The following is a 55,525-nucleotide window of genomic DNA, read 5'->3' on the forward strand; positions in this document are numbered from 1 at the left end:
CGGTGGCGCTGACTGTGGCGGTCGGCTGCGCCGACTGCGCTGTGATGCTCGTCTCGGGGTCGCGCCGCAGAACTCGCTGCGCGCCCTGCGGGCGCTCCGCTCGGACAACTGCGGCGAGCATGTCCACGAAGCGCGCTGCGCGCGCCGCCCCCGAGCCTGCGCTTCTCGCCGCCACACACAGCGCCCCCGCCGGCCGCCGCCTGCCGCGCAGAACCATGGGTGGCGCACCAAGAGGAACCCCACTTCGACCGCCACCGCCGGTGATGCAAAGCCGCGTGCGGGCAGGCCGGGGAGCGCCTCTGTGGCGCCGAAGCGCGCAGGCCCTGCGGTGGCGCGCGCAGCGCGCGTCGTCATCAAGCTCGACGCGGTTGTCTGAGTGCAGCGCCCGACGGGCGCGAAGCGAGTTCTGCGGCGCACCGCAGGGCCGAGCACTGCAGGGCAGTCGGCGCAGCCGACCGCCACAGCGAAGCTCCCCGGCCTGCCCGCACGCGGCTATGCCGCCTCAGCGACTCGGGTCCACCCGAACGCTCGCAACGAGCCAAATACCGACCTCCGCACTCTTGGCATCGAGCGGCGCGGCCGCGGGCTGTCGGACGCGCTCGCGTTGCGGCGGCAACTACCCGAACAGGTCCTCGTACGACACGTACACGGTCAGCAGCATCACCGGCACCAGCACGAGCCAGCCCAGGCCGAAGGGGATGGACGCGATGGCCATCGCGATGAGGCAGACCACCATGTAGAGCAACTGGGCCATCAGGTTCTTCAGGCAGGCCGCGAAGCTGGTCTTCATGGCGTCGACCGGTGCCATGCCGCGCAGCGCCACCAGCGCCGGGGCGTACCACAGCATCATCGACGCCAGCACGCCGAGCACCAGTGCGGACAGCACCGCCAGCAGGCTGGCGCCGATGGCGGCGAGGATGCCGCCGGCGCTGCCCCGGGTGCCGGCCACGCCCACCGCCGCGCCGAGGCCCAGCACGCCCACCACGATGGCGATCGCGATGCCCGCCACCAGAAACGCCGCACCCAGCACCAGCAGCGGATTGAGCTTGTCCTTGAAGCCAAGGAACAGGTCAGCCACCTCCAGCGTGCCGCCCTGCGCCACCTTGCGCGCCGCGAGCATCCAGCCGCCGATGAACACGGGCATGAGCACCGAGCCGGCGATGCTGCCGAGCAGCGGCACCACGCTGATGCCGATCAGGATGACCAGCAGCACCAGGCCGAGCACGATCCACAGCCCGGCGTTCTTCATGAACAGCGCCCAGGCCTCGGTCCACCAGGCGATGCCTCGCCCGGCATCGACGGAGCGGGCCTCCTGGGTGCCCATCGATCCAGCCTGCATGGGGTCGCTCCTTCGGGGTGTCGGGGCCAGGTTCAGGTGCGCGCCGAGCACCGTTGCGCCAGCGCCCAGCCGGCTTCGGCGATGGACAGGAAGCGGTCGCGGAAGGTCAGCGCCCGCGCGTCGGCGGCATTGCCGGACAGCGCCCGATGGTAGACCCCTGCGCAGATGGCGGCCAGTCGGAACATCGAGAAGGCCACGACGCGGTCGATGTCGGCCGGCACCTCGCGGCCCGCATGGGCGCAGTAGCGGGCCACGCACTCATCCTGCGTGGGCACGCCCTCGGCGGCCAGGTCCAGCCCGACGAAGCCGCCTTCCGACGGCGGCAGGTGGTGGCCGATGCACAGGTAGGCCAGGTCGGCCAGCGGGTGGCCGATGGTGGCCAGTTCCCAGTCGAGCACGGCCACGATCCGCGGCTCGGTGGGGTGCACCAGCACGTTGCCGAGGCGGTAGTCGCCGTGCACGATGGCGGCCTCCTCGTCGGTGGGCAGGTGCTGCTGCAGCCAACCGCGCAGGGATTCCATGGCCGGCGCCTCTTCGGTTCGCGAGCCTTCCCACTGCGCCGACCAGCGCGCCATCTGGCGCTCGAAGTAGCGCTCGGGCCGGCCGAAGCCCTCCAGCCCCACGGCGCGCCAGTCCACCCGATGCAGGGCGGCCAGCGCGCGCACCAGGTCGTCGTTGATGGCGCGGCGCTCGTCCAGCGTGCCATGCTGTGCGAAGCGCGTGCCCATCAGGCGGCCGGGCACGTGGTGCATCACGAAGAAGGGCGTGCCGATCACCGACGCGTCCTCGCACAGCGCCAGCATGCGCGGCACCGGCACGCCGGAGTCGCCCAGCGCCTGCATCACCCGGAACTCGCGCTCCACCGCATGGGCGCTGGGCAGCAACTGGCCGGGCGGCTTTTTGCGCAGCACCAGCGCGCCCACATTGGTGGCCACGTGGTAGGTGGGGTTCGACTGCCCGCCCTGGAACTGGCGCAACTGCACCTGGCCATCGAACGCGGCGCCCAGGTGCGGCCGCAGCCAGGCGGCCACGGCGGACGCGTCGATCCGGTGTTGGGACAGCACCTCGACCAGCTCGGGCTCGACCGGTGGAACGGAGGCGAGCGTCACGAGGCGGCCCCCATCACCTTGGCGCGCAGCCGGCGCATGCCCTTGAGCCAGCGGTCGATGTCGCTGGTCTTGCGCTGCCAGAAGGTCAGCACCTCCTGGTGCGGCAGGATCAGGAAGCGCTCGTCGCGCAGGCCCTGCACCACCGCCTCGGCCAGTGCCTCGGGCGTGACGGCCCCGTCGGCGAGGAAGCTCTTGCGCCCGGTCTGCCCGTCGGCGCCCAGCAGCATCGGCGTGAGCACGCCCTGCGGGCACAGGCAGCTCACGCGGATGCCGGCGTCGCCGTGGGCGATCGACAGCCATTCGGCGAAGCCCACCGCGGCGTGCTTGGTGACCGAATAGGGTGCGGCGTTCACCTGGCTCAGCAGTCCGGCGGCCGACGCCGTCTGCAGCAGGTAGCCCTCGCCGCGCGCCAGCATCTGCGGCAGCACCGCGTTGGCGGCGTGCACATGGGCCATCACGTTGACGTCCCAGTGCCGTTGCCAGGTGGCGGCCGGGGCGTCCTGGTCCGCGCGCGAGATGATGCCGGCGTTGGAGCAGAACAGGTCGATCCGGCCGAACTGCCGGGTGGCGCGGTCGACCAGCGCCAGCACCTCGGCGGCGCTGGACACGTCGGTGCGCACGGCCAGGGCGGCCGCACCGTCGGCCAGCGCCGGCCCCAGTTCGGCCACCACCGCGGCGGCCTTGGCCTCGTCGAGGTCGGCCACCACCACGCCGCGCGCGCCCTCCTGGGCGAAGCGCAGGCACAGCGCCCGGCCGATGCCCGAGGCACCGCCCGTCACCACCACCACCTTGTCGCGGATGTCCATCGTGTCTCCTGTTTGCGTGTCGTCGTCGGGGCTCAGGGGGCCGTCATCTGGCGGCCAGCTGTGTCCTTGGCGCCGCTGCCCACGCGGCCACCTGCCTAGAATCATTCGATCCTCACAGGTCCGCCCCCAGGGCCGGCGACAGTCGCCGGCCGCCACCCCAGCGGGTGCGCCAACGCGGGAGCGGCCCGTCGTCTTGCCGAGAGCGTAGCCCAACATGAGCACCCCACCTGTCACGAACGCCACACCGGCCGAGCCACCTGCCTTCCGCGACCTGGCCTCGATGATCGCCGAGCATGCGCAGCGCGCGCCCGAGGCCACGGCGCTGCGCTGCGGCGACCAGGTGCTGAGCTATGCCCAGCTCGATGCGCGCATGGACCGCGTGGCGGCGGCGCTGCAGCGCGACGGCCTGCAGCCCACCAGCGCCATCGCCATCTGCGGCGGCAGCAGCAACGACTACATGGCCGTGTTCTGCGGCGCGCTGCGCGCCGGCGTGGCGGTGGCGCCGCTGGCGCCCAGTTCCACCGCCGGGCAGATCGCCGACATGGTGGCCGACGCCGATGCGCGGCTGTTCTTCACCGACGCCGCCACGCTGCACAACCTGCGCGACGGTGGCGTCGACCTCGCCACCCTGCCCCCGGTGCTGCGGCTGGACGAAGGCATCGAGCCCTGGCTGGCGCCCGAGGGCGCGCGGCCACGGCCGGTGACCATCGACCCGGCCTGGGCCTTCAACCTGATTTACTCCTCGGGCACCACCGGCACGCCCAAGGGCATCGTGCAACCGCACTCGATGCGCTGGGCGCACATCCAGCGGGCGGCCGTCACCGGCTACGCGCCCGACTGCGTCACGCTGATCGCCACCCCGCTGTATTCCAACACCACGCTGGTGGCGGTGATCCCCACGCTGGCCTCGGGCGGCCAGGTGATCCTGATGCCCAAGTTCGAGGCCCTCGGCTACCTCGAACTGGCCCAGCGCCACCGCGCCACGCACACGATGCTGGTGCCGGTGCAGTACCAGCGGCTGATGGCGCGGCCCGAGTTCGACCGCTACGACCTGTCGTCCTTCCGCGCCAAGCTGTGCACCAGCGCGCCCTTCCACGCGGCCCTGAAGGCCGACATCGTGGCCCGCTGGCCCGGCGCCCTGGTCGAGTACTACGGCATGACCGAAGGCGGCGGCACCTGCATCCTGCACGCCCACCTGCACCCCACCAAGCTGCACACCGTGGGCCAGCCGGCCGAGGGCCACGACATCCGGCTGATCGACGAGGACGGCCAAGAGGTGCCGCGCAGCGCCACCGGCGAGGCCACCGGCGAGGTGGTCGGCCGGTCCGGCGGCATGATGAGCGGCTACCACAAGCAGCCCGAGAAGACGGCCGAGGCCGAGTGGTTCGACGCCGAGGGCCGCCGCTTCATCCGCACCGGCGACATCGGCCGCTTCGACGCCGACGGCTTCCTCACGCTGTTCGACCGCCGCAAGGACATGGTCATCAGCGGCGGCTTCAACATCTACCCCAGCGACCTCGAGGCCGTGCTGCACCGCCACCCCGAGGTGGCCGATGCGGCCGTGGTGGGCGTGCCGTCGGACGAATGGGGCGAGACGCCGGTGGCCTTCGTGGTGCGCCGGCCCGACAGCACCATCGAGCCCGAGGCGCTGCGCGCCTGGGTCAACGACCAGGTCGGCAAGACCCAGCGGCTGAGCGCGCTGCGGCTGATCGACGAACTGCCGCGCAGCGCCATCGGCAAGATCCTCAAGCGCGAGCTGCGGCAGGCCTGGGCCAAGGCCTCGGGCGAAGGCTGACGCTGCCCTCTCGCAAGAGGCTGCCCGCCGGCCGCTAAACTTCCACCGACGCGGCCACGATCGCCTCGTCGCGGTCGATGTGGCCGTCCACCAGTTCGACCAGCCGGTCGCAGCGCGCGGCCAGCCGCGGGTCGTGGGTGACGACCACGAAGGTGGTGCCCAGGTCGGCGTGCATGCGCCGCAGCAGCACGAAGACCTCGTCGGACGAGGCGCGGTCGAGGTTGCCGGTGGGCTCGTCGGCCAGCACCAGCGGCGGCGACAGCACCAGCGCCCGGGCGATGGCCACGCGCTGCTGCATGCCGCCCGACAGCTCGCCGGGGCGCTTGTCCATGGCCTTGTCCAGGCCCACCGCGGCCAGCAGCGAGCGCGCTCGCTCGCGCTGCGCGGTGCTCACCCGGCCCTCGCGCATCAGCGCCGGCAGCGTCACGTTCTCCAGCGCGGTGAAGGCCGGCAGAAGGTGGTGGAACTGGAACACGAAGCCCAGCGACGCGCGCCGGCACTGTGTGAGCCCGGCGTCGTCCAGGCCGCCCATCTCCTGCCCGAGCAGGCGCAGGCTGCCCTCGGTGGCGCGCTCGAGCAGCCCGACGATGTTGAGCAGCGTGCTCTTGCCCGAGCCCGAGGGCCCGATCAGCGCGACGAACTCGCCGCGGCCCACGCGCAGGTCGATGCCGTGCAGCACCTCGGCCTCGTTGGGCAGGCCGATGTTGTAGCGCTTGCGGATGCCGGCCAGTTCCAGCAGAGGCAGCTGCGACGAGGGGGTGTCGCTCATCGCGGCCTCACATGCGGATGGCCTGGGCCGGGTCGAGCGCCGCGGCACGCCGCGCCGGCGCCACCGCGGCGATCACGCCGCACACCGTGGCCAGCGCGGCGATGCGCAGCGCCAGCATCGGCGCCAGCGTGATGGCGAACAGCGGCAGGCCGTCCGAGCCGCGCACGAAGGTGACGAACAGCCACACCAGCGCCGCGGCCAGCAGCACGCCCAGCGCCGAGCCGAGCGCGCCGACGATGGCCCCCTGCAACAGGAAGATGCGCAGCACCTGGCCTTGCGTGGCGCCCATCGCGCGCAGGATGCCGATCTCGCGCCGCTTCTGCACCACCGACACCACCAGCACGCTGGCGATGCCCAGCACCACCACCACCATCACCACGCCGCGGATCAGGCTGGTGCTGACCGACTGGGCGTTCAACGCCGAGACGAGTTGCGCATTGGCCTCCTGCCAGCTCTCCACCTTGTAGGGCAGGCGCCGCGACAGCGCGTCGGCCAGCACCTGGGCCTGCCACACGTCCACCAGCGCCACATCGAGCGTGGTGGCGCCGCCGGGCAGTCCGAGCAGGCTCTGCGCGGCGCGCAGCGGCACGATGACGGTGCGGCGGTTCAGGTCGCGCACGCCCAGGTCGACCAGCGCGGTGATGTGCAGCGATTCGGTGACGACGAGGGTGCCGGTGCCGGTGACCACGGCCACGCGGTCGCCCACGCGCACGCCCAGGTCGTCGGCCAGCTCGCGGCCCAGGATGCCCTCGCCCGGTGCCAGCCGCGGCGTGCCGGCCACCACCTTGGATCGCACGTGCACGATGCGGTCATAGCGGTCCAGGTCCACGCCCATCAGCGCGATGGCCTTGGACGCCTCGCCGCGTTGCGCCAGCGCCGCGCCCGAGACCATCGGCGACACCGCGGCCACTTCGGGCATCGCCTCCAGCACCGGCACCAGCGCCTGCCAGTTGCCGATGGAACGCGGCCGCTGCGCGCGCGGCTGGGTCTGCACCAGTTCGGCCACGCCGGAGGCCGGGGTGTGCGCCGGCGTCACCACGTCGTCGAGCGGCCGCACGATGACGTGCGCCTGCGCGCCCAGCGTCTTGTCCAGCGTGTTGGCCTGCAGGCCGCTGATCAGCGCCGAGATGTAGGCCACCACCGCCACGCCGGCGGCCACGCCGACGATGATCAGCAGGCTCTGCATGCGGCCTTCGCGCAGGAAGCGCACGGCCACGCGGCGTTCGAACCCGAGCAGGTCGAACATGGCCGCAGACCTCAGCGGCCCATCGCGTTGGTGAGCGCCGAGCCGGCGTCTTCGCCCTTGCCGGGGCGCGCGGCCAGCGACACCGCTGCCGCCGTGTCGGGGCGCACCCGGCTGCCGGGTGCCCGCGCCGGGCCGAGCAGCACCACGTCGCCTTCGGCCAGGCCCTTCAGCACCTCGGCGGCCTCCAGCGTGCGCAGGCCCAGCGTCACCGGCACCGACTCGACCCGGCCGTCGCGCACCCGCAGCACGGTGGCGCCCCCGGCCCCGGCCTCGTCGCGCAGCGCCGCCGCCGGCAGCGCCAGCGCGCGGTCGCGGCGTGCCGTCTGCACCGCCACCGACAGCGTCATGTCCTCGCGCAGGTAGCTCGGCGGCGTGCCGTCCACGCCGAACTTCACCTCGATGGCGCCGCGCTGCGCGTCCACCAGCGGGGCGATCGACTGCACCCGGGCCGCGAAGCGCTGCGACGGAAAGGCATCGGCCACCACCTCGGCGGCCTGGCCGACGGCCAGTTGCTCGAGGTAGCGCTCGTCGACCTGCGCCTCCAGCGTCAGCGGGCTGGACAACGCCAGGCCCAGCAAGGCCCGACCGGCCTGCACGATCTGGCCCGGCTCCACGGTGCGCGACAGCACGGTGGCGTCGGCCGGCGCGGTGATCAGCGCCTGCGCCAGGCGCGCCCGCGCCGCCGCTGTGCCGGCCACGGCCAGCGCCCACTGCGCCTGCGCCTGCGCCACGTCGGTGCCGGCATCGGCATTGGCCAGGCCCTGTGCGCGGGCTGCCGCCAATTGGGCCCTCGCCACGGCCACGGCCCGCTGGGTCTCGTCCAGGCGGGCCTCGCTGACGAAGCCCTTGGCCACCAGGTCCTGCGTGCGGCCCAGTTCGGCCTGCGCCGCGGTGAGCACCGACTCGGCCTGCACCACACCGGCCTGCGCCGACTGGCGGCCGGTGCTGCGCAGCCCGGCCAGGCGCGCGGCGGCCTGCTGTTCACTGGCCAGCGCCTGCGACAGCGTGGCCTGCAACTCGTCGGCCTCCAGCCGCACCAGCGCGTCGCCCTGGCGCACGCGGGCGCCTTCGGCCACCAGCACCTGCGCCACGCGGCCGGTGACCGTGGCACCCACCTCCACGCGCGAGGCCGTGGCCACGCGGGCCGAGAACTGCAGCGTGCGCACCAGCGGCACGATGCGCAACTGCACGGCCGGCGCGGTGGGCGTGCGGAACACCCACGCGGCCACCAGCGCCGCCGCAAGGGCGGCCACCATCAGGGCCCACAGCCAGCGGCGTCGAATCATGCCGGCATTGTTGCACCCGCCTGGCCAGCCCAATGTGTGCCAGCGCAGGCAGTGCGCACGGCCCGGCGCGCGGCCGTGCCGCAGGCCACTGGGCCGTCAGGCTCAGACCCGCTCGACGACGATCGCGATGCCCTGGCCCACGCCGATGCACATGGTGCACAGCGCGTAGCGGCCCTTGATCCTGTGGAGTTGGTTCACCGCGGTGGTCACCAGCCGTGCACCGCTGGCCCCCAGCGGGTGGCCCAGCGCGATGGCGCCGCCGTTGGGGTTGACGCGCGGGTCGTCGTCGGGCAGGCCCAGGTCGCGCAGCACGGCCAGGCCCTGCGCGGCGAAGGCCTCGTTGAGCTCGATGACGTCCATCTGCGCCAGGTTCAGGCCGGTGAGCTCCAGCACCTTGCGGGTGGCCGGCGCCGGGCCGATGCCCATGATGCGCGGCGCCACGCCGGCGGTGGCCAGGCCGACGACGCGTGCCTTGGGGGTGAGGCCATGCCGGGCCGCCGCGGCCTCGCTGGCCAGCAGCAGTGCGCACGAGCCGTCGTTCACGCCCGAGGCGTTGCCCGCGGTCACCGTGCCGTCGGGGCGCACCACGCCCTTCAGCCTGGCCAGCGATTCCAGGCTGGTCTCGCGCGGGTGCTCGTCCTTCGAGACGACGATGGGGTCGCCCTTCTTCTGCTCCAGCGTCACCGGCACGATCTCGGCGTCGAAGAAGCCGGCCTTCTGCGCGGCCACGGCCTTCAACTGGCTGGCCAGGGCCATGCGGTCCTGGGCCTCGCGCTCGATCTTGAAATCGGTGGCCACGTTCTCGGCCGTCTCGGGCATCGAATCGACGCCATGCAGTTGCTTCATCAGCTTGTTGACGAAGCGCCAGCCGATGGTGGTGTCGTACACCGCGTTGCTGCGGCTGAAGGCGGTTTCGGCCTTGGGCATGACGAACGGGGCGCGGCTCATGCTCTCCACGCCGCCGGCGATCATCAGCTGCGCTTCGCCGGCGCGGATGGCGCGCGCGGCGGTGCCCACCGCGTCCATGCCCGAGCCGCACAGCCGGTTGATGGTGGCGCCGGGCACGGCGATGGGCAGGCCGGCCAGCAGCGCGGCCATGCGCGCGACGTTGCGGTTGTCCTCGCCGGCCTGGTTGGCGCAGCCGTACAGCACGTCGGTGACGGCCGCCCAGTCGACCTTCGGGTGGCGCGCCATCAGCGCCTTGATCGGCAGCGCGCCCAGGTCGTCGGTGCGCACCGNTGCGCACCGACGACAACGCCCCACCGTAGCGGCCGATGGGGGTGCGGATGGCGTCGCAGATGTAGGCGTGGGTCATGGGGTGGCTCGGCGTGGTGGGTGGGGCCGCCGATTCTGCCGCGCCCCTGCGCGCCGGGCAGGCGGTATCAACCCCGCCACGCCGGCCATCGTCTCCACGACACGGACCACACCGCCCGACCCCGACAGGGCCGGGTCGGCCTCCTCAGGGTGGCGGGGCCGGCAGCGTCAGCGCGCCAGGGTGCGCAGAGAGCGCCTGCGGCGCAGTGCCAGCAGCGCGCCACCCGCCAGCAGCGTGGCCCAGGTGGCGGGCTCCGGCACCGGGGTCGTCACGAAGCTGGCCTTGTACAGGCCCAGGTTGCCGATGTTGACCGCCTGGCTGCCCAGCAGGTTGGCCCCCTGCAGGAACCGCACGGTGTAGTTGCCGTTGGCCAGCGCCGCCACGTCCAGCGTGTAGCCGCCGTTGGCGTCGGTCGTGGTCGAGCCCAGCACGCTGTTGCCGGCATTGACGATCTGCACGGTCAGGCCGGTGAGCCCTTCGCCGTAGGTGTAGCTGCCGAGCGCGGGGTCTTGCCAGGCGTAGCCCCACACGTACTCTGCGGCGCTGTCGAAGCGGTCGCCGAAGTGCTGCACCTGCGTGACGTTGCCCGCCGTCCAGCCCGCCGCCATACCGATGCCCAGTTCGGTGAACGACGCGCTGAGCATGCTGTTGCGGTGCCCCGGCGGCGACTGGATGCCGTTGGCGGTGTTGCCCCAGTCGACCGCGAAGCCGGCGTGCTGGTAGGCCGTGTTGTTGGGGAAGTTGGCGGCGATGTTCTCACCCACCGTGGCCGCGTTCACGTAGCCGGCGTCGGTGAAGCGCTGGAAGCTGAAGTTGGCATAGGGCGGCACGGCGTGCGGGCTGGCGCTGGTGCCCGCGTCGGCCACCACGAGGTTGGCATAGCCCAGCGACGACTGGCCCAGGTTACCGTTCCAGGCGAAGGGGTGCAGCGTGTTGGTACCGGCCAACTGCGACCACTGGAACAACAGGTTGCCGGGCTTGACGTGGAAAAAGTCCATCGCACTGGCGGCAGGGTTGCCCGGCGCCAGGTTCTGCCAGAAGTTGGCCGACCATGCCGTGCCGTCGGCCCCGGCGGCGGACGTGGACGGGGTGATGCTCGACGACAAGGTCGCCTGGCTGACCCCCAGCATGCGCGACAGCTCGCCCTGCGGGTCGGCTCGGAAACGGTTGATCAGCTCGAAGCTCTGCTGCTCGGACACGGTGGGCGCGCGCGTCCCCGGGGTGATCTGCGCGTGGGCCGAGACGCCGCACACGGCGATCAGGGCGGCCAGCGGCGCATGCATCCGACAACCGGTGCGACGGACGACGCTCTCGAGGGGGTTGCGCATGAATTCGATCCTGCCAAAGCTAACGGCGAAGATGATGACATCAACCCAGCGCCGCCACCCCCCTTGATCAGGGGGGGCGCGCCGACCGCTGCGGTGCCATCGCCACCAGGGCCGCATGTGAAGGACGTCACGGCCACGCGGCGCCCGCCACCGGTGGGTCGGGGCCGGCAGCGCTGGCGAGGGGGCCGCACTCAATTGCGCGGGTGCCCTGCCGATATCCCACGGGTCGGGTTTCGAAACCCGATCGGCTGCCCCCCTGTGCAGCGCCACGGCCTCATCAAAAGAAAACCTCGACCCCCATGAAGCTGCGCTCCGTCTCGCGGGGTTTCTTCGCTGCCTTGCTGCTGGTGCTTGCGGCCAACCTGGTGTGCCTGTCCGCGATCTGGCAGGCCGAGCAAGGCGTGCGCAAGGCCTTTGCCACGCGCGACCGCACGCTCGCCCTGGTCGACGAACTGGTGGACGAGAACGACCTGCTGGCGCAGCTCGTCCAGAGCTACACCACCACCGCACGCCCGCGTTACCTGACGCTGTACTACGACATCCTGGCGGTTCGCGAGGGCGAAAAGCCGATGCCCCAGGTGGCCGACGTGGGGCTGTACTGGCGCGAGGCCATCGCCAACCGACAGCCCGCAGCGGCCGCTGGTCCGTCGGCATCGCTGATCGATCGCATGCAAGGCCTGGATTTCAGTCCCGTCGAGCTGGACGGCGCGCGCCAGATGCTGAAGGCCGCGGCGTCGATGCAGGCCATCGAGAAGGTGGCGTTCGCCGCCACGCAGGGGCTGTACGACCGCCGCAGCGGCAGCTTCGTCTCCGACGGGGTGCCAGATCCGCAGCATGCCGTGACGCTGGTGCACTCGGCCGACTACGAGAACCTGCGAGCCGACCTGTTGTCCGAGGTGAGCCGCCTGCGCGACCAATCGCGACAGCGCACCGAAGGCCAGGTCGCCCACATGCACGGCCGGCTGGACCAGGCGATGCAGGCGGCGCTGGTCGTCAACGTGGCGTTGGCACCGCTGCTGCTGGCCGCGTTGATGGTGCTGCGTCAACGGGTGCTGCGGCCGATCGGCGACCTCGGCACGCTGGCCCAGCGCTACACGGCGGGCGACTTCGGCGCACGCACGTCGCTGTCGAAGGACCGCGTCGAGGAAGTCGGCCTGCTCGCACTCGCACTGGACGACATGGCCGACGCCATCGAAAGCGATCTTCGACGTCGCGACGCCGATCAGCGTGAACTGCAGGCCGCGCGCGACGCCGCCGAGGCCGCGACGCTGGCCAAGTCGCGGTTCCTGGCCAACATGAGCCACGAGATCCGCACGCCGATGAACGCGATCATGGGCATGACGCACCTGGCGCTGCAGACCGAGCTGACGACCGAGCAACGCGATTACCTGAACAAGGCCAGCGGCGCATCGCGCATGCTGCTCGGGCTGATCAACGACGTGCTGGACTTTTCGAAGATCGAGGCCGGCCACATGGCCATCGAGGCCGCGCCGTTCGTGCTGGAGAGCGTGGTCTCCCAGGCCATCGAACTCGTGCGACAGGCCGCGCAACACAAGGAACTCGAACTGCTGTGCGATTTCGCCGACCCCTCGTTGCTCGCCGATCACGGCACCCTGCGCGGCGATGCCTTGCGCCTGCAGCAGGTGCTGACCAACCTGCTGTCCAACGCGGTGAAGTTCACGCCCGCGGGCCAGGTGCGGCTCACCGTGCACCGCGACAGTCACCCGGACCACCGCCGCGTGGCCTTGCGGCTGGCCGTGCAGGACACCGGCATCGGCATGACCGAGGCCCAGCGCGCCATGCTGTTCCGGGAGTTCTCGCAGGCCGATGTCTCCACCACGCGCCGCTATGGCGGCACCGGCCTGGGCCTGGCCATCACCCGGCGGCTGGTCGAACTGATGGGCGGCCGGGTCGAAGTCACCAGCCAGCCGGGCGTCGGCAGCCTGTTCACCGTGTTGCTGAACCTGCCGGTCGAACCCAGTGTCCAGGCCAACGATTGCCCCGCCGAGGCCATCGCCACGCGCGTGCTGGTGGTCGACGACCAGGCCGACACGCGGGCGGTGATGCTCGGCCAGATGCACCTGCTGGGCATCGGCGCGTTGGGGCGGATGGCCGGTGCGGGGGATGCCGGGCAGGCTCTGGCGATGCTGGACCAGGCGGCCTGCGACGGCCATGCCTACGACCACGTGCTGCTCGACTGGGTGCTGCCCGACGCCGACGGTGCCGCCGTGCTGCAGCGCATCCGGGAACGCCACCCGCACATCCGCGTCGCGGTGGTGTCCGCCTATGGCACCGACGAGGTCCGCGCACAGGCCCAGCGCCTGGGCGCGAGCGACTTCGTGACCAAACCCCTGTTGCCCGAAGACCTGCGCCGCCTGTTCTTCGGCCGCCAGGTGGCGACCCTGCCCGCCGACACCGGCGCGGCGACGCGACTGGAAGGACTGAGGGTGCTGCTGGTCGAGGACAACGCGCTGAACCAGGACCTGGCGGTCGAACTGCTGCGGCGGCGTGGCGCCCGGATCGAGGTGGCCGACAACGGCCTGCAGGCCGTGGAGTTGCTGGCGGCCCGCGGCGCCGAGGCCTTCGACGTGGTGCTGATGGACCTGCAGATGCCGGTGCTCGACGGCATCCAGGCCACCCGCGCCTTGCGCGAGCAGCGCGCCTTCGACCGCCTGCCGGTGCTGGCCATGACGGCCCATGCCCTGGCCGACGAACGCGAGCGCTGCCTGGCCGCCGGCATGCAGGGCCACATCGCCAAGCCACTGGACGTGGACAACCTGGTGCGCACGCTGGCGCAGTACCGTCGTGTGGCGGTCGATGCGCGGGCGAGGCTCACGCCACCGGCCGTGGCCTTGCCCGTCGCCGCCCCTGCGGCAGGCGCCACCGCGGCCACTGCGCTGCCCAGCGTGCCCGGCGTGGACCTCGAGCGAGGCCTCCGGCATTTCGATGGCCATGCGGGCCTGTACCGTCGCACGCTGAGCCACTTCGCACAGGACTACGCCGACGGCATCGATGACTGGGCCGCGCTGCTGGCCGCCGGCCAGTGGGACGAACTGCGACGTGCGGCGCACACGCTGCAGGGATTGGCGGCCACGCTGTGCGCCGACGGCGTGCGCGAGGCCGCGCTGCAGGTCGAGAACGCCGCGGCCACGCGCGACGAGGTCGGCGTTGCTGCGGCGCTGCCGACCGCGGCGCAGCGCCTGGCCGACGTGGTGGCCCGGATCGACGCCGCCCTCGTGCCGCCGCCGCCGTGGCTGAGCAGTGACACGGCACCCTTGGCCGCCAACGTGGACGTCGACGCCGGCGCCGCCGTGCGCGGCCTGCGCGAGTTGCTGGAGGCCAGCGACAGCGAGGCCGTCTCGTGGTGGCAGGCCCACCAGGACGCGATGCGGGCGACGCTCAGCGCGGTGACGGCACGGCGGCTGGACAAGGCGATGCAAGGCCTGGACTTCGACGCCGCGCTGGCCGCATTGAGCGGGGTCGAGGCATGAGTGCCGTGCTGCAAGCCCCAGGTCCGGCCTGCGGCGCCGGTGGGGCGGTGGTGCCACTCCACGACGACGCCGCCGCGCGTCCCACGGTGCTGGTGGTGGACGACACGCCCGCCAACCTGCACCTGCTGACCCAGGTGCTGAACAAGCAATACCGCGTGCAACTGGCCACGTCGGGTGCCAAGGCGCTGGCGATCGCGCAACGCGAGCCGCCCGACCTGATCGTGCTGGACGTGATGATGCCCGAGATCGACGGCTACGAGGTCTGCCGACGCCTCAAGGCCGACCCGCGCACATGCCACGTGCCGGTGCTCTTCCTCACCGCGCTGGCCCGGCCCGAAGACGAGACAAGGGGCTTCGAGGCCGGCGGTGCCGACTTCGTGCACAAGCCCTTCAACCCGGCCACGGTGCTGGCCCGGGTGCGCACCCAACTGACGCTGAAGGCGGCGCAGGACGCGTTGCGCCATCGCAACCACCAGCTCAGCGGCGAACTCGACGCGCGCCGGTGCGAGGTGGAGCGACTGCGCGACACGACGCTGTTCGTGATGGTCGGCCTGGCCGAGTTCCGCGACAGCGACACCGGCTACCACATCCAGCGCACGCAGGAGTACGTGCGCACGCTGGCCACCTGGCTGGCGGCCCAGCCCGACAGCCCGCCCGAGCTGACGCCGGAGGCCATCGACGAACTGGCCAAGGCCGCACCGCTGCACGACATCGGCAAGGTGGCCATCCCGGACGGTGTGCTGCTCAAGCCGGGCAAGCTGACGGCCGATGAGTGGGAGGTGATGAAGACACACGCCTCGCACGGTGCCGACCTGCTGCAGCGAGCCATCGACCGGCTCGAAGGCGCGGCCGGCCCGATGCTGCACTACGGCAAGCAGATCGCCCGTCACCACCATGAGCGATGGGACGGCAGCGGCTACCCGGACGGACTGGCCGGCCCCCAGATTCCGCTGGCGGCACGGTTGATGGCCGTGGCCGATGTCTACGACGCCTTGATCAGCCGTCGGCCCTACAAGGGGCCGATGAGCCATGCCGACGCGATGGCCTTCATCCGCGCCGGCGCCGGCTCGCACTTCGACCCCCGCATCGTCGCGGCGCTGGACGCCTGCGAACAGACCGTGATCGACATCGGCGCGCGCTGGCGCGACGGCGGCGACGCGGCAACGCACCCGAAAGAATCCCCATGAAGACCACCCTCTGCGCTGCGCTCCTGGCGGCCGCGTGCGCGCCCGCGGCCGCCGTCGACCTCGCCTGGTCGGGTTTCGCCACGCTGGGCTATGCCCGGTCGGACGCGCCCTACACCTACCAGCGAAGCATCGATCGAAACGGCACCTTCGCCCGCGACAGCGTGCTGGCCGGGCAGCTCGACATGCGCCTGACACCCCAGTGGTCCGCGACCGTGCAGGCCAAGGCCGCGCCGGCATTGAACGCCGACCACCGCTGGGACCTCACCGCCAGCTGGGCCTTCGTCGCCTGGCGGCCGAACGACGACTGGCTGTTGCGCGCCGGGCGCCTGCGCGTGCCGCTGTTCCTTTATTCCGAGACGCAGGACGTCGGCGCCGCCAACGACATGGCCCGGACACCGAACGAGATGCACGCGATCACGCCCACGCCGGATTTCACCGGCCTGTACGCCACGCGCAACTGGACCCTGGGCGACCGCGAGATCACCGTCGACGGCTACTCCGGCTTCGCGAACATGACCTATCGGCAATGGTCGCGCGAAGGCATGGGGACCGGCCTGGCCGCCGGGGCCCGGTTCACCGACGTGCGGGTGCGCTCCACCGGCCTCGTGCTCACCGTCCGCGAACCCGATGCCTTGTGGCGTGCCGGCATCCACAAGACGAACACCCGGCGGGCCGGCAACCAACCGATGGCCGTGCGCTTCCCGCGGGTGACCCTGGCACCCGGCATCGGCTATTGGCAGGTCGACGACGCCCTGCCCGGCCCCGGGGTCGACTACGTTCCGAGCATCGAGAACCTGCTGTTCACCGTCGGTGCCGAACTGCAACTCGGCAACGGCTGGCGCGTGGCCGGCGAACTGGGCCGCGCCCGACAGTTCGACACCGAGCTCGGCGCCGACGCGACCGCCGGCTACCTGGCGCTGTTCAAGTCCATCGACCGCTTCACGCCCTACGTCAGCGTCAGCCGCATGCTGAGCAGCCGCAGCCAGCGCGAGTGGTACGACCGGCTGTCGCAGGCCACGATGCCGTCCTTCGTGCCGGGCGCGGCGCAGATCGTCGCCGCACAGCGCGCCGCAGCAGACCTGCAGACCGTCTTCGACCAGCATTCGATCGGCATTGGCATGTCGTACCGATTGGACGCCAGTTCCAAGCTGAAGGCGGAATGGATGCGCACCAGCATCGGCAAGACATCGTCGATGGTGGACGTGCCGCCGGGCGGGGCCTCGCCGAGCGGGACGCATGTGAACGTGATCTCGGTCAACTACAGCGTTGCGTTCTGAGGAGGCCACCATGACGAGCCTTCGCAACCTGATCCTGCTGCTGTGGGTGCTGATGGCGCTGCCGGTTGGCGCCGCGGATGTCGACGGCATCGTCGTCATCGCGCACCCGTCGGTCGGTCGACTCGACCTGGCCACCGTGCAGCGGCTGTACACCGGCCGCGCGATCGAAGTCGCGGGCGTGCCGGTGTCGGTGGTCAATCTGTCCGCCGGCAACCCGATGCGGGACCGCTTTCTCTCGACGGTCCTGAACCAGGACAACGACCGCTACGTCGCCTACTGGACCGTGCGCCGCCACGTCGGCAAGGGCGTGCCGCCGCGCGAGCTGAAGGGCAGCGCCGAGGTGATCGACCACGTGCTGGCCACGCCAGGCGGCATCGGCTACATCGGCGCGGCCGACCTGCGACCCGGGCTGAACGTGGTGCTCCGCCCCTGACGGGGCATCGGATCGCCATCCGCCTGCGCCGACCTCGGACGCCCCGGGCCGCGGCGCTCCGGCGCGTTGACCTTGCCGGCCCGAACGTTCCGGCACGGAACCTGGCACAGAACCCGGATCAGGCCGCCCTGGCCTGCGGCACCGCGCGCAGCAGCGCCTCGAGGTGCGGCAGGTGGGCGGGGCGGGCGGCAGGCGTGGCGCGCGGCAGCCAACCCTCCCCGGCGCCGAACAGGCGCAGCAGGTCGACGTGGGGCCTTGCACCGGCATCGACGGCATGGGCCACGCCGGCCGGCAGCGCCAGCCAGTCGCCAGGCCCGATCAGCAGCGCCGCCCAGCCAGCGCGCGACGGGTCGCGAAAGGTGTAGAGCAACTGCCCCTGCAGCACCACGCGAAGCTCGACCTCGTCGTGCACATGCAGGTCCACCGCCTCGCGCCATCTCGGCGAACTCATCGCTGCGGCCGGGCGCAGATGGGCCAGGTCGGTGCGTGCCGTGCCGAACCGGCGTTCCAGCGAACACAGTTCGCCCGCGTAGGTCAGCAGGGGCGTGGCCGACAGGGGCGACTTGCGCAGGTGCCAGCGCCCCGCCTCGACGCCCATTGCGTGAAGCAGGCGCTGGATGTCCGACGGGTCGCTGAGATCGTCGGTGGGCTGGCCGTCGACGTCGAAGAGTTGCAGGCGATGCATGGCATGTCTCCTGGTGACTCGTCGCCTCGAACCGCGGGCGATTCATGGGCCTGAGTTTTGCGCGGAGCCTGCCGCTCTGCAAAGACAATTTCGTTCGATCGATCTGCCGGCACGGCCGTTTTCTCGACAAGGGGGCCGTGGCCCATGCCCGGGCCGCGGGTGAACCCCGGCAGACCTGCCGCTGGCGACGGATGCGCCGTCGACATGCCGCGCACGGGGCGTGTTGCGCTCGGGATGGCCCCCGCGAGGGCGGCTTGCCGAGTGGCCGAACCACCGTTCGCGCGGCCGCCGAGCTGCCAGCCGATCCGACCCGCCAGAATGAAAAAAGCACCTGGCGCTTGTGGCGCAAGGTGCTTCATTCAAACCGAAATCTGGTGGGCCCTGAAGGATTCGAACCTTCGACCAACGGATTAAGAGTCCGAAACTGGCTCACTCTGAAACGGGCCGTTCTCACTCTGTAGACCTGCGCTTTCTTTGGTATCGAGCGCGCGTCAATTTGTACGTGTAGGCATAGAATCTGCCTACATGGATGCCTACACGACGGACCAACGGACACCCGCCAAAGTTGTCCGGCTCACAGAGAAGCGAGCGCTCGCGGTGCCTACACCGGAGCGCGGTTACATCATCACCTGGTGCCCCATGACCAAGGGGTTCGGCGTGCGGGTCACGGCTGCCGGCGCGCGGGCCTGGGTGGCCGAGCGCCGGGTCGACGGGAAGACCGTTCGGCGCACACTCGGTAAGGTCGACGGCCGGGGCGCCATCTCGGCCGATGCCGCTCGGGGCCTGATGACCACGGTCAGCGGCGAACTGCAAAACGGCGTCGACCGACTGGCGGACAAGCGCGAGGAACGCCGCGAGCGTGCGAAGGAATCGAACGCGGACGCGCTGACGCTGGCCGAGGCCCTGAAGACCTACACCGCCGACAAGCGACGCGGGAAAGATGGCCTGCCACTGAAGGAACGGACGCGCGCCGACTACCTCGCCATGATCGACGCGGGGGGCGCCTCGGCCAAGGGCCGACCGAATGCCGCCGGGGAACTGTTCGCCCTCGCGGCGACTCCGCTGCACCGCATCACGGCAGACGACATCCGGCGCGTGTACGTCGCGGCAAGCAAGCGGGGGGCGCGCCGCGGGACGTATGCGATGCAAGTCCTACGCGCCGTGATGAACTGGCACGGGGTCAAGGTGGAGAACAGCCCGCTCGACAAGTCCACCGCGGGGCGGGACCGGATCGTCCTGGCGCAGGCCGTCGGGAAGCCGAACCCGATCCCGGCCGAACGCCTGCACGCGTGGTGGGCTGCCGCAACGACGGCGCGCAGCCGCGTCGCCGCCGACTACTTCCGCTTGATGCTCCTGACCGGCGCGCGCTCGGGCGAGATCCAAGGCCTCACGGTCCGCGACGTGGACCTGACCGGCGGACGTGTGCTGCTGAGGGACACCAAAAATCGCAAGGATCACACCATCCTGCTGTCGACGCACGCGAGGACGATCCTCGCGCCACACGTTGAGGGCAAACGCGCTACTGCCCCGGTGTTCGATGTCGGCGACCCGCGCAAGACCTTGGAGACGATCAACGAAGCCGCTGGCACGAGCGTATCGCCGCACGACCTACGCGCCACGTTTGCGAGCGTTGCCGAGGAACTGTGTTCTGCCTACAGCGTGAAACGGATGCTCAACCACACCGACGGGGGCGACGTGACAGGGGCGCACTACATCGGCAAGAGCGAGACGCAGCTACGCGCCGCGTGGCAGTCGGTGGCCGACTTCATCGTGAGCGCCGAATGACCCCGCGGGACGAGGCCCGTCGCCATTGGCTGGACCTGGCGGACCCGGACAGTCCGCCGTCGCCCGAGGCGATAGCGTGGCTGCGTGGCGTCGCCCTGCGCATGATCGAAGCCGACCTTCTCCCGCCACACGATCGACGCGAGGCAGTGTTCGACGCGTCGGGTCTGCGGGGAGCGGCTGAGGATGGCACCTTACAGGTGATCCTGATCGCGCTGCGAGAGTACGAACGCACGCGGGTAACTGAACCGAGGGCTCTCAGGGGAACAACGCCCGCAGAGTTCGTTGCCGCAAGGCTCGAATGGGACAAGGGCGAGACCGTGGCGCCAGACGCCCTTAGAAAGCGGATACATCGAGCGATCGACGAACTGGGTGACGCTGAGATGAGCGCATGGTCAAGGGCAGTGCTTAAGCGGAAGTAGACCCACCGCACAGCGCCTAAACTACATCGGCATGGCACGCTGGTTCCTGCTCCTCTCCATTTTCCTGTCGCCTTCCTCAGCCTGGGCGCGCGGTGGGCGCTGCAGTTCAATCGCTTGCACAGCATCGGCAAGCATTGTCTTGGGTGCACTGCTTCTCCTCTTTGTCGTGTCCCTAATCAGTTCGATTCGACGACAAGGGGTTTGGAAGACCCTAGCGTCTCACCGAGTTCTGCAATGGTTCGTCGGCTATGTCGGCTCGATCAGCATCCTGGCAGGGGGCGCGGGTGTCGCGCACAGGTTCTTGGGTAAGGAGGCCTCCGCAATTTGGGTTGCGGCCGTTGTGGTCGCACTGCTAGTCGGCATTCGCATGCGCACGAGGCGATTGAGGCAGACACCCCGCACGGCGCCAAGTGCCGTCAACGCGTCGGACCCCGCCGGATAGCTGGAGCCGCCCATACGGACAGAATCGGTATCGGTTTTGTCCTGACTGGCCTGCGGCCGGCCGGCACGATTCGCCCCGGCATACCAACAAGGGCGAACAGATGCAAGCCGCAACCAACCAAGACCACCGCGCCGTCGACGAATTCACCTGCGCCGCCGCCGTCGGATGGTCAGTGCACACCGTGCGCAAGGATCGCGCTGGCAAGCGCCGACTGCCGTTCTATCGCATCGGCCGATCGGTCCGGTACAACCTCGACCGCGTGTTCGAAGCGTTGAGGGAGTACGAAGTCGGCGGGCCCGCATCGTTCGCCACGAAGCCACGCCGCTGACCTACGGCCGGCGCCTCATGGCCCGCCCTGAACTGCCGCCCGGCCTAGTGCGCATCCATGCGCTGATCGGGACTCGCGCCGTGACGGCCCGCGACGCCCGTCCGCGCGGGGGCCGATGGTGGGCCCTGTGGCCACGGGAAGGCGTCGCGGGCCTGACTCCCTACACCGAAGCCGCCGCCCTGTGGACTGCCGTGGCAGCCGGCGAGTTCCCACAGCCCGTGGCCGGGCCCTGGGGCGTGGCATGGCGCCTCGCTGACGTGGAGCGCTGGCACCGATGGCGCGCGGCCGTCCCCAAATGAACGAAGCCCCGACCGGTGCGAACGGTGCGAGGCTTCAAAGAGAACAAGCGAAATGAATTGTATAGACAACCCGCGACCGGGCGCAACGGCCGTACCGAGGGAGTCCCTTCGGTGAACCTCAACAACATTCTCAACGACCCCGCGCTGGCCGGAATGCGGGCTGTAAATCAGTGGCTCATATACCGCGTTAGCCAGAGCGCCAAGCGGCCGGGCAAGCTGGACAAGATTCCGCTGCACTACGCGACGTGTCAACCCACAAGCGTGACTGCCGCCGAGTCGTGGACGGACGTTACTACCGCGGTCAGCGTCGCCAGCGTACTCGGCGATACCTACGGGGTGGGCTTCTGCTTCACGCCGAACTGCGGGTTCTGGTTCCTCGACCTCGACTCTTGCCTCCTGGGGCCCGGACTGTGGTCGCCGCTGGCCGTGCGGATGGTCACTCAGGCGCTGCCGGGCGCTGCCGTGGAGGTCAGCGTCAGCGGGAAAGGACTGCACCTGTTCGGCAGCGGCCGGGTGCCGCCGCACAGCAACAGGAACGCCGAGCATCACGCCGAGCTCTACACCGCGGACCGGTTCTGCGCGCTGTCGGGAGACTCACTCCAAGGGGACTGCTCGGTCGACCTCACGGAGCGGATTTCCTGGGTCGCATCGACGTACTTTCCCGCTCGGGCCGCGGCCGCCGGGGGCGTGGTGCCCGACACCGGCCCTCGTGCCGACTGGCGCGGCCCGACGGACGATGCGGATCTCCTGCGGCGGGCCCTGCAGTCGCACTCCGCGCGTTCGACGTTCGGGGGCGGGGCATCGTTCGCGGACCTGTGGACGGCGGACGAGCGCGTGCTCGCTGGGGCGTTCCCGCCGGACAACCAGCACGACCCGTTCAATCGGTCAGACGCTGACGCCGCGCTTTTGGCTCACCTTGCGTTCTGGACCGGCTGCGACCGCGAGCGTATGCGGCGCCTGCTCCCTAAATCGGCCCTGGCCCGAGAGAAACACGACCGTGACGATTACCTCGAACGCACGATTGACTTTGTGGCGACCAACCAGCGAGAGGTACTGCAGGACAAACCCATCGAGCCGCTGGCCACGGCTGCACCGTCGACAACCCCACCGGCTATGACGACGGTCGACGGCAATACCTTTCTCAACGCTGTGGACCAAGCGGCCCTGTTCGCGGGGTGCGTCTATGTCGTCGACGCCCATCGCGTGCTAACGCCTACGGGAGTCATGCTCAAGCCTGACCAGTTCAGGGCCAAGTACGGCGGATACACGTTCGCGATGGATGCTCGCAACGAGCGGACATCGAAGGACGCATTCGAGGCGTTCACACAGTCGCAGGTACTGCGAGCCCCGAAAGTCGACGGTACGTGCTTTCGGCCGGGCCTGCCGTATGGGGCGATCGTGACCGCGGGCGGGCGCACGCGGGCGAACACATGGGTTCCTGCCGAGGTCGCGCGCTGCAAGGGCGACGCGACGCCTTTCCTCGACCACCTGCACAAGCTGCTCCCAGTGCCCGGGGATTTCGAGATCGCGCTCGCGTACATGGCTTTCTGCGTGCAGTACCCCGGGGTCAAAGCCCCCTGGGCCCTGGTCCTGCAAGGCGTGGAGGGCAACGGCAAAACATTGTTGTCTCGATGCCTGGCGCGCGCCCTGGGATCTCAATACGTGCACTGGCCCAAGGCCAGCAAGATAGCCGCTCAGTTCAATAGTTGGCTTGTGGGCAAGCTACTGTACTGCGTGGAGGACATTTACACCGATCGCAAGGTGAACGTACTGGAGGAACTCAAGCCGATGATTGCCGGGGGCGACGAACTGGAGATCGAGGCCAAAGGGGTCGACCAAGTCAGCGCCGAGATATGCGGGAACTTCATCATCAACACGAACCACCCCGACGGCATCCTCAAAACCCGGAACGACCGGCGGTTCTGTTGGCTGGCCTGTGACCAGCAGACCGTGGACGACCTGGTGCGGTGCGGCATGCCCGAGGCCTACCACGTAGCGCTGCATCGATGGCTCAACCACGAGGACGGCTACGCCATCGTGGCTGAGTTCCTGGCGACCTACGCTATCCCCGACCGCCTGAACCCGGCGCGAGGATGCACACGCGCGCCGAAGACATCAACGACCGAGGCGGCAATCGCGCAGAGTCTCGGCGACGCCGAACACGAGATCGTCAACGCGATAGACGAGGGGCTGCCCGGTTTCCGCGGGGGCTGGATTTCGAGCGCGATGATCGACCGGACGCTTAAGGCTGAACGCGTGGATACGCGGCTGCCCCGCAAGGCCCGAGGGGCGTTCATCCGGTCCCTGGGCTACGTGACGCACCCGGGCCTGCCGAAAGGGCAGACCGACAACGTTGTGCTGCCCGACGGGAAGAAGCCGGTGTTGTACGTGAAGCCGGGTCACCAAACGGTCGGGCTGACAGTGCGCGTCGAGATTGCACGAGCCTACGAGGCGGCACAGAGGGACCCTGAGTGACGCCACCGCGTACCTATAAACCTACTACCTACCACGTGTGGATTGCGTGGCGGCGGCGGCCGGCGGCCGGCGCTATTTATGGCCACAGTGGCGGGCGTCCTGCTCCTGTCGTCTTCTGTTGATCTTTGAAATTTAGTAGGTAAGTAGGTAAACAGAGGCTCTACAGAGGGAGCGACCGCTACCTACGACCAACCTACGAACTGTGTCGACGTAGGTCTGACGCTCGACCCGCACCGGGCTATCGCTACCAAGCGCGCACACGATAGGCGCTATTTCTCTATGACGAAGCGCGCTATTTCGCCAATTCATAAAACACGGGACAGCGCTCGGAATAGCGATTTTGCGCCGACGCAGATTAGCCCGATCATGTGGCCGCCCGGCGATAAATAGCGCCTCAACCCTGGAGCACTCAACCATGACCCCGCACACGACCAATGCCTGCCCCTGTGACCCCGCGCGCCCCGTGCTGTACCGCCTCGCCGACGGCGTCACCCGACTGGAGCGCCGTGCCGATGCCATCGCCTGGGGGCCGCTGCCCGTTGACGAGGGCCGCGTGCTGGCATTCGCCCAGCTTCAGGCCGGACCATGGCACCAGTGGGCGGCCGACGCCCACACCGCCAGCGACCACCCGGGAGACGCGGATACCGTTGTCGAGATCGACCTCGACGACGGGGGCGACCTGCATATCGACTGGGCCGACGCCTTCAACTGGGGCGCTGGCCCTGACGGCATTGGCAGCGTCGCGCGGTATCGCGTGCTGACGCCCGCCGCGCCCGTCGTCGGCCTCGAATCCGGGGGCGCACGCAGCCACACCCGGCCCATGCCGGCACGTCGCCACCGTCGCCACGCTGGGCCCTGGCGCGCCCGTGGCCCGGCAGCCTGTGCCCCGTGGTGGGCGATGTGACGAGGCGCGCCATGCTGGCAGCCGCCTGAACAGCACGCACGCCCACGACCGGCCCCTGATGCGCACCGCAGCGCACAGGGGCCGAGTCACGTCAGGGCCACGTCGGTATCGACCCGGGCCGCTGCGCGTGCAGTGGGCCCGCATGGGGGCCGCGGCGGGCCGCTGCGCGACGTGTGGCACGGCGGCATCCGGTCGGCGAGCGTGGGGGCCCCTCAAGGGGAACGAGAGCCGCGGGCGGGAACAAGCCCGATGGTCGAGAACTTCCAAGGGCTTGAACTTGAATCTTGCTCGGGCACCACGTCACGCAGCGAGCGCGGACGGCCGGCGGCAGTCCGATCGACTGCGCGCACCGGCCGCCGACGCCCGCGGCCGGCGAACGAGGGGGCCCCCATGGGGCCACGGGCCGGGCGGGCACGAAGAGGCCCGATGGTCGACCGAATTTGGCCCTGCGATCTATGAACTCAGTTCCCGGACCTGGAATCAGGCCCGGACCTGGAATCAGGCCCACGAATCCGCGCGCCCCGAGGGCCAGCCCGGGCGCCTGCCCGTCCGCCGGATAACGAAACGGCTTTAGGTGCGCTTGTTGCGCGATTCGGCGCCAATGCACGAACTGCATAACGAAATGACTGTGATGGACTACCCGCAGCGATGCGAAGACCATCCCGGCAACGCATCAACCGCACCAACTGCACGAGACGCCATGACGCCCGATCCGTTCCCCGACGACCCATCTCCGCGCTGGGTCCGCCTCGCTCCCGAGGCCCGCCGCGAAGGGCAAGACCCTCGCACGATGGAAGCGGACATCCGAGACGGCCGAATCCCCGTCCGAGTTCGTTCGTTCGGCGCCCGCGAGATCCTCTACATCCATGCCGGTGACCTCGCGCGCTGGCGGCAGTCCTTCGCATCCCCCAACCACCAACCGGGAATACACCGTGTGCTCCAAGCCCTTCGATAGCCTACCCGCCGCAGTCCGCGCCCGAGACGCCGGCCTACCCTCTGCGGCCGACTGGCGCGCCGCCGGCCTCACTGCCCTGACTGCCGGCGGTATGCCCGAGGCTGCCGCCCGGGGCCTCCTGGGCATCTCGGCCAGCCTGGCCACGCCCGGCACGCCCGCACCGCCCGCTGCCCTGGCCAAGCCCGACGGCAACCCCTGGCGCGCCCGCATCGAGCACCAGCGCTGGCAGGCGAACGTGCGCCGCGCGCTGGCCGACACCAACATGACCGCGGCGCAGATCGTCGCAGCGTACGGACCGAGGCCCACGCGATGAACTACGACCACCAGAAGTTCACCCGCCTATCGCTGCAGGTCGACGGCCTGCGAGGCGAGCGCGATAGCGCATTGCAGATGATCCGAGACGAACAGCAAGGCATCACGGCCGAGCACCTGCGAATGAGGCGCCACTTCCAGAAGCTGGACACGGCAACCGCCGACGCACCGCCCTCGCAGTGGCTGGACGCGGGGGCCGATGTCCTGGCCGCGATCGGCGTCAAGCGCGGGGAGATCGAGGCCCTCATACGGGCGCAATCGCGGGTCGAAGCTGTGCGCAAGCGCCTCGCGGAACTCGACAGCGAACTGACCGCCCGGGTTGCCGTCCTGTCGGCCTGCCGCGATTACGTCGCCATACAGGACGGACAACTGAAAGTCTACGCACCATGAGCGCTCCCACCCTCGAAACCCTGCGCGCGAAGATCATGGAGACGCAGGCGCGCCGCGCTACCCTGACCGGCGCACCGCCCGCGCACAGTGAGATCCGCGCGGCCCTTCTGGCGCACCTGAGCGAGTCGGCCGATCGAACCTCTCGCGCTGCAGGCGCCCGTGTGGCCAGCCATCCCGCCCACGCGCTGCGCGTCCCCGTCGGCCCTGACGGGTCGGTCGACCTGGCGCCGCTGCTGTCGCTGCTGTTCGGGCCCGACCGCCTGGCGAAGCCGCTGCTGTCCGCAATGGAAGGTCTGAACCTGCCCGATGGCATGCCGGCTGCAGAACGCGCGGCAACTGTGGCCGCCCTCGACGCCGAGCTCGACGACCTGGAGCGCCGCGAGGAACGCGAGGTCTGCCGCATGGAAGCTGCCGGACGGCGCGTCCTGCGTCGCCCGAACGCACGCCCCGATATCGTGTTGGCTCTGACCGACGCCGCCGGGGGCACGGCGTGACCGTCACTGTCAACGTGTCGACGCCCGAAGCGCTGGCCGACTGGATACTCGAAGGCCCGGCCGGCCCCGTGCTGCAAGCCCTGGTGTCTGAAGCCTGCGCGTTCGGCCTGGCAGTGGAGCGCGCGGGCCCGGCCTACCGCGTCCGAGGCGACAGGGGCACGAAGGCTGCGCTCGCTGCCCTGGCTGTCGAGTTCGGTGACGCGTACGGCTGCGCTCCCGAGGCCCCACCCGTCAACGGGGTCAACGTGACCGCCACCACCCGGGCGAAGGCACCGACGGCCCGCACGACGGTCGTGCACGGCACGCAGGCGCACGCCCTCATCGCAGGAGCAATCGACCACGGTCTGACCGTTGAGCGGATCGGCGCCTACCGCTTCGCAGTCAACGGCCCGACCGTCGTGCAAATGCGATGGTGGGCCGCGGTGCAGGGCGTGACCGTCGACGAAGCCGCCGCAGTATTCGGCCTCAAGCCCGCGGACATTGCCCGCGAGGACGCGCCGATCGCTGTCCGTGTGGAACTGCCGGCCCGTCGGTCGGAGTCGGACATTACCCGCAACCTGACCGGCGACATAACCAAGGTGGTGATGGTCGAGCGCACCACCACCACCACCGCGGAGGCATAACGTATGGAAGAACTGTCCGCTCGACTCATTGCGATGAACGGTGCACTCGCCCCTGACTCGCCGCACCGCAACACCCTACGCGCCATCGCCGAACGGTTCAACGCTTTGTCCGCTGACACCGTGCGCGTGCGCGCTGGCGTCCGGCCGGGACACGGCATCGCCCCCCTCGCCGCCCGTCGGAACCAGATCACCACCGACCTGGACGCGCTCGACGCGCTGATGACCGCATGACCGCACCAATCGACCCCGGGCGCCTCGCTGCCCTGCGCGCCGAGCGCGACGCCGAACGCGCTGCCGCTGATGCCGACGCGCTGGCGCGGCAGGAACGCGTGTCGATCGCCGCCCGAGTCGGCCAGCGCGTCGCCTGCGATCACCTGTCCTATGCCGACCTGTGTTATCTGGTCAACGAGACGGACACCCGGCTGTCGTTCACCATGAACGCGTGGCTGCCGCAGTTCGGGCACCCCGCGCAGCAGTTCGTGAGCGTCGACGAGGTCGAAGCGTTCCGCGCTGCGCTGCGCGATGTCCTGACCGCCGTCAACGCGGGCTGACCATGGCCTACGTCGACCCATCCGTGACGGCCGAGACCATCCGCGAGCGGCAGGTTCTGGCAGCCATCCGACGACGTGGCCTGTCGCTGCACCGCCTGCACCGTGATGGCCGGGCCGTACGTGTGACCGGCCCGGGCGTCTATGTCACTGCCTGCAACCTCGGGAGTGTGTCCCTGTCGGACCTCGCCCCCGTAGAACCCAACCGGAACTGACCCCCCATGGCCACGAAGAACAAGCGCGACGTAACGATCGGCGTCGGGATCGAAACCGACGGCGAGCAAGGCATACGCGACCTCGCCGACGGCGTGCGAGGCATTGGCGCGGGGGCCGGCGACGCTGTCGCCGATGTCGACCGCCTGCGCCGCGAGCTCGACGCGCTGGCAGCCGCCACCGCTGCGAAGCGTTCGGCCGAGTCGGGCGCGCGCAGCGAGGCGACCGAGGCACGCACCGCGTACGACGCCCAGCGCGACGCCCTGGCCCGGCTGCGCGCGGGCGTGACCGACGCGACGAAGTCGACCACCGAACACCGCGAGGCTGTCCGCCTGCAGCGTGTCGCGCTTGTCGAGTCGCAGATCGCGCTGCGCACGAAGCGCGAGGCCCTGGCCGCAGCGACCGCTGAGGCAAAAGCCGCCGCCGCCGCCGAGCGCGCGCACGCCGACGCCATCGAACGTGCGACCCGCTCGCAGGTCGCTGGCACGTCCGCCGTGTCGCAGTCGGTCGAGACGTTGAAGGGCCAGCTTGGCACGCTGCGCACCGTGGCTGCCGCTGCCCTGGGTGGGACGCTTGTCGGGGGCCTCGCGCGCGACCTCGCCGCCACCGCGGACCAGTACACGAACCTCGGGGCGCGCATGCGCCTGGTGACCGGCGAGGGGGCCGCGTTCACGGCAGCATTCGAGGGCGTGCAACAGATCGCCCAGCGTACCGGCGCAGCGCTCGACGCGACGGGGACGTTGTTCTCTCGCGTGCTGCAGTCCGGGAAGGACTTCGGCCTCGCCCAGCGCGACGCCCTGGCCCTGACCGAGGCCATTACCCAAGCTGTGACCCTGTCGGGCGCGTCCGCGCAGGCGAGCGACGCCGCGATCACGCAACTGATACAGGGTCTGCAATCGGGCATCCTGCGAGGCGAGGAATTCAACAGTGTGATGGAACAGGCGCCGCGCCTGGCGCAAGCGCTGGCCGCGGGCCTCAACGTGACGGTCGGCGAACTGCGCAAGCTGGCCGAACAAGGGACGTTGACCTCGCAGACCGTCGTGACCGCGCTGCAGGGCCAATCGCAGACCCTGGCCCGCGAATTCGAGTCGCTGCCCCCGACCGTGGAGCGATCACTCGGCCGGCTGTCCGCCGCGTGGGAGGTCTACATCGGCGAGGCCGGCAAGGGAAGCGGTGCAACGAGCGCCGCGGCATCGGCAATCGACGCCCTGGCCCGCAACCTCGACACCCTCGGGGCCCTGCTGTACGCCGCCGGGAAGTCCGGCGCGGCATACACCGCCGTGAAGCTCGGCGCCGCGTTCCTCGAATCAGCCACGGCTGCCAGTGTGGCCGCCGCAGCGACCGCCACCGTGACCACCGCGACGGCAGCGCACACCGCGGCAACCCGTGTGAACACCGCGGCGCAGGTCGAGAACGCCGCCGCGAGCGCCGGCACTGCGGCCAGCGCTGGCCGGCTGGCCGCTGCACTTGGCGCGATCAAGCTGGGTGCGCTGGCAGTCGTGGCCACAAACCTGCAGGACATCGGCACTTGGATAGGCGAAGCCGTCGCGAAGATGCGCGGCGCTGGCAAGGCAATCGAGGACCTGGAGCGGGCCCAACGTGCGGAGGCTGAAGCTGCCAGGGCGATGGCCACGGCGAACGCTGCCGCTGCTCAGGCCATGGCGCAGGCTGCCGATAAGGCCCTCGGACTGGGGACCGAGGCGAAACGCCTTGTCGGCGAGTTCGACGGGGTCGTGACGAAGACCGGCGACGTGTCCGAGGCCCTGGAGAAGGTCACCAAGTCGCTGCGCCTGGGCGACCTGTCAGGCATCACTGCGGCCGGCGCGGCACTCGACGCCCTCGCCCAGCGTGGCAAGGTGTCAGGGGACCAGATACGGCAAGCGCTGGCGGCAGCCCTCAAGGGGGACGACCTGGTGCGATTCGAGACGATGGCCCGGGCCGCGTTCGACGGCAGCGAGCAAGGTGCACGCCGCCTGCAGGCTGCGCTTGACGCCATCGCGGACGAGTCGTTGCGGCGGGCCGGCACCAGCGCTGCCGAGCTCGCGACGGGGTTCTCGACGGCAGCGAATTCGGCAATCAACGATGTGGACGCCCTCGACCGCACGCTACGTGCCCTGGGTGTCACGGGGGACGAGGCGAGCCGCATCCTGTCGAGTGCGCTCGATAAGGCCCTGGCCACGGCGAACACCGAGCGCGCGATTCAGGCCCTGATCGACCGATGGCAGGAACTCGGGCGCGAGGGTCGCATTGCGGGCGACGCGCTGGCCGACGGCCTGGAGAAAGCACGGAAGAAAGTCGAAGACCTCAAGCCCGGGATTCAGTCGCTGGCCGAGGCCATGCGCGCGTTTGGCATCCAGTCCCGCGCGCAACTGCAACAGACCGCCGACAAGCTGGGCGAGGCGTACCGAGTGATCGCGAACAGTGCCGACGTGTCGCTGTCGGACCAGATCAAGGCCTTCGCCCGGTGGCGCGAGGCTGCCGTTGCCGCATCCGGGGGCGTGGAGTCGGGGCAGGTTGCCGTGCAACGCGTGATCCTGCAGAACCGGGCCGACGTGGCAGGCCTGGGCGACGATTTCGAGCGGGCCATGGGCAAAGCTGCCGCGAGTGCCCGGGACGTGACCGCGGCCCTGCAAGAGCAAGGCAAGGCAGCCGCCGGCATCCGTCAGTCGTTGGACACGTCGCCCAGCCTGTCGACCCTGGCGCGAGGCACGGCAACCACCGACGCCGACGGATTCAGCATGACCGCGGGCCAGCGCATCACGGGTAGCGCGCAACTGCAGCCGCCGGACGATTCGGGCGACTGGGAGTTCATCAACAACGCCCTGAACCCCGAGGCGTTCGGGTCGGGCGCACAGGTTGTTCCCGGGGTCGGCTACTGGCAGCGCAAGAGCGGGCCCACGAACCCTTTCGGCGGGACTCGCAGTGGTCGGACGCCCTCGCCCTCGCCTGCACCCGTTCCTGCCCCCGCGCCAGTCCCTGCACCGTCGCCACGGCCCCCCACGTCGCACACTGTGACCATCAACCTTGCGGGCCGATCGACCACGATCAACACGGCGAGCGATACCGACGCCGACGCGCTGGCCCGTGTGCTGCGCGACCTCGAAACCGCTGCAGGGCGGGCCGCACTGTGACCCATCCGACCGGGCCTCGGGTCACGCTGGCACCAGCCGACGAACTGGCGCGCCTGCGTGCCACTGTGGCCGACCTGGCAGCCGCTGCTGAGGCCCTGGCAGCCCTGCCGAACCCGTGGGCGCCCCCTGCCCTACTCGCGACGGTGCGAGCGCTGGCCGGCGACGTGCGGGCGCAGGACGCGGGCCTACGTCACGCAACTGTGCGGATGCGCGTCGCCGACCTCGGGCTCGACGAGGGGTGAACGTCAGGCGGGCCGCCGGGCAACGGCCGGGGCACTACACAGCGTCCGAGAGTTGTGTGACCAGCATGTCCGAGATCATTCGGACCAGCGGGTCAATCGCTGCGTCCACATCGCCGGTTTGCTCATAGATAACGTCGCATTCACGTAGCCGGTCGCAATAGGCCAGCCTCGCGTTCATCATCTGAGTTAGAACAGTGTTCCTACCGGGGAGTGCTCGACCGTGTTTGAGACACAGTACCAAGTACGCTGCAGCACGCGACGAACGGCCGTTGCCGTCCGTAAATGGGTGAATCCACAAGAGTCTCCACAAGGCGAAAGCTGCCAAATGGACCAAGTCCTTGGAGTCCCAGTTCTCGCCAAGGTACTGGAAGAAGGAGGCCATGTGCCCCTCGACCTCTAGGAAGGGAGGGGGCAGGTGCTGCCCGACCATCACGTCGATTCGTCGGTAGTTGCCGTTGTCGTCTATCTGACCGTCGGCGACCAACTTGTGAATTGTCTTCAGATGCGACGCTGAAAAAACAAAACGGGAGCCGTTCTCGACTCCCGCTATCCATTCGTCAATGAGCTTGTGTGCTCGGTAGACGTTCTCTGATCGTTGGTAGAGTTCTCCGCCTGCCATAAAGCGTCCTTGTTAGGCCGCTTTGCATCCCTTGTCAGCGGCTTCCATGATTGTACGGGCAGCTTCCACTGTTGCAACAGTGATACGTTGGTCCGTCAAGTTTCCGTTGGCCGCAGCCATCAGCACAGTCTGTTCTTCACGCTCTTGAGGCGTTAGGACGACCGTGTGCGCCTTCATAAGCATTGCTTGCAGTCTTGCATCCATAGCCTTCTCCTTTATTACCCTTTGGTTTCCTCCGATCGCTTTCGCGACCACACATAGAGGCACACACTCCTTAGGCTCTTCGGAGGGTGGCGGGCCTGATTGTGAGGTGTGTAGAGACAAATCGCCATCAGAAAAGCCCGCGGTTGCCACTTCTTTTGCTACTGAACCACAGCAGTTGGAGCACAGGTTGCAAGAATCGTTCCGTCATACGGAATCAAGCAGTTGCAAGCGACTGTGCGCCCAGATGTCAGAATTTTCGACACTCGTTCTGAAATCAACTTCAAAGCCTACCGAGGTGCCTACACACGAGCGCCAGACGTGAAAGAACCCGGGCTAGCCGGGTTCTGTTCACAGTGCTAAGTCGTTGTCACGACAGCACTTTTAGATTGGTGGGCCCTGAAGGATTCGAACCTTCGACCAACGGATTAAGAGTCCGCTGCTCTACCAACTGAGCTAAGGACCCGCTTTGAAGCGAGTGGTGGGTTGTGCGGGATTCGAACCCACGACCAACGGATTAAAAGTCCGCTGCTCTACCGACTGAGCTAACAACCCCTCCGTGTAGAGCACGACATTCTAGCATTCATTCTATAGCAACTTTCAAGTGCCCCGACACCAACTCGCGCATCACCTGCCCGGCCGCCGCCATGCCGAAGGTGGCGGTCACCGCCACGGTCGACCCGTAGCCATGGCAGTTGAGGCTGCCATCGGTGTCGCAGGCCTCTGCCGGCATCGCCACCGGCTCGCGCGAGAACACGCAGGCCACGCCCATCGGCCCCTGGCGCGCGGCACCGCCCTTGCGCAGGCGCTGGCGCAGTGTCGCGAGCAATGGGTCGTGCGTGGCCTCGGCCAGGTCGGCCAGTTCCACCCGCTGCGCCTGCTGCTTGCCGCCGGCCGCGCCGACACAGACGAAGCCCACCCGTTGCGCCAGCGCCCAGGACGCCAGCGCGAGCTTGGCCTGGCCCTGGTCGCAGGCGTCGATCAGGGCATCCACTGGCACCGGCAGCAGCGCGGGCCAGTTCGCCGGGGTGGCAAACTCGTCGACCACATGCACCTCGCACTGCGGGTGGATGTCGGCGATGCGCTGCCGAAGCGCCTCGCCCTTGGCCAGGCCCACGGTGCTGCCCAGCGCCTGCACCTGGCGGTTGATGTTGGATTCGGCAACCTGGTCGAAGTCGATCAGCACCAGCGAGCGCACCCCGCTGCGGGCCAGCGCCTCGACGGCCCAGGAACCCACTCCTCCCAACCCGACCACCGCCACGCAGGCCTGGCGCAGCCGCCGGTACCCGGCGTCGCCGTACAGCCGCCGAAGGCCGCCGAAGCGGCGCTCGGCATCGGCCTCGACTTCCGGCGGCGGCACATGGGCGGCCACGATCGGGACGTTCATGCCGCACGCTCCAGCCGCCACACCTGCCAACGCAAGGCCAGCACGGCGCCGCCGACGATGCCGGCCACGGCAATGAAGCTGCCCAGCGACAGTGTGGACAGGCCCGAAAGTCCCTGGCCGATGGTGCAGCCGAGCGCCGTGACGCCGCCCACGCCCATCAGCGCGGCGCCCACCAGGTGGCTGGCGGTGTCCTCGACGCCGCGGAAACCCTCCCAGCGGAAACTGCCGCTGGCCAGCGCCACCCCGGCGCTGCCGACGACCACGCCGAGCGCCACCACCACGCCGAAGGACAGCGCGCGCGTCTTGTCGCTGAACAAAATCAGCCAATCGATGAAGTGAGCGTACGGCGCGACGAAGCTGAACGATTCCATGCGCTGCGACTGGGTGGCCACGAAGGCCTCTTCCAGCGTCTGCGGATGCTCGGCCAGGTGGCCCAGCACGCCCGACACCCACCAGCCGCCCACCACCAGGGCGCCGATGCCCAGGCCTCCCACCAACACCTCGCCTGAGCGTCCCTCGCGGCGCCACAGCACCCACCCGAGCAGCGCGCCGCCGAACAGCGTCCCCAGCCACGCGGCGTGGCGTGGCGCCCCGCCTCCCAGCGCCTTGGCGGCGAGCGAGGGCAGGTCCTGGCCCGCCGGCAGCGCCACCGACACGGCGTCGACCGTGGCCACGCGCGCCACGGCGGTGAGGCCCTTGAGGGTCATGTAGGCCGACAGGCCCAGCACGACGAAGACCACCAGCGACTTCAGGTTGCCCCCGCCCAGGCGCACCAGCGTCTTGCTGCCGCACCCCGATGCCAGCACCATGCCGAAGCCGAACATCAGGCCACCCACCGCGTGCGACAGCCACAGCAGCGTGGGTGCCGCGTAGACGCTGGATTCGGCCCGCAGCCAGCCCGCCGCCACCATCGCGTTGAAGCCGAGCATGGCGACGCCGACGGACAGCACCCACATGCGCATGCGCGACCAGTCGCCGATGTTGACGACGTCGGCCACCGCGCCCATGGTGCAGAAGTGCGTGCGCTGGGCGATGGCACCGAACACGGCGCCGAGGCCGAAGCCGGCCCACAGCACCTGCCGCACCAGCGCGGGCAGATCGGCCTCGGTCATCGGCCCGTTGTAAGACTCAGCCCTTGACCGTGGGCAGTCGCTCGCGCGCGGCCTCGGCAGCTTCGGACTTGGGATAGGTCTTGATCACCTCGTCCAGCGTGCGCCGCGCGGCCTTCGGGTCCTTCATCTCGATCTGGCAGTTGGCCACCGACAGCAGCGCCTCGGGGGCGCGCGCATGCTCGGGCGACTCGGCCAGGAAGGCGCGGAAGCTGGCGATGGCCTCCTTGTAGTCGCGCTTGCCGTACTGTGCATTGCCCAACCAGAAGCGCGCCGAGGCCGCGTAACCACTGCCGGGATAACGCTTGAGGAACGCAGCCAGCTGGGCACCTGCCTTGGCGAAATCGCCCGAGCGCAGCGTGGCCATCGCCTCGTCGTGCTGGCGGCGCTCTTCGGGGTCGACCGAGAACTCCACGCCGTCGAGCGTGACCTTCTGCGGCTCGAGCTTGCGGAAGCGCTCGTCCAGGCCCTGCGCCACGTCCTTCTGGCGGCGCTGCACCTCGGCCAGGTCGCGCGCCAGCTGCTCCTGCGTACCGCGCAGGCGGGCCGTCTCGGCGCGCTGGGTCTCGAGCTGGGCGTTCAGGTCGAGCAGGCTGCGGCGCAGCTTCTGCAGTTCGTCCAGCAACTGGGCGTTGATGGAGGTGGCGAGTTCGGCCGTGCGGGCCTTGGACGCGTCGTCGCTGGCCTGGATGCGGGCACGCAGGTCGAGGATGGCCTTGCGGGCCTCCTCGTCGTCGAACAGGCCGGCGTGCGCGCCGCCGGCCCCCAGCACCAGCAGGCCGATGGCCAGCCCCTGGCGGAGCCGGCTCGGCGCCGATCGCATCAGCATGTCACTTGTCCTTCAGTTCGGCGCGGCGGTTCTTCGCCCAGGCGCCTTCGTCGTGGCCTTCGGACACCGGGCGCTCCTTGCCGAAGCTCACCGCCTCGACCTGGGTTTCGCCCACGCCCAGCAGCACCATCGACTTGGCCACCGCCTCGGCGCGCTTCTGGCCCAGCGCCAGGTTGTATTCGCGGCCGCCGCGCTCGTCGGTGTGGCCCTCGATCATCATGCGCTTGCCCTTGTTGGCGGCCAGGGCCCGGGCATGCGTATCGACGAGGTTTCGGAACTCGTCCTTGACGACGAAGCTGTCGAAGTCGAAGTAGACGACTCGGCCGGCCGAGGCCGCCGCCGAGGCGGCGCCCTTGGTCAGGTCGACCGCAGCCACCTGCGACTGCGGGGTGGCGGTGCCGGCCGTGCTGCCGGTCGTGCCGCCAGGCTTGCCCGCGGTGCCGTCGACCGCGCTGGGCGTGCGCGACTCCACTGGGGCCTCGTCCAGCTTGACGCTCGACGCGCAGCCCGCGAGCAGCAATGCCGCAGCGGCAACGGCGGTCCAACCGGTGGTGCGAAGGGTCGATTTCATGGGACGTGCTCCTGTGGAGGTGGAAGGTTCGGCCGGGGTCTCAGCGCCCGTAAGGGCCCCAGGCCGGCTCGCGGACATCGATGCCCGAAGACAGCAGGCGCGTGCGGATCTTGCCATCCAGTGTGGTGGTCATGAGCACGTCGCGGCCTTGTGCCCGCGTGGCATAGATGATCAGTCGCCCGTTGGGGGCGAAGCTCGGGCTCTCGTCGTCGCGGGTGTCGCTGACGGCCACCGGCGCGCCGCCACCCAGTTCCAGCGTCATGACGCGGAAGGCGCCGCCGTCGCGGGTGACGTAGGCCAGCGTGCGGCCGTCGGGGCTGAGCGCCGGGCTGATGTTGTAGCCGCCCGAGAAGGTGACACGCTCGGCCGCGCCGCCCGAGGCCGGCATGCGGTAGACCTGTGGTGCCCCACCGCGGTCGCTGACGAAGTAGATCGACTGCCCGTCGGGCGCGAACACCGCCTCGGTGTCGATGGCGTTGGTGGTGGTCAGGCGGCGCAGGTTGCCGCCGTCGAGGTCGATCAGGTAGAGCTGCGAGACCCCGTCGCGCGACAGCGTGACCGCCAGCCGGCGCCCGTCGGGCGACCAGGCCGGCGCGCTGTTCGAGCCGCGGAAGCTGGCCACCGAGCGGCGTTCGCCGCTGGACACGTCCTGCAGCATGACCACGGCCTTGCCGGCCTCGAAGGACACGTACGACAGTTGCCGGCCGTCGGGCGACCAGGCCGGCGAGATGATGGGCTGCGGGCTGGCCAGCGCCACCTGGCCGCCTTCGCCGTCGGCGTCGGTGATGCGCAGTGCATAGCGGTTGGCCGCCTTGGTGACGTAGGCGATGCGCGTGGCATTGACACCGCGCTCGCCGGTCAGGCGCTGGTGCACCTCGTCGGCGATGCGGTGCGCGGCCAGGCGCAGGTCGGCCGCCGGCACGGCCAGGGCCTGGCCGACGAGGTCGGTGCCCTTGACCACGTCCCAGAGCTTGAAGCGCACGTCGAAGCGGCCGTCGGCCAGCTTCGAGGCCGAGCCCGACACCAGCGCATCGGCGCCCCGCCCGCGCCAGTCGGCAAAGGCCGGGGCGCTGCGCTCGTCGAGCGTGCCGCTGGAATCGACGACGCGGAACACGCCGCTGCGCTCGAGGTCGGCGCGGATGATGGCCGAGATCGGCTGGCCCGCCTTGTCCTCGTCACGGAAGCGCGTGATGGCCACCGGCAACTGCGTGGCACCGATGCCGGAGATCTCGACGCGGAACTGCGCGTGGGCGGCGGGCCAGGCCCCGAGGCCGAGCCCGGCCGCGAGTGCGGCGTTGAAACGTCGTCGTGGAAGTCGCATTGATCAGAGTGGAGTCGCGCTGCCGCCACAGGTTCCGTGCCCGGGCCTGCTCACGACGCGACCGGGATTGTAGGCAGCGCCCGCCGCAGGACCTGGGCGCACAGCGAGACCGCCGTGTTGGCCTCGTCCAGCACCCGGCCCATCAGCAGGAAGCCGTGGATCTGACGCTCGAAGCACACATACTGCGCCGGCGTGCCGGCCTTCGACAGTGCGTCGGCGTACAGACGGCCCTCGTCGCGCAAGGGGTCGAAGCCGGCGGTCAGCACCAGGGCCGGTGGCAGGCCTGACAGGTCGGGGTGCAGCAGCGGCGACGCGCGCCAGTCGGCGTACCGCGCCGGCTCGTCGATGTACTGGGCGCGGAAGTAGGCGATGGTGTCGCGGGTGAGCAGGTAGCCTTCGCCGTTGACGGTGTGCGACGGCGCCTGCGCGCGCATGTCGGTGGCCGGGTAGATCAGCAGTTGCAGCCGCAGCGGCGGCAGCGCCTCGCCGGCATCGCGCTGCGCCAGCGCCACCACGGCGGCCAGGTTGCCGCCGGCGCTGTCACCGCCCACGGCCATGCGCGTGGTGTCCAGGCCCAGCGAGGTGCCTTCGGCCCGCAGCCAGCGGGTGGCCGCGATGGCATCGTCCACCGCGGCCGGGAAGCGGTGCTCCGGGCCCATGCGGTAGTCCACCGACACCACCGCGCAGCCGGCTTCCGCGGCCAGGTGGGTGCACACCGATTCGTGGGTGTCGAGGTCACCGATGGTCCAGCCGCCCCCGTGGTAGTACACCAATGTCGGGGACGGCGAGGCCACGCCCGCCGGGCGGTACAGGCGCAACGGGATGGGGCCTGCCGGCCCGGGCGCCGCCAGATTTCGCACCTCGGCCATCGGCCGCGGCTCGGGCTGGGTCACCGCCCGACGATCGCGGTAGAACTGGCGCGCCACCTCGGGCGTCAGCGTGTGCGTGGGCGGGATGCCCCGTGCCTCCATCAGGTCGAGCAGGGCACGGGCTTGCGGGTCGAGCATGGTCGGGGGGCTTTCGTGGCGCGGGCCAGTTTAGCGGCCCCGTCGACGGGGCCCGTGTTGCCGCAGGAAACGAACTGTTCGACACTGGCGCCATGCTGTCCACCCCCCTCACCGCCCCCGGCAGGCTGCCCGACGCCGTGCGCCTTCGCGCGCACGGACCCGGCGACATCGGCTGGATCATCTCGCGCCACGGCGCCCTGTACGCCCGCGAGTACGGCTGGGACCTGCGCTTCGAGGCGCTGGTGGCGCGCATCGCCGCCGACTTCATCGACCGCTTCGACGCCACGCGCGAGGCCTGCTGGATCGCCGAACGCACCGGCACGGACGGCGTGCCCGAGCGCCTGGGCTGCGTGGTGCTGGTGCAGGCGCGCGACGACGCCACCGGCGCCATCGACCCCGGCGTGGCGCAGTTGCGGCTGCTGCTGGTGGAGCCCGCCGCGCGAGGCCTGGGCGTGGGCCGGCGCCTGGTGGCCGAGTGCACGCGATTCGCACGCGACGCGGGGCAGACGAGCCTGCGGCTGTGGACGCAAAGCAACCTGGTGGCCGCGCGGGCGATCTACCAGCGCGAGGGCTACCGGCTCGTCGGCACCGAGCCGCACCACAGCTTCGGCCACGCGCTGGTCGGCGAGATCTGGGACATGCCGCTGGTGCCCGCTGCGGCCGTCGGGCCGGTCGATCGTTCGACTGGCGCACCGGCCCCACAGGCCACCCGGCGACCCGATGACCGCTGACGCGCGGCCCTGCCCCTGCGGCCGGCCGGCCCGCGTGGACGCCTGCTGCGGCCGCTGGCACGCCGGCCCGCTGCACCTGGAGGCGCCGGACGCCGAGGCGCTGATGCGCTCGCGCTACAGCGCCTTCGTGCTCGAACGGCGCGGCTACCTGCTCGACACCTGGCACCCCGACACGCGGCCTGCCGACCTGGCTTTCGAGCCCGGGCTGCGCTGGCTGGGGCTGGAGGTCAGGCGCCACACGCCGGTGGACGCCGACCACGCCTTCGTGGAGTTCGTGGCCCGCAACAAGCAGGGCGGTCGCGTGCACCGCCTGCACGAGACCAGCCGCTTCGAACGCGTGGGCGGCCACTGGCTGTACGTCGATGGCGTGCTGCATGACCGTTGAGGCCCTGGCGGATCCCGAAGGCCCCGCGCCGCCCGCCCCACCGCTGACGCTGCTGCACGAGGACGCCTGGCTGATCGCCGTCGACAAGCCCGCCGGCCTGCTGGTGCACCGCACCGCACTCGACGCGCACGAGGACGACGATGTGGTGACGCGCCTGCGCGCGCAGCGCGGCGAGGCGGTGTCGCCGGTGCACCGCCTGGACAAGGGCACCTCGGGCGTGCTGCTGCTGGCCCGCGACGCCGACACGGCCCGCGCGATGGGGGCCGCCTTCGCGGGCAGGGCCGTGCACAAGCGCTACCTCGCGCTGGTGCGCGGCTGGCCGGCCGACACCGGCCAGACCGATGCCCCGCTGGCCCGCGACCCCGAGCAGCCGTCCACCGGCCAGGTGCACCTCGAGGCCTGCACTCACTGGCGCGTGCTGCGGCGGCTGGAGTGGCCGGTGGCCACACGGGCGGGCTTCGACACCACCCGCGGCGCGCTGGTCGAAGTGCAGCCGCTCACCGGCCGCCGGCATCAGATCCGCCGGCACTTCAAGCAACTCGGCCACCCGCTCATCGGCGACGCCACCCACGGCAAGGGACCGCTCAACCGGGCGCTGGCGGCGGTGCTGGGCGGCCAGCGGCTGTGGCTGCACGCCTGGCAGGTGGCGATGGTGCACCCGCACACCGGCGCCCCGCTGCGCGTGCGCTCGGACCCGGGGCCCGAATGGGACTGTTGCCTGGGCGTGGCCGAGCGGGCGCGCCTCGACGCCGAAAATTGACCGAACGCGTCGTGCGGGCCGGATCCTGCCGCCTAAACTGCATGACCGACCACTGCACGGGAGCGCCCATGACAACCCCCTCGAACCATCGCCGTCTCGCCCAGGCGGCCGCGCTGACGGCCGCGCTGACGGCCGCGCTGGTGGCCTTGCTGTCCGGCTGTGGCGGCGGCGGTGGCGACAGCGGCGGCACTGGCGGCCCGCCGCCGCTGTCCGACGCGCTGATCCTGACCACGGCCAACTACACCACCGCCGCCCAGGAGGCGTTGGCGTCGGCGTTCTTCCTCGGCGAGGCCGGCAGCCTGGCCACGGCGGCCCAGACCAGCCAGGGCACCGCGATCGCCCAGCGGGCCATCGACACCCTGCGGCGGGTCACGCCACGCCTGACCGTGCGCCCGCCCGTGGCCACCGGCGTGACGGTGAGCGAGACCCTGCCCTGCACCGACGGCGGCAACCTGCGGGCCACCATCGACGACGTCAATGGCAACGGCGACATCGACGCCGGCGACTCGGTCGCCGTCGTCGCCAATGCGTGCGTGGAGGGCGCCGACACGCTGAACGGCCGCATCACCGCCCGCTTCGTCGCCCTCAGCGGCAACCTCGCCAGCGACGTCTTCAACGCCACGATGACCATCACGCTCGACCAATTCAGCGTGGCCGGTGCGGCCGGCAGCACCATCGGCAACGGCCAGATGCAGGTGGCCATCGCGTCGACGGCGGCGAACACCGCCACGTCCACGCTCACCGTGAGCCAGCTGACCACCACGCAGCGCTTCGGCAGCGTCACCTCGACCAGCACGCTGAGCAACGCGCGCCTGCAGGAAGCCACGCGGCCAAACGGCACCGCCGGGTTCACCACCTCGACCAGCGTCGACGGCAGCTTTTCCAGCACCTCGCTCGAATCGAAGAGCCTGACGCTGGCCACCGTCACGCCCTTCGTCCAGGCGAGCACCGCGGCCTACCCGGCCAGCGGCCAGGCCACGCTCAGCGGCGGCGCCGGCAGCAAGGTGCGCATGACCGCGCAGAACAGCAGCACGGTGCTGATCGAACTCGACAGCGACGGCAACGGCACCTACGAGACCTCGACGACACGGACCTGGGAGTCGCTGATCTGACTGCCTCGGCCGGCCCCCCTGGTCGACCTGGGCTCGGCCTGTCGAGGCACCGGCCCGGCGGGCGGGCCAGCATCGGCAGCGCCCTGGCCGGCGCGCTGGCCCGCGTCATGGCAGCCTGCCTGCCCTGCGCGGCGGTGGCCGCGCCGTGGCCCTGCACGGCGCCGTGGGCCGATCTGTCGCTGCGGGCGGAACACAGCCGCTGGCAGGAGCACGACGACCTGGGGCGCCGCCTGGTGCGCGAACGCGGAACCATGCCGGTGGCGGCCGCGGCCATCGCCACCCGCTGCGCCGACCTGGACCTGTCGCTGGAACTCGAGCAGGCCCGCGGTCGCCGCCACTACGACGGGCAGGCCTCCACCGGTGCGGCGCTGCAGACGCACAGCAGCATCACCCACGACCGCATCGCCGTGGTGGCCCGGCTGCCGCTGGCGCCGGGCTGGGCGGCGGGGCTGCGCCTGGGGCACCAGCGCCTGGCACGCGACATCGCCGACGCCGGCACGGTGCTGGGCTACCCCGAGCGCTTCCGCCTGTGGCAGCTGGCGGCGGGCGTGCGCCACACGCGGGCGCTCGGATCAAGCCGGCAGGTGTCGATGGAGGCTTGGTGGGGCGGCGGCCCAAGCGGCTCGGTCGACGTGGCGCTGCCCTTCGCCGACCCCGCCCGGCTGCCGCTGGGCCGCAGCCGGCTGTGGCGGCTCGACCTGCGGCTGGGGCCGCGCGATGGCGACACGCCGGCACCGGGCTGGCAGTGGCACGGGCTGGCCTCGCTGGCCGACCAGCGCCTGGCGGCCGGCGCGCCGCAGGCGCTCACGCGTGACGGGCGGCTGGTGGGTGGCGCAACGCAGCCTCGCAGCGCCTTGACCACGCTGCAACTGGGCGCCGCGCTGACGCACCGGTTCTGAAGGCGCCTTCAACCGAATCGCACGGTGTAGATCTGCGGCAGGGTCTGCGACACGGTGTGCCAGTGCTCGCCGCCGTCGCTGCTGCTCCACAGGTTGCCGGTGGTGCTGCCCATCATCATCGTGCGGCCGTCGTGGCCCACCGCCAGGCCGTGGCGGTAGACCAGGTCGTAGCAATGCTCGGACGGCAGGCCGGCGCGCAGCACCTCGAAGCTGCGGCCACCATCGCGGGTGCGGTGGACCACCAGCGCGCCGTCCACCGGCACGCGCTGCTGGTCGGCCACCGCGGGCACGAACCAGGCCGTGTCGGGGTCGTGCGGGTGCACCGCCACGGTGAAGCCGAAGCTCGACTTCGGCGCGCTGGTCACCTCCTGCCAAGAAGCCCCGGCATCCACCGAGCGCCAGATGCCGTTGTGATGCTGGCACCACAGCACCTCGGGCGCGGCAGCGCAACGCGCGATGCAGTGCGGGTCCTGAATGTTGCCGTCCTCGACGCGCTCGGGCGGCATGAAGGTGGCCCGCATGCCCTGGGCGGTGAGGGCCCAGGTGGCACCGTCGTCGCGGGTGGTCCAGGCGCCGCCGCAGCTGATGCCGATGAGCAGTTCGCCGGCGCGCTGCGGGTGCGGGCAGATCGAGTGGATGCCAGGCACGTCGTAGCCCCCGCCGAACCACTCGAGCCGCTCGGGGCGCTGCCACAGCGAGTCGACCAGCTGCCACGAGCGGCCGAAGTCGGCCGAGCGGAACAGGCCGCCGGGCAGCGTGCCGGCCCACACCGCACCGCTCGCGGCTTCGAGCGCCCACACCAGCACCAGCTTCCAGGGTGGACCGGCCGCGCCCTCGGGCTGTGGCGGGTAGGTGGGCGCGGCCACCTCGGTCCAGCTCAGGCCTTCGTCGTCGCTGGCGTGCAGCTTGACGCCGAAGTGGCCCAGGTTCAGCGCCGCCAGCATGCGGCCGCGGTGCGGCCCGTCGGGCTGCGGCGGCAGCACCATCGACACGGGGTCGCCGAGGAAGGAGGTGCGCACGATCTGCCAGGCCTGCCCGGGGGCACGGTGCAGTTCGATGAGGCCCTTGCGGGTGGCCACCCAGGCGCGTCGGGGCATGCTCAACCTCCTGACAAGGCTTGAAGGACGTGGACGCTGCTGCCGGGCGACAGCACGTCGTCCATCACGATGCGGTCCAGGCAGCGCCGGCCGTCGATGAAGACCACCACGTTGGCGCGCAGGTGGCCCTGGTCGTCGAGCACGTAGCCCTGCAGCCGCGGGTTGGTGTCGAAGGCGGCGGCCAGCGCCGCGCGCAGCGTGGGCGCGTCGGTGTCGACCTCGGGCACCTCGAGGAAACGCCGGAGCTGCGGGGTGAAGGTCACGCGCGCCATGCGCGATGATGCCGCCAAGCCGGCCCTTGCACCATCAGGGGTGTTCGGCCGCCGGGCCCGCCGCGGCAGCGGCCAGCTCTTCCATCTCGCGCTTCACATGGTCGAACGCGGCCGAGGCGGCGGCCACGTTGGCTTCGGCGACCTGGCCCTTGAACTTGTCGCGGATGGCATGCGCCACCGCCTCGAGCGTGATGAGCCCCGACAGCGCCGCGAAGCCACCCAGCAACGCGGCGTTGGGCAAGGGCCGGCCCACGTGCTGCAGGGCCAGTTCGCTGGCCGGCACGGTGGTCAGGCGCTCGTGACGGAAGCGCCGGGCCAGTTCGCCCAGCCCCAGGTCATCGAAGCTGCGGCGGCTGTTGATCAGCACGTAGCCGTCGGGCTGCAAGCCCTGGAACACGTCGACCTGGTGCAGCAGCGTCGGGTCCTGCACGATCAGCACGTCGGGCGCGAGGATGGGCTCGCGCAGCCGGATCTCGCGGTCGTCGATGCGGCAGAAGGCCACCACCGGGGCACCGGTGCGCTCGGAGCCGAAGCTGGGAAAGGCCTGCGCATGGCGGCCCTGCTCGAAGGCGGCCACCGACAGCATCTCGGCCGCCGTGACCACGCCCTGCCCGCCACGCCCGTGGATGCGGATCTGCAACATCGCGATGCTCCTCTCGGCGCTGATTCACTGGGAGCCGACTGTGCCTGCTGCGAGGGCCGTCATCAAGCGGCGCGAACCCGCAGCGACAATCCCGCTCCCCCGCCCTACCCCATCGACATGCCCAAAGGCCCCCTCGCCGCCGCCGGCGCCTACATCCTGTGGGGCGTGTTCCCGCTGTACATCAAGCAGGTGGCCCATGTGCCGGCGCTGGAGATCGTGGTGCACCGGTCGGTGTGGTCGCTGGTCTTCGTGTTCGCGCTGCTGGCGGTGCTGCGGCGCTTCGCCTGGCTGGGCCAGGTGATGCGCCAGCCGCGGGTGCTGGGCGCCTTCCTGCTGAGCGCGCTGCTGCTGTCGTGCAACTGGCTGCTGTACGTGTGGGCCGTCAACCAGAACCGGCTGCTCGACGCGAGCCTGGGCTACTTCATCAACCCGCTGTTCAACGTGATGCTGGGCTACGTGGTGCTGAAGGAGCGCCCGCGCCCCTGGCAATGGGCCGCCGTGGGCCTGGCCGGCGCCGGCGTGCTGTGGCTCACCGTGGCCGCGGGGCAGTTGCCGTGGGTGTCGCTGGCGCTGGCGGCCAGCTTCGGCGTGTACGGCCTGCTGCGCAAGACCGCTGCGCTGGGCGCGATGGAAGGGCTGGCGCTCGAGACGCTGCTGCTGGCCCCGCTGACCGTGGGCGTGCTGGTGGCCACGCTGTGGCGCGGCGAAGGCGCCTTCGCGCAGGGCGACTGGGCCACCGACCTGTGGCTGCTGGCCGCCGGGCCCTTCACGGCCATCCCGCTGCTGCTGTTCGCCGCCGGCGCGCGCCGGGTGACGATGGCGACGCTGGGGCTGCTGCAGTACCTGGGGCCGTCGATCCAGTTCGTGCTGGGCGTGTGGCTGTACCACGAGCCCTTCAGCGCGGTGCGCGGCGTGGGCTTCGGGCTGATCTGGGCCGCGCTGGTGCTGTACAGCGCCGAGGGCCTGTGGCGCCTGCGGCGCGGCGACAGCGCCGCGCCAGCCGCTACCTGAGGTCGCCCGCCAGGCAGGCCAGCGTCTCGGGCGCGATGACCACGTGCGCCGGGTAGTGCGTGTGGTCGCAGCCCAGCTTGACCGACGCGCCGGCGCGCACGGCCTCTCGCGCCGCAGGCGCAAATTCGAAGCGCACGAAGTGCACGGCCGAGGTCTTCTCGGCGTTCTCGCGGTCGAGGTCCTCGTCGGCGATGGCGTAGCTGCGGGCATGGCCCTCGACCTCGACGAAGAGCCGGTCTTCGACGCCGATCAGCCGCGCCAGCTCGCGCTTGCGCTCGTGCGGATCGGGGTACTCGATCATCATCGTGGCCTTCCAGTTGCTGCCGTCGGGCACCAGCGGCGCGTAGGCATCGATCTCGGACTGGATGCCGTCCTCCTCGAAGATCTTCTCGATGCGCAGCATCTCCTGGATCTGATAACGGATGGTCTGCTCGTCCTCGAACTGCAGGCTGATGTGCTCGCCCAGGTGCACGGTGCGCAGGCGGCGGTGGGCGATGACCTCGGCCTTGTGCGCCTTGCGGTGCTTGGTGTAGGCCTCCAGCGTCATCAGGCTGTCGCGGGTGATGGGGGTCATGGGGGTGTCACTCCATTCCGTAGGCATAGCGCAGCAGGCTGAGCGGATGCTGCAGGGCCTTGGCCGGCGTGCCCGCCTGCTGCATGCCCTGGGCGATGTGGTGGCCAGCCAGCGCACAGTCGCTGCTGATGAAATCGGGTTCGTCCTTGGCCATGGCCTTGAACACCGGCTTGCCGATCTTCAGGGCCATCGGGTGGTAGGGCGTCTTCACGCCATAGGTGCCGGCGTGGCCCGAGCAGCGCTCCACCGTGTTGAGCTGCACCTTCACCGTCTGGCCGATGAGCTTGAACATCTCCTCGGTCTTGCGGCCGATGTTCTGCACCCGGCCATGGCAGGGGATGTGGTAGCTGACCTTGCCGAGGTCGCGCTTGAAGTCGACCTTCAGCAGGCCGTCCTTCTGGCGCCCGACGAGGTACTCGAAGGGGTCGAACATCGCGCCCTTGACGAGCTGCACGTCGGCCTCGTCGGGGAACATCAGCGGCAGCTCCTGCTTGAACATCAGCGTGCAGCTGGGGATGGCGCTGACGATGGCATAGCCCTCGCGGGCGTAGCGGGCCAGCACGGGGATGTTGGCGTCCTTGTGCTTCTCGACCGACTTCAGGTCGCCGAGTTCGAGCTTGGGCATGCCGCAGCACGATTCCTTCTCGACGATGACGTAGGGGATCGCGTTGTGTTCCAGCACCTTGACCAGGTCGTGGCCGATGCCGGGCTCGTTGTAGTTGACGTAGCAGGTGGCGAAGATGGCCACCTTGCCCGGCGTGCGCTGGCCGTCGACCACCTCGGTGGCACTGCCCTTCTTGGCGGCCGACCAGCGGAAGCGCTGGGTGGCCAGCTCGGGCATCCACGCGTCGGGGTGCACGCCCAGTGCGCCGTCCATCACCGATCGGGCGGCCTTGGTGCGGTTGATCGCATTGACCGCCTGCACCACCACCGGGATGCCGGCGAAGCTGCCGTGCACGTCGGTGGAGGCGAGGAACTTCTCGCCCTCGCCCACCAGGCCCTGGCTGAACTTGATGGCCTTGGCGCGCAGCATCAGGTGCGGAAAGTCCAGGTTCCACTTGTGCGGCGGCACGTAGGGGCACTTGGTCATGTAGCAGAGGTCGCACAGGTAGCACTGGTCGACGACCGACCAGTAGGCTTCCTTCTTCACGCCGTGCACCTCGCCGTCCTCGGTGGCGTCCACCAGGTCGAACAGCGTCGGGAAGCTTTGACACAGGCTCACGCAGCGGCGGCACCCGTGGCAGATGTCGAACACCCGCTCCAGCTCGGTATAGCAGTCGTCCCGGTCGTAGAACACGGGGTTCTTCCAGTCCAGCGGATGCCGGGTGGGCGCTTCGAGGTTGCCTTCGCGATTGCTCATGGACAGGTCCGGTGTGCGGGAAGAAACAAGGGGCCACGAAAGCCCCTTGTTCGGTCAGGACAAGCCAGTCGTTCAGTCGACCAGCTGGTCCAGCGCCTTCTGGTAACGGTTGGCGTGCGAGCGCTCGGCCTTGGCCAGCGTCTCGAACCAGTCGGCGATCTCGTCGAAGCCTTCGGCGCGGGCCGTCTTGGCCATGCCCGGGTACATGTCGGTGTACTCGTGCGTCTCGCCGGCGACGGCCGCCTTCAGGTTGTCGCGCGTCGGTCCGATCGGCAGGCCGGTGGCCGGATCGCCCACGGCCTCGAGGAACTCGAGGTGCCCGTGCGCATGGCCCGTCTCGCCCTCTGCCGTCGAGCGGAACAGGGCGGCGACGTCGTTCTGACCTTCGATGTCGGCCTTGTTTGCGAAATACAGGTACCGGCGGTTGGCCTGCGATTCGCCCGCGAAGGCGTCCTTCAGGTGTTGCTCGGTCTTAGAACCCTTCAAGCCCATTTGAAGCTCCTCTTCGATGGTAGGTCGGCGGTCACCCGCGATCACGGGCGGCACCACCGAACGCTACCAAACACCCCACGGCGGGGCCAATGCAAACCTTCTATGTGATGCATAGCACTTGACTATGATCAAGCAAGAGGCCATAGGAATGTTACCGCAGACCAAGTGCGGCGGGACGCCGCCACCGACGCGCGCCTCGAGACGCGGGATCAGACCAGGCCGAGGAGCCGCAGAGTCAGGTGGTGCGCACGGCCTGCGGGGTCGACCAGGTCCTCCATCACGGTGAAGTGATTGCGGCGTACCAGTTCTTCGCACACCGGCACCGTGCTGGGCCCCCACTGGTCGCGGATGAGCCGGTTCTGCCGCACGAACTCATCGCTTTCGTCGGCACCCACCAGTGCATGCAGCGGCCCACGCGGCCGCGGGAAGAAGGCCGGGCTCATGCGGCGCACGGTGGCCGGGGTGAGCTGCAGGTCGCCCTGCAGGAAGGGCGTCAGGCGGATCGGCTCGAGATCGAACAGGCCCGACAGCGACAGGCCCCCGGCCAGCAGGCGCTGCGGCAGGTCGTCGCCCAGGTCGCGCCAGCGGCAGGCCAGCAGCATCGACGCCAGGTGCCCGCCGGCCGAGTGCCCGGCCACGACGATGCGCGACGCATCGCCACCGAACTCGGCCGCATGGCGCCAGACCCAGGCCACGGCCTGCGCCACCTGCAGCGCGATCTGCTCCATCGTCACCGCCGGGCACAGGCCGTAGTTGGGCACCACCACTGCGGCGCCAGCCTCCACGAAGACCGGCGCGACGAACGAATGGTCGGCCTTGTCGAGCGAGCGCCAGTAGCCGCCGTGGATGAACACCAGCACCGGCGAGCCGGGCCGTGCGGCCGGGAACACATCGAGCCGCTCTGCCGGCGACTCGCCGTACGGCAGGTCGAGCCGGTGGGTGAGCCCCTGGCGCGCCAGCGCCGATGCCTCGGCCCACCGCGACAGCAGTTGGGCATGCTCGGGCACGCGGGCGCGGTTGTTGTACTGGGCGTCGTGCCATGCGTCGTCATGGGATGCGGCCATCGTCGGGTCTCCAGGTGTCGCGGACGGGGCGCATTGTCCACAGTCCGCAGCCTCGGCGGTCAACGCCGCAGCACAAAGGTGCTGCTAGAATTTACGGCTGATGGGGGCGTAGCTCAGCTGGGAGAGCGTCGCGTTCGCAATGCGAAGGTCAGGAGTTCGATCCTCCTCGTCTCCACCAAGTCAAGGTCCCGGGCCGTTCCAAGCGGCACCAGGACACCGGAAAAGCCCTCAGGCCTCAACGCCTCGGGGCTTTTTTCTTGGCGCGCGGGGCCCCCGGCGATCACTCACGATCCGAACGCACAGTGCAGGGACTTCGGCAGCCGCCAGTGGCGTTTCGGTTCTCCTGCCGAAGTCATTGCGTCGTCCAGCACACACACAGTCTGATGCAGTTGCGTCGACCCAATGTTCGCCAGTGCCCGGACAGGCCGCGGTCAGCGCGGAAGACTCGCCCTGCGCTGAAGAGTCAGCGAATCAGAAGCGAGCAGCCATGCGAGAAAGAACCGAATCCTTCATCAAGGCAGAAGCGGCGGGCCACACCTGGGAACGGCGCATTCCGCGGCCTGGGGACGGCCATGTGCTGGGCCACACGCAGAACTGGCTGAACGCGCTGCCTGTGGGCATTCGCCCTGTCCATTTGCAGCAGGACTTCCCGCGCATTGCCAACGAAGTGTCTCGGCTTTGGTCCGAAACCACTGCGCTCGACCGTTACTTCGGCGAAAAGGAATTCAGCCCTCGCGTGGACCGCAGCGGATTCCCACCCCTGGTGAAGGAGGAGTTGCTGGCGATGCACCGCTACTCGTTGCGCATTCGGCCCGTCCCCTACGAGCAGCGCGCGTTGCAGCGACGGTCGCTCCTGGTTTGAGCGACGCGGCGGTCGGTTCGCGCCGACCGCAGGGTCAGGCGCAGCCGCCTTGCCCGCAGCAGCAAGCCTTGCGCTCAGGCGTCGCGCCGATGGCCGCCACGCTGACCGGGCGCTCGATCGGCACGGGCGTGTACCCCGCCTCGGTGATGGCCCCACCCAACGCGATGACGTCGGCCTCGCCGGGCTCGATGTCGACGCGGTGGGTCGCGAGGTCGAACTGCAGCCGGGCCGTGGTGTCGACGCCGTGGACGGCCTTGGTGATGGCGCTGACGCAGTGACCGCAGGTCATGTCGTCGACTTGGAAGGAGATCATGGTGTGCCTCTGGGTGTCGTGGATTCGACGCTGCACTCTGAAGCCTGCCATCGTTGGAAGGTCAAGCCGGGGGCGTGAATGACCCTGCCCGCCGCGCTGCCATGGGATGGGCCGGCTTGACCTTCCCATCATGGGAATCTCGACGATGCCTCCTCGCCGACCTTCGGCATCAGGAGCATCCTCATGAGCCAAGCCCCAAGCCACGCATCCCGGAGATCCCTCGACCTGCAGATCGAGGGCATGACCTGCGCCTCGTGCGCCACACGCGTCGAGAAGGCGCTCGGCCGGGTCCCCGGCGTGACCCTGGCCACGGTGAACCTGGCCACGGAACGCGCCACCGTGCACGGTGGCGCCGAGCTCGCGGCCGACGTGCTGGCCGCCGCGGTGCGCCAGGCCGGGTACGCGGTGCGCGAAGCGGACGAAGCGCCCTCGCCCGCCGGCGGTCGCCTTCCGCCAGGGTGGCCGGTCATGGCAGGCGCGGCATTGACGCTGCCGCTGGTGGCTCCGATGCTGCTGCAATGGGTCGGCTTCGACTGGATGCTCGAGGGCTGGCTGCAGTGGCTGCTGGCCACGCCGGTGCAGTTCTGGCTGGGCTGGCGCTTCTACCGCGCCGGCTGGCTGGCACTTCGTGCCGGCACCGGCAACATGGACCTGCTCGTGGCCCTGGGCACCTCGGCGGCCTACGGCCTGTCGATCTACCTGCTCGTCCGCCATGCGGACCATGGCACGCCCCACCTCTACTTCGAGGCCTCGGCGGCGGTGATCACGCTGGTGCTGCTCGGCAAGTGGCTGGAGGGCCGCGCCAAGCGCCAGACGACGGACGCGATCCGGGCGCTGAACGCCCTGCGGCCCGCCACCGCGCGGGTGTTGCGGGACGGGGTCGAGGTCGACCTGCCGGTCGAACGGGTCGCCGTGGGCGATCTCGTGCGGGTTCGCCCCGGCGAGCGCGTGGCGGTCGACGGCCAGGTGATGGACGGCCGCAGCCACGTCGACGAATCGCTGATCACCGGCGAGTCCCTGCCCGTCGCCAAGGCGCCCGGCGACCGGGTGACGGGCGGCGCCATCAACGCCGAAGGCGCGCTGACGCTGAAGACGCTGGCCGTCGGCGCCGAAACCACGCTGGCCCGCATCGTGCGCATGGTCGAGTCGGCCCAGGCCGCCAAGGCGCCCATCCAGCGCATGGTGGACAGGGTCAGCGCCGTGTTCGTGCCCGTGGTGCTGGGCATCGCGCTGATGACACTGGCGGGCTGGGTGGTGGCCAGCGGCGACTGGGAGCAGGCCGTGGTGCATGCCGTGGCGGTGCTGGTGATTGCCTGCCCCTGCGCACTGGGCCTGGCGACGCCGACCGCCATCATGGTGGGCACCGGCGTGGCCGCGCGGCAGGGCATCCTGATCAGGGACGCCCAGGCGCTCGAACGGGCCCACGGCACCACCACGGTCGTCTTCGACAAGACCGGCACCCTCACCGAGGGTCGGCCCTCGCTGGCCGCCGTGCACGCCGCACCTGGCCAGACCCGGGAGTCGGTACTGCGGCTGGCGGCAGCGCTGCAGCAGTCGAGCGAACACCCCCTGGCGCGCGCGGTGATGGACGCGGTGCGGGCCGAGCATGTGTCGGCGGCCCTGTCGCAGGACGCGAAGGCGCTGCCGGGCCGCGGCCTGCAGGCCACGGTGAACGGCGCGGTCGTGCTGCTGGGCAGCAGCCGCCTGATGCACGAGCGCCAGGTGCCGGCGGGTGCGCTGGCCGAGGCCGGGCATCGGCTCGAGCGCCAGGGCCGCACGGTGTCGTGGTTGATGCGCGAGACCGGCGAGCGCACCGAACTGCTGGGCCTGCTGGCCTTCGGCGATGCCCTCAAGGCCACGGCCCACGAGGCCGTGTCGCGCCTGCACGCCCTGGGCCTCGAGACCGTGCTGCTCACCGGCGACAACCGCGGCAGTGCCGACGCCGTGGCGCGCGAACTGGGCATCCGGCAGGTCCACGCGGAGGTGCTGCCGGGCGACAAGGCGGCCGTCGTCCAGGGCCTGCGCGCGGCGGGGCGGGTGGTGGCGATGGTGGGCGACGGCCTCAACGACGCGCCAGCCCTGGCCGCGGCCGACATCGGCATCGCCATGGCCACCGGCACCGACGTGGCCATGGAGGTGGCCGGCATCACCCTGATGCGGGGCGACCCGCGGCTGGTGGCCGATTCGCTGGAGGTGTCGCGCCGCACCCATGCCACCTTGAAGCGCGGCCTGTTCTGGGCCTTCGCCTACAACGTGGTCGGCATCCCCCTGGCGGCGCTCGGAATGCTGAGCCCGGTGATCGCTGGCGCGGCCATGGCCCTGAGCAGCGTCAGCGTGGTCGGCAACGCCCTGCTGCTGCGCCGCTGGCGCGCTGCCGCCGGACAGGACCAGAATCGGGTGCCGGTCGACCCCGCGCGAACGGCCGCCGCCTGAAGGACACCCCATGCAAGCAATGAACATCGGCGAGGCCGCCAAGGCCTCCGGCGTCTCGGCCAAGATGATCCGGCACTACGAGGGCGTCGGCCTGGTGGCGGCCCCGACCCGCACCGACTCCGGCTATCGGCAGTACACCGAGGCCGAGGTGCACACGCTGCGCTTCATCCGCCAGGCCCGCGACCTGGGCTTCTCGATCCAGGAGATCGGCGAGTTGGTGAACCTGTGGCAGAACCGCAGGCGGCCGAGCCGGTTGGTCAAGGCCCTGGCCCAGTCGCACATCGAGGCGCTCGAACAGAAGGCCCAGGAACTGCTGGCCATGAAGAGCACGCTCGAACATCTGGTGCACTGCTGCCATGGCGACGATCGGCCCGAGTGCCCCATCCTGGACAGCCTGGCGGAGCCAGGCCCTCCCGCGAAGGCCGTCAAGGTGCCGGCACGGGCCAGGCGCGGGTTCTCGGTGCGATGAGATCACGGGCAATGGTCCGGACCGGATCGCGTCGCGGGCAAATCCGCTAGAGTCCGACCCATGCAGGTCTGGCTCAGGCTCATGATCGTCTGGTTCATTGCGCTGGCGCTTCCCGTCCAGGGGATGGCGGGCGCGGCCATGATGCATTGCGGGCCGGGCCATCACGGCCCGGACGCCGCACTGACCATGCCGCACGACCACGGTTCGGCGCACGGTTCAGCGCACGATGAAGGCGCGACCGCTCATCATCACGCGGCCATGGCCGACAGCGCCGACCTGGCCGACGCCACCGCGTCCCCGCAGGATAAGGCACCGTCAGGGGCAGTCACCGACCTGTCCAAGGCCAAGTGCAGCGCCTGCGCGGCGTGCTGTGCCAGTGCCGCCCTGCCGAGCGCCAGCGCGCCCATCGCCCAGTCGGCCAATGCGCCGACGGTGTTTGCCGAAGCGCTGGTCACCGTCGACGCCTTCGCGTCCGACGGCCCCGACCGACCTCCCCGCCCCCTGCTCGCGTAGCTGGCCTGCGACCCGCGTGTCCCGACACGACGGGGTCTGCCAGGCCCGGTCGCTCCCTGCCGCATCGGCATGGGAGTTCCTGACGTCGACGCGAGGACACGATGGTCAACTTTCGATGGCGCTGGCTGCGGCCAGCCGCGCTGTGCGCCGCGGCGTTCGCTGCCGCGGCACAGACCCCAGCCCCTGCGGGCCGCAGGCCCGACCCACTGGATGCCGCTGCCGGCGTACCGGCCACGACCCACCAGTCGGCCTTCGCGCGCCACCGGCGCCCGGCGGACGACAAGGCCATGCCCTGGCGCGAGGCCAACGACACCGTGGCGCGCATCGGCGGCTGGCGCGCCTACGCCCGCGAGGCCCAGCAAGGCCCCCAGGGGCCGGCGGCAACGCAGGCCCAGCCGGCCCGGCCCGAAGCCAAGGCCACGACCCTGCCGCCGGCCCATGGCGGCCACAAGATGCCATGACGCCGCCCGCCCTCACACCATCGGCCCCTGGCCGGCGGACGATCTGGCCGGCCGCACGGCCACTGCTGCTGCTCGCCGTCACCTCGGCACTCACAGGATGCGCCGCCTTCAGCCCGGACGGCGGCTTCTCGGCGGTCGAGCAGGTGGCCAAGGAACGGCTCGGCAAGGACCTGGGCTGGGCCCGCACCGACGCAGATCGAGACCGCATCGACCAACGCGTCGGTGAGTTGCTGGCCAGGCCCTTGTCGGCCGACGACGCGGTGCAGGTCGCGCTGCTGAACAACCGTGGCCTGCAGGCCAGCTTCCAGGATCTCGGCATCACCGAGGCCGAGGTCGTGCAGGCCGGCCGGGTGCCGAACCCCGGCTTCGGTTTCAGCCGCCTGACGCGCGGGGACGAGGTCGAACTGGAGCGCGGCCTTCACTTCAATCTGGCACGCCTGATCGCGATGCCGATGATCCAGGCCGCGGAGGCGCGACGCTTCGAGGCGACGCAGGCCCAGGTGGCGATGACCATGCTGTCGCTGGCCGCCGAAGCGCGCAAGGCCTGGATCATGGCGCTCGCGGCCGAAGAAACGGTGCGCTACACCCGGCAGGTGGCACAGGCGGCCGAGGCCGGCGCCGAGCTGGCACGCCGCATGGAGCAGGTGGGCAATTTCAGCCGGCTGCAACGGGCGCGCGAGCAAGGCTTCCACGCCGACGCCTTGCTGAACCTGGCCCGCGCCGAACAGGCGCAGCGCGCCACACGAGAGCGCCTGACGCGGCTGCTGGGCCTGTGGGGCGACCAGACGCAGTTCAGCCTGCCCGAGCGGCTGCCCGACCTGCCCAAGGAGCTGGTCGACCGTCCGGACCTCGAACGCCTCGCGCTGGCCCAGCGCCTCGACGTGCAGGGCGCCAAGCTGGCCGCAGCGCGGACGGCGCGCCAGCTCGGGCTGACGAAGACCACGCGGTTCGTCAACGTGCTCGAACTCGGCCTGGTGCGCGGCACTTCCAACGAGGCGCCCACCCAACGCGGCTGGGAGATCACCGTCGAGCTGCCGCTGTTCGACTGGGGCAGCGCGCGCGTCGCGCGCGCCGAGGGCATCTACATGCAGGCGGTGCATCGAGCGGCCGAAGCCGCCGTCAATGCGCGCTCGGAAGTGCGCGAGGCCTACTCGGCGTGGCGCTCCAGCCATGACATCGCACGACACCACCAGGACGAGATCGTGCCGCTGAGGCGGCAGATCGCCGAGCAGAACCTGCTGCGCTACAACGGCATGCTGATCGGCGTGTTCGAACTGCTCGCCGATGCGCGCCTGCAGATCGCCAGCGTCAACGCCGCCATCGAGGCCAAGCGCGACTTCTGGCTGGCCCAGGCCGACCTCGACATGGCCCTCATCGGCAAGCCCACCCTTGCACCGGCCGCAG

Annotated in this window: 54 protein-coding genes and 3 tRNA genes (1 of these 57 cut by a window edge); 31 read left to right on the forward strand and 26 right to left on the reverse strand. The window is 70.4% G+C overall.

Going from position 1 to position 55,525, the window contains the following annotated elements; genetic code table 11:
* Positions 1–616: 616 nt before the first annotated feature.
* The 3 genes from EOINJALH_RS26560 to EOINJALH_RS26570 are packed head-to-tail and all read right to left on the reverse strand — an operon-like array spanning position 617 to position 3,254.
* Positions 617–1,339 (reverse strand): BPSS1780 family membrane protein, encoded by a 723-nt coding sequence (locus EOINJALH_RS26560; RefSeq protein ID WP_144290181.1) that lies wholly within the window; start codon positions 1,337–1,339, stop codon positions 617–619.
* Between the two features lie 32 nt (positions 1,340–1,371).
* Positions 1,372–2,448, reverse strand: a complete 1,077-nt coding sequence (locus EOINJALH_RS26565) for a phosphotransferase family protein (protein ID WP_088285907.1) — start codon at positions 2,446–2,448, stop codon at positions 1,372–1,374.
* Positions 2,445–3,254 carry an SDR family oxidoreductase gene (locus EOINJALH_RS26570; protein ID WP_088285909.1) on the reverse strand — a complete coding sequence of 270 codons (810 nt, stop codon included), beginning with the start codon at positions 3,252–3,254 and terminating at the stop codon, positions 2,445–2,447. The genes EOINJALH_RS26565 and EOINJALH_RS26570 overlap by 4 nt, the downstream gene beginning before the upstream one ends.
* 214 nt (positions 3,255–3,468) lie before the next feature.
* On the opposite strand from EOINJALH_RS26570, the gene EOINJALH_RS26575 reads away from it, so the two are divergent.
* On the forward strand, positions 3,469–5,049 hold the full coding sequence (locus EOINJALH_RS26575) for a class I adenylate-forming enzyme family protein (protein WP_088285911.1): 1,581 nt from the start codon (positions 3,469–3,471) through the stop codon (positions 5,047–5,049).
* 34 nt (positions 5,050–5,083) lie between these two features.
* On the opposite strand, the gene EOINJALH_RS26580 is transcribed toward EOINJALH_RS26575, so the two are convergent.
* The 5 genes from EOINJALH_RS26580 to EOINJALH_RS26600 form a co-directional block, all read right to left on the reverse strand.
* Positions 5,084–5,818, reverse strand: a complete 735-nt coding sequence (locus tag EOINJALH_RS26580; RefSeq protein WP_088285913.1) for an ABC transporter ATP-binding protein — start codon at positions 5,816–5,818, stop codon at positions 5,084–5,086.
* A 7-nt stretch (positions 5,819–5,825) separates the two neighbouring features.
* Entirely contained in the window at positions 5,826–7,064 is a 1,239-nt protein-coding gene (locus EOINJALH_RS26585) for an ABC transporter permease (RefSeq protein WP_088285915.1), read from the reverse strand.
* Positions 7,065–7,075: 11 nt separating this feature from the next.
* Positions 7,076–8,350 carry an efflux RND transporter periplasmic adaptor subunit gene (locus EOINJALH_RS26590; protein ID WP_088285917.1) on the reverse strand — a complete coding sequence of 425 codons (1,275 nt, stop codon included), beginning with the start codon at positions 8,348–8,350 and terminating at the stop codon, positions 7,076–7,078.
* Positions 8,351–8,452: 102 nt separating this feature from the next.
* Positions 8,453–9,588, reverse strand: a 1,136-nt coding sequence (gene pcaF / locus EOINJALH_RS26595) for a 3-oxoadipyl-CoA thiolase (RefSeq protein ID WP_234414059.1), incomplete at its 5' end; no start/stop codon positions are given.
* Between the two features lie 244 nt (positions 9,589–9,832).
* Positions 9,833–10,993, reverse strand: a complete 1,161-nt coding sequence (locus tag EOINJALH_RS26600; protein WP_144290182.1) for a PEP-CTERM sorting domain-containing protein — start codon at positions 10,991–10,993, stop codon at positions 9,833–9,835.
* Positions 10,994–11,292: 299 nt separating this feature from the next.
* On the opposite strand from EOINJALH_RS26600, the gene EOINJALH_RS26605 reads away from it, so the two are divergent.
* From EOINJALH_RS26605 to EOINJALH_RS26620, 4 genes are read left to right on the forward strand one after another with little or no spacing between them, the layout of a single operon-like run.
* Positions 11,293–14,484: a response regulator gene (locus EOINJALH_RS26605; protein ID WP_088285921.1), complete on the forward strand. Its 3,192-nt coding sequence runs from the start codon at positions 11,293–11,295 to the stop codon at positions 14,482–14,484.
* Entirely contained in the window at positions 14,481–15,671 is a 1,191-nt protein-coding gene (locus EOINJALH_RS26610; RefSeq protein WP_088285924.1) for a two-component system response regulator, read from the forward strand. Before EOINJALH_RS26605 ends, EOINJALH_RS26610 begins: the two co-directional genes overlap by 4 nt.
* Positions 15,668–16,948 carry a hypothetical protein gene (locus EOINJALH_RS26615; protein WP_088285926.1) on the forward strand — a complete coding sequence of 427 codons (1,281 nt, stop codon included), beginning with the start codon at positions 15,668–15,670 and terminating at the stop codon, positions 16,946–16,948. The genes EOINJALH_RS26610 and EOINJALH_RS26615 overlap by 4 nt, the downstream gene beginning before the upstream one ends.
* A 10-nt stretch (positions 16,949–16,958) precedes the next feature.
* Complete coding sequence (locus EOINJALH_RS26620; protein WP_234414060.1) at positions 16,959–17,381, forward strand: hypothetical protein; 423 nt, start codon at positions 16,959–16,961, stop codon at positions 17,379–17,381.
* A 118-nt stretch (positions 17,382–17,499) separates the two neighbouring features.
* Here the strand turns inward: EOINJALH_RS26620 and EOINJALH_RS26625 are convergent, their stop codons facing one another.
* A complete protein-coding gene (locus EOINJALH_RS26625) occupies positions 17,500–18,066 on the reverse strand; it encodes a hypothetical protein (RefSeq protein WP_088285928.1) in 567 nt (188 codons plus the stop codon).
* A gap of 525 nt (positions 18,067–18,591) precedes the next feature.
* On the opposite strand from EOINJALH_RS26625, the gene EOINJALH_RS26635 reads away from it, so the two are divergent.
* The 13 genes from EOINJALH_RS26635 to EOINJALH_RS26685 all read left to right on the forward strand — a co-directional run bounded on the left by EOINJALH_RS26635 (position 18,592) and on the right by EOINJALH_RS26685 (position 31,384).
* Positions 18,592–19,851, forward strand: coding sequence for an integrase family protein (locus EOINJALH_RS26635; protein WP_088285931.1), 1,260 nt, complete (start codon positions 18,592–18,594; stop codon positions 19,849–19,851).
* On the forward strand, positions 19,848–20,270 hold the full coding sequence (locus EOINJALH_RS31440; RefSeq protein ID WP_144290183.1) for a hypothetical protein: 423 nt from the start codon (positions 19,848–19,850) through the stop codon (positions 20,268–20,270). Before EOINJALH_RS26635 ends, EOINJALH_RS31440 begins: the two co-directional genes overlap by 4 nt.
* Positions 20,271–20,812: 542 nt before the next feature.
* Positions 20,813–21,040, forward strand: a complete 228-nt coding sequence (locus EOINJALH_RS26640; protein WP_088285933.1) for a hypothetical protein — start codon at positions 20,813–20,815, stop codon at positions 21,038–21,040.
* Positions 21,041–21,450: 410 nt separating this feature from the next.
* A complete protein-coding gene (locus tag EOINJALH_RS26645; RefSeq protein ID WP_144290184.1) occupies positions 21,451–23,814 on the forward strand; it encodes a DUF5906 domain-containing protein in 2,364 nt (787 codons plus the stop codon).
* Between the two features lie 415 nt (positions 23,815–24,229).
* Positions 24,230–24,718 carry a hypothetical protein gene (locus tag EOINJALH_RS26650; protein WP_144290185.1) on the forward strand — a complete coding sequence of 163 codons (489 nt, stop codon included), beginning with the start codon at positions 24,230–24,232 and terminating at the stop codon, positions 24,716–24,718.
* Between the two features lie 1,046 nt (positions 24,719–25,764).
* Entirely contained in the window at positions 25,765–25,986 is a 222-nt protein-coding gene (locus tag EOINJALH_RS26655; protein ID WP_088285939.1) for a hypothetical protein, read from the forward strand.
* The gene (locus tag EOINJALH_RS26660) at positions 25,983–26,375 is read left to right on the forward strand and encodes a hypothetical protein (RefSeq protein WP_088285941.1); all 393 of its coding nucleotides are present in this window, start codon (positions 25,983–25,985) and stop codon (positions 26,373–26,375) included. Before EOINJALH_RS26655 ends, EOINJALH_RS26660 begins: the two co-directional genes overlap by 4 nt.
* Positions 26,372–26,869, forward strand: coding sequence for a hypothetical protein (locus EOINJALH_RS26665; RefSeq protein ID WP_088285943.1), 498 nt, complete (start codon positions 26,372–26,374; stop codon positions 26,867–26,869). Before EOINJALH_RS26660 ends, EOINJALH_RS26665 begins: the two co-directional genes overlap by 4 nt.
* Positions 26,866–27,492, forward strand: coding sequence for a hypothetical protein (locus EOINJALH_RS26670; RefSeq protein ID WP_088285945.1), 627 nt, complete (start codon positions 26,866–26,868; stop codon positions 27,490–27,492). Before EOINJALH_RS26665 ends, EOINJALH_RS26670 begins: the two co-directional genes overlap by 4 nt.
* A gap of 3 nt (positions 27,493–27,495) precedes the next feature.
* Entirely contained in the window at positions 27,496–27,723 is a 228-nt protein-coding gene (locus EOINJALH_RS26675) for a hypothetical protein (protein WP_144290186.1), read from the forward strand.
* Positions 27,720–28,043 carry a hypothetical protein gene (locus EOINJALH_RS26680; protein WP_088285949.1) on the forward strand — a complete coding sequence of 108 codons (324 nt, stop codon included), beginning with the start codon at positions 27,720–27,722 and terminating at the stop codon, positions 28,041–28,043. The genes EOINJALH_RS26675 and EOINJALH_RS26680 overlap by 4 nt, the downstream gene beginning before the upstream one ends.
* 2 nt (positions 28,044–28,045) lie before the next feature.
* Entirely contained in the window at positions 28,046–28,255 is a 210-nt protein-coding gene (locus tag EOINJALH_RS31445; protein WP_144290187.1) for a hypothetical protein, read from the forward strand.
* Positions 28,256–28,261: 6 nt separating this feature from the next.
* Positions 28,262–31,384 (forward strand): tape measure protein, encoded by a 3,123-nt coding sequence (locus tag EOINJALH_RS26685; protein WP_088285951.1) that lies wholly within the window; start codon positions 28,262–28,264, stop codon positions 31,382–31,384.
* 276 nt (positions 31,385–31,660) lie between these two features.
* On the opposite strand, the gene EOINJALH_RS26690 is transcribed toward EOINJALH_RS26685, so the two are convergent.
* From EOINJALH_RS26690 to EOINJALH_RS26730, 9 genes are all read right to left on the reverse strand, one after another.
* Positions 31,661–32,245 (reverse strand): Fic family protein, encoded by a 585-nt coding sequence (locus tag EOINJALH_RS26690; RefSeq protein WP_088285953.1) that lies wholly within the window; start codon positions 32,243–32,245, stop codon positions 31,661–31,663.
* Positions 32,246–32,836: 591 nt separating this feature from the next.
* Positions 32,837–32,912 (reverse strand) — tRNA-Lys (locus tag EOINJALH_RS26695).
* 13 nt (positions 32,913–32,925) lie between these two features.
* Positions 32,926–33,001: transfer RNA gene (locus EOINJALH_RS26700), tRNA-Lys, on the reverse strand.
* Positions 33,002–33,029: 28 nt separating this feature from the next.
* A complete protein-coding gene (locus tag EOINJALH_RS26705; RefSeq protein WP_088285955.1) occupies positions 33,030–33,833 on the reverse strand; it encodes a ThiF family adenylyltransferase in 804 nt (267 codons plus the stop codon).
* The gene (locus EOINJALH_RS26710; RefSeq protein WP_088285957.1) at positions 33,830–34,945 is read right to left on the reverse strand and encodes a YeeE/YedE family protein; all 1,116 of its coding nucleotides are present in this window, start codon (positions 34,943–34,945) and stop codon (positions 33,830–33,832) included. The genes EOINJALH_RS26705 and EOINJALH_RS26710 overlap by 4 nt, the downstream gene beginning before the upstream one ends.
* Before the next feature lie 16 nt (positions 34,946–34,961).
* Positions 34,962–35,771: a tol-pal system protein YbgF gene (ybgF, locus tag EOINJALH_RS26715; RefSeq protein ID WP_310732349.1), complete on the reverse strand. Its 810-nt coding sequence runs from the start codon at positions 35,769–35,771 to the stop codon at positions 34,962–34,964.
* 1 nt (position 35,772) lies between these two features.
* A complete protein-coding gene (gene pal / locus EOINJALH_RS26720) occupies positions 35,773–36,342 on the reverse strand; it encodes a peptidoglycan-associated lipoprotein Pal (protein ID WP_088285959.1) in 570 nt (189 codons plus the stop codon).
* Positions 36,343–36,382: 40 nt separating this feature from the next.
* Entirely contained in the window at positions 36,383–37,663 is a 1,281-nt protein-coding gene (gene tolB, locus EOINJALH_RS26725) for a Tol-Pal system beta propeller repeat protein TolB (RefSeq protein WP_088285961.1), read from the reverse strand.
* 50 nt (positions 37,664–37,713) lie between these two features.
* Positions 37,714–38,670 (reverse strand): alpha/beta hydrolase, encoded by a 957-nt coding sequence (locus EOINJALH_RS26730; protein ID WP_088285963.1) that lies wholly within the window; start codon positions 38,668–38,670, stop codon positions 37,714–37,716.
* 92 nt (positions 38,671–38,762) lie between these two features.
* On the opposite strand from EOINJALH_RS26730, the gene EOINJALH_RS26735 reads away from it, so the two are divergent.
* The 5 genes from EOINJALH_RS26735 (at position 38,763) to EOINJALH_RS26755 (ending at position 42,557) form a co-directional block, all read left to right on the forward strand.
* Positions 38,763–39,401, forward strand: a complete 639-nt coding sequence (locus tag EOINJALH_RS26735) for a GNAT family N-acetyltransferase (RefSeq protein ID WP_088285965.1) — start codon at positions 38,763–38,765, stop codon at positions 39,399–39,401.
* Positions 39,391–39,786 carry a YchJ family protein gene (locus EOINJALH_RS26740; RefSeq protein ID WP_088285967.1) on the forward strand — a complete coding sequence of 132 codons (396 nt, stop codon included), beginning with the start codon at positions 39,391–39,393 and terminating at the stop codon, positions 39,784–39,786. The genes EOINJALH_RS26735 and EOINJALH_RS26740 overlap by 11 nt, the downstream gene beginning before the upstream one ends.
* On the forward strand, positions 39,776–40,546 hold the full coding sequence (locus tag EOINJALH_RS26745; RefSeq protein ID WP_088285969.1) for a pseudouridine synthase: 771 nt from the start codon (positions 39,776–39,778) through the stop codon (positions 40,544–40,546). The genes EOINJALH_RS26740 and EOINJALH_RS26745 overlap by 11 nt, the downstream gene beginning before the upstream one ends.
* Positions 40,547–40,614: 68 nt before the next feature.
* The gene (locus tag EOINJALH_RS26750) at positions 40,615–41,658 is read left to right on the forward strand and encodes a hypothetical protein (RefSeq protein WP_088285971.1); all 1,044 of its coding nucleotides are present in this window, start codon (positions 40,615–40,617) and stop codon (positions 41,656–41,658) included.
* A 107-nt stretch (positions 41,659–41,765) separates the two neighbouring features.
* Positions 41,766–42,557, forward strand: coding sequence for a hypothetical protein (locus EOINJALH_RS26755; protein ID WP_088285973.1), 792 nt, complete (start codon positions 41,766–41,768; stop codon positions 42,555–42,557).
* Between the two features lie 8 nt (positions 42,558–42,565).
* Here the strand turns inward: EOINJALH_RS26755 and EOINJALH_RS26760 are convergent, their stop codons facing one another.
* Genes EOINJALH_RS26760 through EOINJALH_RS26770 form a run of 3 tightly spaced genes read right to left on the reverse strand, consistent with a single transcriptional unit; the run spans position 42,566 to position 44,569 of the window.
* Entirely contained in the window at positions 42,566–43,654 is a 1,089-nt protein-coding gene (locus EOINJALH_RS26760) for a sialidase family protein (protein ID WP_088285975.1), read from the reverse strand.
* Between the two features lie 2 nt (positions 43,655–43,656).
* Positions 43,657–43,926, reverse strand: coding sequence for a MoaD/ThiS family protein (locus EOINJALH_RS26765; protein ID WP_088285977.1), 270 nt, complete (start codon positions 43,924–43,926; stop codon positions 43,657–43,659).
* Between the two features lie 34 nt (positions 43,927–43,960).
* The gene (locus tag EOINJALH_RS26770; RefSeq protein ID WP_088285979.1) at positions 43,961–44,569 is read right to left on the reverse strand and encodes a 2-oxoacid:acceptor oxidoreductase family protein; all 609 of its coding nucleotides are present in this window, start codon (positions 44,567–44,569) and stop codon (positions 43,961–43,963) included.
* A gap of 117 nt (positions 44,570–44,686) precedes the next feature.
* On the opposite strand from EOINJALH_RS26770, the gene rarD reads away from it, so the two are divergent.
* Positions 44,687–45,580, forward strand: coding sequence for an EamA family transporter RarD (gene rarD, locus EOINJALH_RS26775; RefSeq protein WP_088285981.1), 894 nt, complete (start codon positions 44,687–44,689; stop codon positions 45,578–45,580).
* Here the strand turns inward: rarD and EOINJALH_RS26780 are convergent.
* The 4 genes from EOINJALH_RS26780 to EOINJALH_RS26795 all read right to left on the reverse strand — a co-directional run bounded on the left by EOINJALH_RS26780 (position 45,573) and on the right by EOINJALH_RS26795 (position 49,070).
* Positions 45,573–46,154: a DUF3501 family protein gene (locus tag EOINJALH_RS26780; RefSeq protein ID WP_088285983.1), complete on the reverse strand. Its 582-nt coding sequence runs from the start codon at positions 46,152–46,154 to the stop codon at positions 45,573–45,575. The genes rarD and EOINJALH_RS26780 overlap by 8 nt on opposite strands.
* A gap of 7 nt (positions 46,155–46,161) precedes the next feature.
* Positions 46,162–47,514, reverse strand: coding sequence for a (Fe-S)-binding protein (locus EOINJALH_RS26785; protein WP_088285985.1), 1,353 nt, complete (start codon positions 47,512–47,514; stop codon positions 46,162–46,164).
* 72 nt (positions 47,515–47,586) lie between these two features.
* Positions 47,587–48,006: a rubrerythrin family protein gene (locus tag EOINJALH_RS26790; protein ID WP_088285987.1), complete on the reverse strand. Its 420-nt coding sequence runs from the start codon at positions 48,004–48,006 to the stop codon at positions 47,587–47,589.
* A 209-nt stretch (positions 48,007–48,215) separates the two neighbouring features.
* Positions 48,216–49,070, reverse strand: coding sequence for an alpha/beta hydrolase (locus EOINJALH_RS26795; protein WP_088285989.1), 855 nt, complete (start codon positions 49,068–49,070; stop codon positions 48,216–48,218).
* Between the two features lie 102 nt (positions 49,071–49,172).
* Between EOINJALH_RS26795 and EOINJALH_RS26800 the strand changes: the two genes are divergently transcribed.
* Both EOINJALH_RS26800 and EOINJALH_RS26805 read left to right on the forward strand, forming a co-directional pair.
* Positions 49,173–49,248: transfer RNA gene (locus EOINJALH_RS26800), tRNA-Ala, on the forward strand.
* A gap of 309 nt (positions 49,249–49,557) precedes the next feature.
* Complete coding sequence (locus EOINJALH_RS26805) at positions 49,558–49,932, forward strand: hypothetical protein (protein ID WP_144290188.1); 375 nt, start codon at positions 49,558–49,560, stop codon at positions 49,930–49,932.
* A gap of 34 nt (positions 49,933–49,966) precedes the next feature.
* Here EOINJALH_RS26805 and EOINJALH_RS26810 read toward each other — a convergent pair whose 3' ends face one another.
* A complete protein-coding gene (locus EOINJALH_RS26810; protein ID WP_088285993.1) occupies positions 49,967–50,245 on the reverse strand; it encodes a heavy-metal-associated domain-containing protein in 279 nt (92 codons plus the stop codon).
* A 183-nt stretch (positions 50,246–50,428) separates the two neighbouring features.
* On the opposite strand from EOINJALH_RS26810, the gene EOINJALH_RS26815 reads away from it, so the two are divergent.
* From EOINJALH_RS26815 to EOINJALH_RS26835, 5 genes are all read left to right on the forward strand, one after another.
* A complete protein-coding gene (locus tag EOINJALH_RS26815; protein WP_088285995.1) occupies positions 50,429–52,678 on the forward strand; it encodes a cation-translocating P-type ATPase in 2,250 nt (749 codons plus the stop codon).
* A gap of 19 nt (positions 52,679–52,697) precedes the next feature.
* On the forward strand, positions 52,698–53,147 hold the full coding sequence (gene cueR, locus EOINJALH_RS26820; RefSeq protein WP_088285997.1) for a Cu(I)-responsive transcriptional regulator: 450 nt from the start codon (positions 52,698–52,700) through the stop codon (positions 53,145–53,147).
* 60 nt (positions 53,148–53,207) lie between these two features.
* A complete protein-coding gene (locus EOINJALH_RS26825) occupies positions 53,208–53,660 on the forward strand; it encodes a hypothetical protein (protein WP_088285999.1) in 453 nt (150 codons plus the stop codon).
* A 101-nt stretch (positions 53,661–53,761) separates the two neighbouring features.
* Positions 53,762–54,121: a hypothetical protein gene (locus EOINJALH_RS26830; RefSeq protein WP_088286001.1), complete on the forward strand. Its 360-nt coding sequence runs from the start codon at positions 53,762–53,764 to the stop codon at positions 54,119–54,121.
* Positions 54,118–55,525 carry the 5' portion of a TolC family protein gene (locus EOINJALH_RS26835; RefSeq protein WP_088286003.1) on the forward strand. It continues 44 nt past the right edge of the window, so 1,408 of the gene's 1,452 nt are visible here — the first part of the coding sequence; its start codon is at positions 54,118–54,120; its stop codon lies off the right edge, out of view. The genes EOINJALH_RS26830 and EOINJALH_RS26835 overlap by 4 nt, the downstream gene beginning before the upstream one ends.

Source organism: Ideonella sp. A 288, assembly GCF_002198735.1.
Taxonomy (GTDB): Bacteria; Pseudomonadota; Gammaproteobacteria; order Burkholderiales; family Burkholderiaceae_C; genus Pseudaquabacterium.

Bases quoted from the DNA above. Each gene is read 5' to 3' on its own strand.
- EOINJALH_RS26560 (WP_144290181.1), bottom strand. From the start codon at position 1,339: ATGCAGGCTGGATCGATGGGCACCCAGGAGGCCCGCTCCGTCGATGCC.
- EOINJALH_RS26570 (WP_088285909.1), bottom strand. From the start codon at position 3,254: ATGGACATCCGCGACAAGGTGGTGGTGGTGACGGGCGGTGCCTCGGGC.
- EOINJALH_RS26575 (WP_088285911.1), top strand. From the start codon at position 3,469: ATGAGCACCCCACCTGTCACGAACGCCACACCGGCCGAGCCACCTGCC.
- EOINJALH_RS26580 (WP_088285913.1), bottom strand. From the start codon at position 5,818: ATGAGCGACACCCCCTCGTCGCAGCTGCCTCTGCTGGAACTGGCCGGC.
- EOINJALH_RS26585 (WP_088285915.1), bottom strand. From the start codon at position 7,064: ATGTTCGACCTGCTCGGGTTCGAACGCCGCGTGGCCGTGCGCTTCCTG.
- EOINJALH_RS26590 (WP_088285917.1), bottom strand. From the start codon at position 8,350: ATGATTCGACGCCGCTGGCTGTGGGCCCTGATGGTGGCCGCCCTTGCG.
- EOINJALH_RS26600 (WP_144290182.1), bottom strand. From the start codon at position 10,993: ATGCGCAACCCCCTCGAGAGCGTCGTCCGTCGCACCGGTTGTCGGATG.
- EOINJALH_RS26605 (WP_088285921.1), top strand. From the start codon at position 11,293: ATGAAGCTGCGCTCCGTCTCGCGGGGTTTCTTCGCTGCCTTGCTGCTG.
- EOINJALH_RS26610 (WP_088285924.1), top strand. From the start codon at position 14,481: ATGAGTGCCGTGCTGCAAGCCCCAGGTCCGGCCTGCGGCGCCGGTGGG.
- EOINJALH_RS26615 (WP_088285926.1), top strand. From the start codon at position 15,668: ATGAAGACCACCCTCTGCGCTGCGCTCCTGGCGGCCGCGTGCGCGCCC.
- EOINJALH_RS26620 (WP_234414060.1), top strand. From the start codon at position 16,959: ATGACGAGCCTTCGCAACCTGATCCTGCTGCTGTGGGTGCTGATGGCG.
- EOINJALH_RS26625 (WP_088285928.1), bottom strand. From the start codon at position 18,066: ATGCATCGCCTGCAACTCTTCGACGTCGACGGCCAGCCCACCGACGAT.
- EOINJALH_RS26635 (WP_088285931.1), top strand. From the start codon at position 18,592: ATGGATGCCTACACGACGGACCAACGGACACCCGCCAAAGTTGTCCGG.
- EOINJALH_RS31440 (WP_144290183.1), top strand. From the start codon at position 19,848: ATGACCCCGCGGGACGAGGCCCGTCGCCATTGGCTGGACCTGGCGGAC.
- EOINJALH_RS26640 (WP_088285933.1), top strand. From the start codon at position 20,813: ATGCAAGCCGCAACCAACCAAGACCACCGCGCCGTCGACGAATTCACC.
- EOINJALH_RS26650 (WP_144290185.1), top strand. From the start codon at position 24,230: ATGACCCCGCACACGACCAATGCCTGCCCCTGTGACCCCGCGCGCCCC.
- EOINJALH_RS26655 (WP_088285939.1), top strand. From the start codon at position 25,765: ATGCCCGAGGCTGCCGCCCGGGGCCTCCTGGGCATCTCGGCCAGCCTG.
- EOINJALH_RS26660 (WP_088285941.1), top strand. From the start codon at position 25,983: ATGAACTACGACCACCAGAAGTTCACCCGCCTATCGCTGCAGGTCGAC.
- EOINJALH_RS26665 (WP_088285943.1), top strand. From the start codon at position 26,372: ATGAGCGCTCCCACCCTCGAAACCCTGCGCGCGAAGATCATGGAGACG.
- EOINJALH_RS26675 (WP_144290186.1), top strand. From the start codon at position 27,496: ATGGAAGAACTGTCCGCTCGACTCATTGCGATGAACGGTGCACTCGCC.
- EOINJALH_RS26680 (WP_088285949.1), top strand. From the start codon at position 27,720: ATGACCGCACCAATCGACCCCGGGCGCCTCGCTGCCCTGCGCGCCGAG.
- EOINJALH_RS31445 (WP_144290187.1), top strand. From the start codon at position 28,046: ATGGCCTACGTCGACCCATCCGTGACGGCCGAGACCATCCGCGAGCGG.
- EOINJALH_RS26685 (WP_088285951.1), top strand. From the start codon at position 28,262: ATGGCCACGAAGAACAAGCGCGACGTAACGATCGGCGTCGGGATCGAA.
- EOINJALH_RS26690 (WP_088285953.1), bottom strand. From the start codon at position 32,245: ATGGCAGGCGGAGAACTCTACCAACGATCAGAGAACGTCTACCGAGCA.
- EOINJALH_RS26705 (WP_088285955.1), bottom strand. From the start codon at position 33,833: ATGAACGTCCCGATCGTGGCCGCCCATGTGCCGCCGCCGGAAGTCGAG.
- EOINJALH_RS26710 (WP_088285957.1), bottom strand. From the start codon at position 34,945: ATGACCGAGGCCGATCTGCCCGCGCTGGTGCGGCAGGTGCTGTGGGCC.
- ybgF (WP_310732349.1), bottom strand. From the start codon at position 35,771: ATGCTGATGCGATCGGCGCCGAGCCGGCTCCGCCAGGGGCTGGCCATC.
- pal (WP_088285959.1), bottom strand. From the start codon at position 36,342: ATGAAATCGACCCTTCGCACCACCGGTTGGACCGCCGTTGCCGCTGCG.
- tolB (WP_088285961.1), bottom strand. From the start codon at position 37,663: ATGCGACTTCCACGACGACGTTTCAACGCCGCACTCGCGGCCGGGCTC.
- EOINJALH_RS26730 (WP_088285963.1), bottom strand. From the start codon at position 38,670: ATGCTCGACCCGCAAGCCCGTGCCCTGCTCGACCTGATGGAGGCACGG.
- EOINJALH_RS26735 (WP_088285965.1), top strand. From the start codon at position 38,763: ATGCTGTCCACCCCCCTCACCGCCCCCGGCAGGCTGCCCGACGCCGTG.
- EOINJALH_RS26740 (WP_088285967.1), top strand. From the start codon at position 39,391: ATGACCGCTGACGCGCGGCCCTGCCCCTGCGGCCGGCCGGCCCGCGTG.
- EOINJALH_RS26745 (WP_088285969.1), top strand. From the start codon at position 39,776: ATGACCGTTGAGGCCCTGGCGGATCCCGAAGGCCCCGCGCCGCCCGCC.
- EOINJALH_RS26750 (WP_088285971.1), top strand. From the start codon at position 40,615: ATGACAACCCCCTCGAACCATCGCCGTCTCGCCCAGGCGGCCGCGCTG.
- EOINJALH_RS26755 (WP_088285973.1), top strand. From the start codon at position 41,766: ATGGCAGCCTGCCTGCCCTGCGCGGCGGTGGCCGCGCCGTGGCCCTGC.
- EOINJALH_RS26760 (WP_088285975.1), bottom strand. From the start codon at position 43,654: ATGCCCCGACGCGCCTGGGTGGCCACCCGCAAGGGCCTCATCGAACTG.
- EOINJALH_RS26765 (WP_088285977.1), bottom strand. From the start codon at position 43,926: ATGGCGCGCGTGACCTTCACCCCGCAGCTCCGGCGTTTCCTCGAGGTG.
- EOINJALH_RS26770 (WP_088285979.1), bottom strand. From the start codon at position 44,569: ATGTTGCAGATCCGCATCCACGGGCGTGGCGGGCAGGGCGTGGTCACG.
- rarD (WP_088285981.1), top strand. From the start codon at position 44,687: ATGCCCAAAGGCCCCCTCGCCGCCGCCGGCGCCTACATCCTGTGGGGC.
- EOINJALH_RS26780 (WP_088285983.1), bottom strand. From the start codon at position 46,154: ATGACCCCCATCACCCGCGACAGCCTGATGACGCTGGAGGCCTACACC.
- EOINJALH_RS26785 (WP_088285985.1), bottom strand. From the start codon at position 47,514: ATGAGCAATCGCGAAGGCAACCTCGAAGCGCCCACCCGGCATCCGCTG.
- EOINJALH_RS26790 (WP_088285987.1), bottom strand. From the start codon at position 48,006: ATGGGCTTGAAGGGTTCTAAGACCGAGCAACACCTGAAGGACGCCTTC.
- EOINJALH_RS26795 (WP_088285989.1), bottom strand. From the start codon at position 49,070: ATGGCCGCATCCCATGACGACGCATGGCACGACGCCCAGTACAACAAC.
- EOINJALH_RS26805 (WP_144290188.1), top strand. From the start codon at position 49,558: ATGCGAGAAAGAACCGAATCCTTCATCAAGGCAGAAGCGGCGGGCCAC.
- EOINJALH_RS26810 (WP_088285993.1), bottom strand. From the start codon at position 50,245: ATGATCTCCTTCCAAGTCGACGACATGACCTGCGGTCACTGCGTCAGC.
- EOINJALH_RS26815 (WP_088285995.1), top strand. From the start codon at position 50,429: ATGAGCCAAGCCCCAAGCCACGCATCCCGGAGATCCCTCGACCTGCAG.
- cueR (WP_088285997.1), top strand. From the start codon at position 52,698: ATGAACATCGGCGAGGCCGCCAAGGCCTCCGGCGTCTCGGCCAAGATG.
- EOINJALH_RS26825 (WP_088285999.1), top strand. From the start codon at position 53,208: ATGCAGGTCTGGCTCAGGCTCATGATCGTCTGGTTCATTGCGCTGGCG.
- EOINJALH_RS26830 (WP_088286001.1), top strand. From the start codon at position 53,762: ATGGTCAACTTTCGATGGCGCTGGCTGCGGCCAGCCGCGCTGTGCGCC.